The following is a 56,179-nucleotide window of genomic DNA, read 5'->3' as shown; positions in this document are numbered from 1 at the left end:
GCCAGTGACATGATTGAGCACGGTGATTGGATTGTGATTGATGGGGACCGCGGGATTGTGGTGGTTGCCCCAGACGAGATGCTTCTCGCTCAATATCGGAATCTTCAGTCTGAAAAACGCATAGAGTCTGAAAAGCTACAAGAGCTCAAGTACAGCCCGACCTGTACAAAAGACGGGGTTGAGATCGAGTTATTTGCCAATATTGAATTGCCAGAGGATGCCAAGCATGCCCTAGATTTAGGTGCAGTCGGTATTGGACTATTTCGGTCTGAGTTTTTGTTTATGAACCAAGAGTATGGTCTTCCGGATGAAGAGAAGCAATATCAAGAATACACCCGTGCGGTTGAGGCAATGTTTGGCTTGCCGGTCAATATTCGTACAATTGATATTGGCTCCGATAAGGCGGTAGCGGGAGCTGAGACCGGAAGCACGGGCACATCGCCCCTTGGCTTGCGTGCCATTCGTTGGTCTTTATCTGAGCCTGAGATATTTTTAACTCAATTACGCGCAATCTTACGTGCGTCTGCTCATGGCCAGGTCCGACTGTTATTGCCGATGTTGGCGCATGCACAAGAGATTCATGAAAGTTTGCGACTCATTGAAAAGGCAAAGCAGCAATTACAAGAGCGGGGTCAGGCATTTAATCCGGATATTCAGGTGGGGGCAATGATTGAGATTCCAGCCGCTGCTTTAATGATGCCGCTCTTTGTTAAACACTTTGATTATTTGTCGATTGGCACTAATGATTTGATTCAGTACACCTTGGCGATTGACCGCGCCGATCATGCTGTGGCCCACTTGTATGATCCATTAAACCCAGCAGTACTCAATTTAATTGCAGGAATTATTCGTGAGGCAAACCGAGCCAATGTGCCAATTGCAGTATGCGGTGAGATGGCTGGCGACCCCGCTTTGACAAAGCTATTGCTGGCGATGGGCCTGACCGATTTCTCAATGCACTTTAGCCAACTTTTATTAGTCAAGCGCGAGATCATGCAGGCCGATACCCGTAAGTTAAAGTTGCATATTGATGAGTTATTAGCGGCTTACGAGCCAGTTGAGCAAAGTGTTTTATTTAATCGCTTAAATTCAATTCATTAGCGTACGCCTGATCCGCACACTGGACAAGTGTGCTGGCGCGCCAGTTTAATTTCATCCACTTGGGTTGTGCGAGCATTCCAGATCAGCAGGCGTCCCAGTAAAGACTCTCCAAAACCAATCATGACTTGCAGAGTCTGCGCCGCGGCGATACTTCCAATAATGCCCACGAGAGGCGCAAACACCCCCATACTGGCACAGTTGGTTTCAACATAATTGGGATCTGGTGGGAAGACACAGGCATAGCATGGTGAGCTCGGATCACGAAAATCAAACACGCTCACTTGACCATCAAAGCGCAATGCAGCGCCAGAGACCAATACCTTTTTATAGTTAACGCACACCCGATTAATTAAATGTCGGGTCAGAAAGTTATCGGTGCAGTCAACCACCACATCAACATTTTGGATGAGCTCTTCAAGTAAGGGTTCATCAACCTTCTTCTCTAGTGCCTTCACCTGACAGCCGGGATTTAAGCTCTTGAGAAAGCGTTCACCCGAGGCTACTTTACTCATGCCAATGCTATTGACCTGATGCATGATTTGACGCTGAAGATTGGTGAGTTCGACATGATCATGGTCGACGAGGGTAATTTTTCCAACACCAGCTGCAGCCAGATAAGGCGCGCAGGCAGAGCCCAAACCACCGGCACCAATGATGAGTACGTGGGAACTTAACAGCCGCTCTTGGCCTGCAATGTCAATTTCATCGAGTAGTAGATGGCGCGAATAGCGAAGGAGTTGCTCGTCATTCATGAGCAACTCAATTACTCAAGTTTAGAAGCCGAGCGCTTGACCGTTTGACCGTTCAGAAAGGCAATGGCTTGCTGCAACATGAAGTCATCATTGCTGCCAAACTCAGGTGGACGACGATTCTTTTCTTTCTCGCGCTCCTCTGGCGTTTTCTTTGCATTGCGCTCTTCAATCAATTGCAATTCTTGGAGACGACGTTTCTCACGATCTTTAATCAATGTTTCTTCTGACGACTGTTTGTTACGCAAATGCTTTTCACTATCAATTTCTCGTGTAATTAATACATCTTCAGGGTCACCGTCTTTATTCTGATCCACCGGAATATCGGGTTTAATCCCAAACGCTTGGATTGAGCGACCATTGGGGGTGTAGTAGTAAGCGGTGGTGATTTTAAGTGCCGAGTCACTACTGAGTGGCCGAACAGTTTGCACGGATCCTTTACCAAAGGTGGTCTTCCCAAGAATAGTGGCACGCTTGTAATCTTGTAGTGCACCCGCAACGATTTCAGAAGCAGATGCGGAGTAGGCATTGACCAGGACCACCATTGGGATTTTCTTAAAGAGCGGCGGAACCTCATCAAGGGGATCATTTGATTCGTTCAATTTATACATCGCAGGAACTGCATTAAATACCTGCCGTGAGTCAGGAGCCTGACCTTTGGTAGAAACAATGACTGCACCTGGGGGCAAGAAAGCAGCGGCAACACCAACCGCGCCTTGCAGTAGGCCACCACCGTTATTACGCAAATCTAACACCAGCCCTTTTAAGCTCGGATCTTTGGCGGCAAGCTCTGCCAATTTCTTAGCAAGATCTGGAATGGTGCGCTCTTGAAAGCTAGTAATGCGGACCCATGCAATATTGTTATCCACAATTTTTGCTCGAATCGACTGCACTTTGATTTCAGCGCGTGTGATGGTGACTGGAAAAGTACGCTCTTCACTTTTTCTAAAAATTGTTAAAGTAATTTTGGTACCCGGTGTACCACGCATGGTACGAACGGCTTTATCAAGTGACATACCACGCACTGGTTTATCGTCTAAGCGGGTAATCAGATCGCCGGCCTGAAGACCAGCTTTAGCAGCAGGTGAGCCTTCAATTGGATTAAGAACTTTGACCAAACCGTCTTCGGAGGTAATTTCAATACCAAGGCCAGCAAACTTACCAGCAGTTTGCTCTTGCATTTCGGCAAAATCTTTTTTATCGAGATAGGCGGAGTGCGGATCAAGACTACTGACCATGCCTTTAACTGCATCGGTGAGTAGCTGTTTATCATCAATTGGTTCAACATACTCACGCTTAATTTGCCCAAAGACATTCGAAAGCGTGCGTAACTCATCGAGCGGCAAGGTACTTGTACCCTGCTGCGCGGTAGCAGAAAACTGGATGGTTGCCGCAATTCCGGCAATCAAACCAATACTAACTAGGACAATATTTCTAAATAACTGACGCATTTAGCTATTTTGCCTCTAAATAGAAATGTTGTATTGGGCGTAGTTCATCATCCAGTTCATAAATGAGGGGATTGCCGTTTGGCACATTGACTTCCATGATGGCCTCATCCGATACCTGATCAATGTGTTTCATTAGGGCGCGGATGCTATTGCCATGGGCGACCAGAATAACTCTTTTACCAAGTTTGAGAGCCGGAGCGATTGACTCATTCCAAAGGGGTAAAACCCGAGTTACAGTGTCTTTCAGGCACTCCCCATGGGGAATATCCTCATGATTGAGGTTGGTATAGCGGGGATCATTGGCGAGCTCAGCGCGCTGCTCCGGGCTTAATGGAGGAGGGGCGATGGCATAGGAGCGCCGCCAGATATGGACTTGCTCATCCCCAAATTTGGCCGCGGTCTCTGCCTTGTTGAGCCCCGTTAGTGCGCCATAGTGCCGTTCATTTAATCGCCAGCTATGGACCACGGGCACCCACATTAGATCCATTGCATCTTGGATATTCCATAAGGTTCGGATGGCGCGCTTTAGAACCGAGGTATAGGCAATATCAAAGTCATAGCCAGCCTCCCTCAGAAGTTGACCAGCCCGTTGGGATTGCTCTACACCTGTTGGGGTAAGGTCAATATCGGCCCATCCAGTAAACCGATTTTCAAGATTCCAGGCGGATTGTCCGTGGCGGACTAGGATGAGTTGTTTCATAGATGCATTCTATAATCTGACAATGGACTTCTTAGCTCAAACCGACAACCTCGTATTGGCCGCCTTAATGATCATTTCGGGCACGGCTTTATTCATGCCAACATTATCAACCCTAATGAGTGGCAAGGGCTTAACCCCAACCGATGCAACCATTTGGATCAACCGTCGCAAGGCCAATGTGATCGATTTGCGAACCGAAGAAGATTTTAAATTGGGCCATTTACCAAATGCCAAAAATATCGCTCTGGAGAGCCTGGGCGCCAGCCTAAAAACCATGAAAATCGACCAAAAATATCCTGTTGTAGTGATTGGTCGAGGCCCTGCTCATTCTCAGAAAGCAGCTAAAGAGCTTCGCAATCTTGGGTATGCCGAAGTGGGCGTCTTAGAGGGCGGTATCGGTGCTTGGCAAACTTCTGGATTGCCACTTGTTAAATCGTAATGGGGAAGCCATGCCAGACGTTTTGATGTATAGCACTCGTGTTTGTCCGTACTGTGTCATGGCAGAAAAACTTTTGCAAAAGAAGGGTGTTCAGAATTTGCAAAAGATTTTGATTGATGTCGATCCGGCAAGGCGAGAAGAAATGATGACTCGCACGGGTCGCAGGACCGTTCCACAAATTTATATCGGTGATCGTCATATTGGCGGTTACGATGATCTAGCAGCATTAGATCGTGCAGGCGGTCTTGATCCGCTTTTAGCCTAACCGTTTCAAATTGGAAAGAGAGCTTGTATGAGTGATGTTGCAACGAATTCAGCAACGGGTTCAAATGAACCTTCGTTTGTCATCCAACGTGTTTATTTAAAAGATTTATCACTCGAACAACCTAATGCTCCTGGTATTTTATTGGTTGCTAGTGAGCCACAGATTCAGGTGGAATTGGATATTGCAGTTGATCGCTTAAGCGATGAGTTGTTTGAGGTTGCCCTCTTGAGTACAGTCACCGCCCGCGTTGAAGGCAAGGTCATGTTCTTGGTCGAGGCCAAGCAAGCCGGTATTTTCGAGTTTAAAAATATCCCCATTGAGCAAATTGATCCCATGCTTGGTATCACCTGCCCAAGCATCATCTTTCCCTATTTGCGTTCGAACGTTGCTGACATTATTAGCCGTGCCGGCTTTCAGCCCATTCATCTTGCCGATATCAATTTTCATGGCATGTATGAGCATCGTTTGGCTCAGGCTCAGGCAGCTCAAGGAGCCCAAGCCGGTAATGGTGACGCAGAGAGCAAGATTATTTTGCCCAACTAATGAATATATCGGTCCTAGGGGCAGGAGCATGGGGTACAGCCATTGCTATATCCGCTGCTAGTCACCATCTGGTTTACCTGTGGGCGCGCAACCCAAATGCCGCTGACGCCATGCGTAGGGACCAAGAAAATAAGCAGTATTTACCGGCTGTTGCCCTACCAAATTCATTATTGATTGAGTCGGATTTTGAGAAAGCCGTGAGCCGATTGGGGGCTGATGACATATTAGTTATTGCAACCCCAATGGCTGGTTTGGCAAGTACGGTAGCCGATGTGTTTAAAACGGCACAACACCCATTTAATATTTTGTGGCTTTGCAAAGGGCTAGAGCCTAAAACTGCCCTACTTCCTCACCAGGTCGTCAAGCGCGAACAAGAACGATTCGCCTCTCATGCGCATGCAGTTGGTGTTTTATCAGGCCCAAGCTTTGCACGTGAAGTTGGCGAGGGCCTGCCTTGCGCTTTGACGGTTGCAAGCACTACACCTGAATTTTGTCAGCGGGTACAAACTGCATTTCATCATGGAAATATTCGGGTGTATGCAAGCGATGATCTGGTTGGGGTCGAGCTTGGTGGTGCAGTGAAAAATGTATTAGCGATTGCCACCGGAATTGGTGATGGTTTGGGATTGGGCATGAATGCTCGCGCTGCCTTATTAACGCGTGGCTTAGCCGAAATGATGCGCTTGGTTAAAGCAGTGGGCGGTAAGAGTGAGACCTGCATGGGGCTCACTGGCTTGGGTGATCTTATTTTGACCGCAACTGGTGATTTATCGCGCAACCGTCGCGTAGGTTTGTCGCTTGCTGCTGGAGAGCCTTTGGACCGGGTGTTAGCCGCGCTTGGTCATGTGGCTGAGGGTGTCTTGTGTGCGCAAGCCGTGAGTGATTTGGCTAAACAGCATCAGGTCGAGATGCCAATTTGTGCAACGGTTAGTCACGTACTCAATGGTCAACTGAGTCCCGAAGAAGGTGTTCGGACCTTAATGGGGCGCGAGCCCAAATCGGAAACTTAAGCACCGCCCTGAAATTGGTGTTGGCGCCACGCTTCATAAACCACGACTGCCACTGAGTTTGAAAGATTTAAGCTACGACTATTGGCAAGCATTGCCAGCCGCAGATGATTCTCACGAGAAATGCTCGCGCGTACCTCATCACTAATTCCTTTTGTCTCCGATCCAAATACAAAGTAATCATTTGAGTGAAACTTCGTATCCAGTAACGAGCGCTGGCCTTTGGTCGTTAGAGCAAAGACACGCCGCAGATCAGCCTGTGTAGTTATTAGAAAATCGGACCAGTTCTCATACAGTTTGAGATTGGCAAACTCATGGTAGTCCAGGCCCGCCCGCTTTAATTTGGCGTGCTCAAGAGGAAAGCCAAGTGGCTTGATGAGATGCAACTTTGCACCGGTATTGGCGCATAAACGGATGATATTCCCAGTATTGGGAGGGATTTCAGGTTCAAATAAAACGACATTAAACATAGCAGCATCATATTGCACCTAAGATCCCCAAGGGGGTGTACGTAATATGGTCCATGCGCTTACCCGCTTTGCTCCAGACTGCTTGAGGGCCGCTGCTAAAGAATGGATGGTTGAGCCAGTGGTCATCACATCATCCACAATGAGGATGTGTTGGTCTCGAATCTTGGGAGCCGCATCTCCTTTCAATTCAAAACGGCCTTGCATCGATATGGTTCGCTCAGCACGATTAAGGCTTGCCTGAGCAGTATGTGTCGCGTGGCAAACGATTAGGTTTGGAATGCGTCTGACGGATTTTGGAAGATCAAACCGTTTCGCGATTTCCCATGCTTGGTTAAAGCCGCGAGCTGCTAATTTTGTAGGACTAAGTGGTACTGGAATTAAAACATCCGCATCGCATGTCTTGAGAGTATGGTGATGAAATTCATTCCACAAAAAGGCAAAGCCGCTAGCGCATGCTAGCCTTTTTTGGTACTTTAAAAGGTGAAGCGGGTGACGCAATGGCTCCTGATAGAGGTCGAGATAAATCACTCGATCAAAGGCTGGCTTTGCCCGTTCACACTGAAAACAAAGTGATTGATGTGGCCTGATCGGTAGCGCACAAATCAGGCACGATGGACCAAATTGCAGGCGGTTATGAGCAATGCGATCGCGACATGGAAAACATACAATTTCAGCTTGTACTTGCTCGCACACCATGCAGAGTGTCGGAATTAAATATTGGGTTGCAGTGCGAAGCCAGCTCATTGGGGCGCTGAGTATACTGATTCGATGACCACTTCTCTTTCATGGCTTCGAGCAGAAATTCAAGAGCGAATGCTTGATAAGCTAGCACCCATCAAGCTATCACCAAAACAAATTTTGCTCGAACCCGATTTCTCTGGACTAAATCGTAGGGCATTCATTAAGCGTTTTCCTGGTGCGCAAATTGACACTATCCTTGATCGTCAAATTTATAGAACTATTCCATTGAGGATCAAACTTCAACAGACGCTTGGTCGTGTCTTACCAAATTCAGGCCAATTATTAGATCAGGGGATTCCAGCCGACGCATCGTATGACTTAATCCTTAGTAATTTATCGTTGCAAAGTCGCAGTAATCCAGGAGCCTGGTTAGCAAATTGTCACCAACACTTGACTGAAGGCGGTTTAATTTCCTTTGCCTATTTGGGTCCTGATACGGGCAAGGAACTCCGAAATGCTAATTTAGAGGGCGGGCACTTACAAGCACTACCGGGAGCCCTCGATATGCATGATATTGGGGATGCCTTAGTTCAAAACCGCTATTCGGACCCGGTCATGGATATGGAATATCTTTATCTGGAGTATGAAACCGGGCAGGCGCTTTACGACGATGGTTTGGCCCTTGGGCTCATTTCTGCTGGAACGCAATTTCATCAGTTTAAAGTCCCTGCTGCCCTAAAACTAACCCTGGAAATCGTTTATGGGCATGCGTGGGTTTTAGCTAAAAATCGCGGTATCGGGGATAGTAAAACGGCATATATTCGCGTAGACGCAATTAAACGTAAATAGTTGCGGAGCTATTTTATAAGTAAGTACTTACATTTAATTATCTACATATAGGGTTTGCCCCAAAGGAAATCACAAAATGACTTCTGTCAAGCAAATCATCCTATAATTCAGTGTCTAATTATTGATTAGTGGGTAGAAAAGCGGCCGTCGTTTTCTGGGAACGCTGCTAATAAATTTGAGAAAAAAATGAATATTCGTAAATTGCTGATAAAAATTTGGTTTGCGTTTGGTTTTGGAATCTGGAGTTTTGCTGTTGCAGCGCAAGATATGCCGGGCGGTCCCAAAGTAAATCAACTCAATTTCCCAGCCCCCGCAACCAAAATTATGGAAGAGATTCATTGGTTGCATTGGTTCATGATGATCATTTGCTTGGTGATCTTTATTGGCGTTTTCTCCGTGATGTTCTATTCCATTTACAAGCATCGCAAATCCAAAGGTGCTCAGCCCGCATCTTTTCATGAAAGCACATCAGTAGAAATCATTTGGACCGTCATCCCACTCCTCATTGTGATTGGCATGGCACTGCCTGCCACCAAAACAGTGGTCGCGATGAAGGACACCACCAATGCCGATATCACCATTAAAACCACTGGATATCAGTGGAAATGGGGCTATGACTACATTAAGGGCGAAGGCGAAGGCATTAGCTTTCTTTCAACTATGTCGACTTCACGCGAAGCGATTAACAATCTCGCACCCAAGAGCCCAACCTATCTGATGGAAGTCGATCATGAGATGGTTGTACCAGTGAATAAAAAAATTCGTCTTATTACAACAGCCAATGATGTGATTCACGCATGGACCGTTCCGGCCTTTGGTGTAAAGCAAGACGCAATTCCTGGTTTTGTGCGTGATACCTGGTTTAGAGCTGAAAAAATTGGCACCTTCCGCGGACAGTGTTCAGAGCTTTGTGGTGCGCAGCACGCATTTATGCCCATCGTGGTTAGAGTCGTTTCAGAAGAGGATTACACCAAATGGGTTGCACAAAAGAAAAAAGAAATGGCTGCAACCGCAGATGATCCGAGCAAGGTCTACACCTTGGCAGAGCAAATGGATCGTGGTGCGAAGGTTTACGCTACCAATTGCGCTGCATGCCACCAACCGAACGGCAAGGGCGCAGGCGCCTTCCCTGCATTGGATGGCAGCAAGGTTGCACTTGGTCCAAAGGCAGGTAATTTCACAATTTTGATTAATGGCAAGGGTGCCATGCCCAAATGGGGCGGTGTTCTATCCGATGGTGATTTGGCAGCCGTGATGACCTATTACCGCAATGCATGGGGTAACAAGACAGGTGAAGTAGTACAAACTCAAGAGTTTGCATCTGTTCGTACTGGAAAATAACTGAACCTATATAACGAATTGAATTAAACCGGAGCAAATTATGAGCACCATATCCACAACCCACGATCACGCACACGATCATGTACACGATCATCCGCATGGCTGGCGTCGCTGGTTGTTTGCAACCAACCACAAAGACATCGGCACGATGTATTTGATCTTCGCCTTCGTGAGCCTCTTGGCTGGCGGCGTTATGGCGCTTGGTATTCGTTTGGAGCTTTTTCAGCCCGGATTACAATATTTGCGCCCCGAGTTCTTTAATCAGCTAACGACTATGCATGGTTTGGTGATGGTATTCGGTGCCATCATGCCGGCCTTCGTGGGTTTTGCAAATTGGATGATCCCATTGCAAATTGGTGCGTCTGATATGGCGTTCGCCCGTATGAACAACTTCAGTTTTTGGATTCTGCCAGTCGCTGCATTGCTGTTGTTCGGTTCATTTTTAGCACCGGGTGGCGCGCCCTCTGGCGGCTGGACCTTGTATGCACCGTTGACCTTGCAAATGGGACCAGGGATGGATATGGCCATCTTTGCACTTCACTTGTTAGGCGCCTCATCCATTATGGGTTCGATTAATATCATCGTGACCATTTTGAATATGCGCGCACCTGGCATGACACTCATGAAGATGCCAATGTTCTGCTGGACCTGGTTGATTACGGCCTATTTATTAATTGCTGTGATGCCTGTACTAGCTGGTGCGATCACCATGGTTCTCACTGACCGTCATTTTGGAACCAGCTTCTTCTCTGCAGCTGGCGGTGGCGACCCTGTGATGTACCAGCATATCTTCTGGTTCTTCGGTCACCCAGAGGTTTACATCATGATCTTGCCCGCGTTTGGCATTATTAGTGAGGTAGTTCCTGTTTTTGCTAGAAAGCGTTTATTTGGCTATGCCTCGATGGTTTATGCCACATCATCTATCGCAATCTTGTCATTCATTGTTTGGGCCCATCACATGTTTACCACCGGTATGCCGGTGACTGGTCAGCTCTTCTTTATGTATGCCACGATGTTGATTGCAGTTCCAACTGGAGTGAAGATTTTTAATTGGGTTGCGACGATGTGGAAAGGGTCAATGACCTTTGAAACCCCGATGCTATGGGCGATTGGATTCATCTTTGTGTTCACGATTGGTGGCTTTACGGGACTCGTTCTAGCTATGGCTCCAATTGATATTGGCCTACAAGATACCTACTACGTCGTTGCCCATTTCCACTATGTGCTGGTAGCAGGTTCGCTCTTCGCAATGTTTGCAGGCTTTTATTACTGGTGTCCAAAGTGGACAGGTCGTATGGCCGATGAGTTCCGGGGCAAGGTTCATTTCTGGGGTTCGATGTTCTTCTTTAACCTTACCTTCTTCCCAATGCACTTTTTGGGCTTAGCTGGTATGCCACGTCGCTATGCAGATTATCCAACCCAGTTCGCTGATTTCAATTTGATTGCTTCAATCGGTGGTCTGGGCTTTGGCTTAATGCAAGTTTATTTCTTGTTGTATGTTGTGTTGCCAGCATACCGTGGTCATGGCAAGAAAGCTCCAGACAATCCATGGGAGACTGCCAATACCTTGGAGTGGACGGTTCCATCTCCTGCGCCATTCCACACATTTGAGCAGCCTCCCAAGATTAGCTAATGGCACCTTACGTGACCGAGCGATCAAACCCTTTGATGAGCAACCGCCGCCTTGCGGCGGTCTTGCTATCGATTGCGTTGACTTTTTTCTTGGGCATCGTATTGAAGTATTGGATTTTAGGTTAGTCAGATGGCAAACAATCTAGGCGCTCTTAATAAGCAAATCCTACTAAAGCTTCTTTTCCTTGCTGTATTGATGTTTGGTTTTGGTTACGCCTTAGTACCTCTATACAAAGCCCTTTGTGAAGTAACTGGCATTAATGTTGTCACCAGCAAAAATAATTATGGTGTGCGCGCTTATGGAGCAAGTAAGCCCGGCAATAGCCAGGTTGATTACAGTCGAACCATCACGATTGAATTTGACTCCAATAGTCGTGGCCCTTTTGCTTTTAAGCCAGTTAAGAATTTTCTTGAAGTTCATCCAGGCGAGATGCATGAGATTGTCTATGAGGTAGTTAATACCTTGGATCGTCCAGTCGCTGCTCAGGCGATTCCCAGTTATGCCCCAAAGACCGCAACAGAGTTTTTTACGAAGATCGAATGCTTTTGTTTTCAAGAGCAAGCCCTAACCCCACATCAGATTCGGCAAATGCCAGTGGTATTTATTGTTGACCCCAATCTTCCTAAAGACGTTAAAACAATTACCCTGTCATATACCTTTTTTGAGACCGGTATACCAAAACCTGTTGCGAATAGCAAAGAGCCCAAGAAGAAAGCGTCCTCATGAATAAAAAGCCTAACTTTTTTCGCTCAATGCGCGCAGTTTTATGGGCGTTCTTGGGAATTCGTAATAAAGCAGGATTACAAAATGATGTTGCAAGCTTGAGTTTTGTGCACATCATTATTGCTGGTGTATTGGGCGCCGTACTATTTATGGCGATCCTTTTGTTGATTGTGAATTTAGTAGTAACCAATTAATTTTTAGTTAGAAAGAGCGCGATGTCATCAAACTCCACACCGTACTATTTTGTTCCAGGCCCCTCAAAATACCCCGTCCTCGCTAGCATTGGACTGCTTGGCTTTGGTAGTGGCATGTCAGCCTGGGTGAATGGCCTCTCATGGGGAGGGCCGTTGGTCCTAGCAGCAGTTATTTATGTGCTGTTTGTGCTTTACGGTTGGTTTGGCACTGCAATCTCGGAGTCCAATACCGGCAAGAACGGTGTGAACGTCGACGTGTCTTATCGCTGGTCGATGAGCTGGTTCATCTTTTCCGAGATCATGTTCTTTGCCGCATTCTTTGCTGCCCTGTTCTACGCTCGAAGTATTACAGTGCCTTGGCTTGGTGATGTTGACAACAAACTCTTGTGGCCTGATTTTGTAGCAGCATGGCCGACTCTTGGCCCAGCGGATCTTGTTCAAAAATTTAGCACCATTGGCCCTTGGCCAATTCCAACCATCAATACTTTACTGCTGCTGAGCTCAGGTGTTACGGTAACTTGGGCGCATCATGCCTTACGCGAGGGAAATCGTCAGCATGCCATTTATGGTTTGTTTGCCACTGTTTCTTTGGGTCTTATTTTCTTAGGTTTTCAGGCTTACGAATACATCCATGCTTATAGCGACTTGAACCTGAAGCTCACCTCTGGAATTTACGGCTCCACCTTTTTTATGTTGACCGGTTTTCATGGATTCCACGTATTCTTGGGCGGCTTGATGTTAGCGATTATCTTGCGCCGTTTAATTCGTGGCGATTTCACCGCCGAGAATCATTTTGGTTTTGAAGGTGCCGCATGGTATTGGCACTTCGTTGACGTCGTCTGGCTAGGGCTTTATATCGTCATTTACTGGATGTAATGGCGATAGGCGGCAGCACTTGTTGCCGCCTATTGAGGCACTTTCAGGCCGGTGGACTCAATGAGTCCAAAGTAATGGGCAATCCAAATCCCAATGAATAGTGCGATCGATAAACCAATTCTGAGCATCAGCGAGTGAACCATCCTGGAGCTATTGCCCTTGTCTTTCATCATGAAATACAGCGCTGATCCTAAGCTAGCAATGATGACCAACAGAATTAAAACAATTAGCCATTTCATATTGGTACCAAACCTTTGAGTTTATTTCGAGTTCTTATTGTAGAGCGAAGAGTTGCAACCATTGGGATGCTGGTCGTTCTAGCAATAGGTATTTTGGCGGGTCGTTGGCAATTGGGTCGCGCAGAACAGAAAATAATCCTTGCTAATCAAATCAGTGCCATGGCCTCTCGAGAGCAGCTTGATCTGAATGCCAAAAATTGGACTCTTTCAGAGACTGAATTTAGGCCGGTGCGAGCGCGCGGCCGCTTTTTACTCAATGAGGTCATTTGGCTCGACAATCGTCCCAGCCTAAAGCCCCAAACTGGACAGACCCAATCAGGGTTTTATGTGCTGATGCCACTGTTACTCGAGGGTCAGGAAAAGCGTGTTGTTTGGGTTAACCGAGGGTGGGCCCCCAGAAATAATCAAGATCGATTGATATTGCCAAGCATTACAACACCAGAGGGGAGCCTAATTATTGAGGGCGTTGCATTATCGGGCCCTGGAAAGGTGCTAGAACTTGGCAATCAACCAAATAGTCAACTTTCACCCCGGATTCAGCAAAATTTAGATTTAACCTATGAAGCAGGCCGAATTGCATATCCTCAATTGCCCTTCATTATTCGTCAAAATGACCCGGATGAGGGTGATGGATTATCCCGAATTTGGCCTGTAGCAACGACAGGCGTCGATCGCCATTATGCTTATGCTTTCCAATGGTTTTCTTTAGGTGCGGCCGCGCTAGCATTTTGGTTCACAACTGGCTTTATGCGATATCGCAATCAAGGTAAATCAAGTTCATAGGGGTTAGACAGCGGTGAGTGATCAAGATTTATTAATTCCGGCGAGTCAGCTTGACAAGAAGGCAATGGATGCCCGAACGCGTCGTGGCCGGATTCAAATGATATTGGTGTTGCTGGCGTGCGCCGCCCCAGTTATCGCATCGTATTTGGCCTATTACGTTTTTAAGCCTGAGGGTGGAAAGACCAATTACGGCACCCTGATTGTGCCGCCACAGCCAATTAATCCCAGTTGGTTTGAAATTCCATTTAATGGCAAGTGGACCCTGATGGTTGCAAGACCAGCAAGCGAGTGCAAAAAAGGCAATGATGCATGTGTTGAGGTTTTATATCTGATGCGTCAGGTTCGCTTAGCACTTGGTAAAAACAAAAATCGTTTGCAATTAGTATGGGTTGTCAATGATCGTGGCTCCGTTGAGGAGGATATTCAGAAAGCCTATGATCAAGAGAATGCTGGGTTTTACATTATTCCTGCTCCTGATCCAAAAAATGAAGCGGCTTGGCAGGCTTGGTTAAATACTCAAAATTTAGGCCAAGGAATTGCTCTGATTGATCCGAGTGGCGAGAAAATGATGGTCTTTCCCGATAAAACTAGCTCGAGTGACTTTGTGAAGATTCATAAAGATATTGAGCGTCTCCTTAAGTTAAATCGCAAGGGTGAGAAGATATGATGTCTGAAATGGCTCTAATGGTTTTAGAGCTTGCCGGAATCGCCCTCCTGATCGCTGGCTTACCGTTGACCTTCCTTTATTTTAAAAAAGGAATGGGGCTATTTCAAAAGCTCAATTGGACCATCGTATTTTTGACCTTTGATCTGATTTTATTCGGCGCATTTACGCGCTTGAGCGATTCTGGTCTCGGTTGTCCTGATTGGCCAGGTTGCTATGGCACATCCAACCCCTTTCGCGCCATTGAGGAAATTCGGGCGGCAGAAGCTGCAATGCCCACAGGTCCGGTGACGGTTTTTAAGGCGTGGGTTGAAATGATTCATCGTTACTTGGCGATGAGCGTTGGGTCTTTAATCATTATTCAAGTCATCATGGCATTTAATCAGCCAAGCGCAGGCCGCTCCTTAGCTATTAAAGGCAGTTTGTTTTTACTGGTCTTAGTTTGTTTACAAGGCGCATTTGGAGCCTGGACCGTGACCCTTAAGCTGCAACCAATTATTGTTAGTATGCATCTCATCTTGGCATTGATCTTATTTGCCAGCATGGTCTGGTTCGCACAACGTAATGATGCTCGCTATTCAAGTGACTCCAAGACGATTTCAAGCTTATCTGGTGGCCTTGTATTAATCGCTATTGTTGCGCTCTTTGCTCAAATTTTTCTAGGTGCGTGGGTTAGTACTAACTATGCTGTGTTGGCTTGTCCTGATTTTCCAACTTGTATGGGTGTTTGGTATCCCAATATGGATTGGCAAAATGCATTTTTCTTATGGCGCGATTTAGGTGAGGCTAAATCCGGTGAGATGATCCCGATGGCAGCATTAGTCACAATCCACTGGACCCATCGTGTTGGCGCTATTTTTGCCTCTGCTGTTTTGCTCTTCGTTGCTATAAAAGTCATTCGATATCCGGAGCCAAAAGTTCAGTTTTGGGGGAAAGCGATTATTGCATTGCTTGCATTACAAATCGCAACTGGCATATCCAATGTGGTCTTTCAATGGCCATTAGTAGCTGCCTTAATGCATACCGGTGGTGCGGCAGCTATTTTATTTTGCTTGGTGCGTTTAAGTGCGTGGAGTAATAACTATTTTTTATCCGGTAATCCGCACCAGCGAGGGATTGCATGAGCACTGATTTTGTTCGCCCCCCCATGCCTCGCTGGAGACAGTACTGGGTACTAACTAAGCCAAGAGTGACTCAGCTCGCGGTATTTTGCGCCATTATTGGCATGTTTTTAGCGACCCCTGGGATGGTTCCCTGGTCGATATTAATTGGTGGATCGATCGGCATTTGGTTGTTAGCGGGTGCAGCCTTTGCAGTGAACTGTCTGATTGAGCAGGCAGTTGATGCCAAAATGCGTCGAACCGCATGGCGCCCCTCGGCAACGGGCGAGATTACTCCTTGGCAAATTATCATTTTCTCTTGCATTTTGGGGGCCGCGGGGATGGCAGTACTGTGGATTTACACCAATCCCCTCACGATGTGGCTTACCTTTGCAACATTTGTTGGCTACGCCGTCATTTATACCTGGTTCTTAAAGCCAGCAACCCCTCAAAATATTGTGATTGGCGGGCTTTCTGGTGCTATGCCACCCGCGTTGGGTTGGGTGGCCGTTACCAATCAATTGTCAGCAGAAGCATGGTTATTGGTGCTCATCATTTTTGTGTGGACCCCACCGCATTTTTGGGCATTGGCACTCTATCGACGCGAAGATTATGTTCAGGCGGGCTTACCAATGTTGCCCGTGACGCATGGTGAGCGATTTACTTTACTCAATATCTTGCTCTATACGCTCATCTTATTAGCGGCCTCGATTCTCCCTTATGTCTATGGAATGAGTGGCTTATTTTATTTAGTTTGCGCCCTGATTCTTAGTGGTATTTTTGTGATGTATGCAATCCGCCTCTATCAAGACTACAGCGATCAGTTGGCTCGTAAGACATTTAAGTACTCTATTAGTTATTTAGCTCTATTGTTTGCTGCCATTTTGATCGATCATTACTTATAACCCATGAAAAAACTAGCTCTTTTATTCGCCATGTTTTTGTTGGTAGCTTGTTCAAAACCCAGCTTTAAAAATGTTGACATTACCGGCAGTAAATCGTTTGGCTCTAATTTTGAACTTTTGGATCCCAGTGGTCAGGTGAAAACGATGGCTGATTTCAAAGGTAAGGCTGTATTAATTTTCTTTGGCTATACCCACTGCCCAGATGTTTGTCCTTCGACATTGATTGAAATGCAAGAAGTCATGAAAACCTTAGGCCCCCTATCCGATCGGGTACAAGTTATTTTTATTACAGTCGATCCGCACCGAGATACCGCAGAGCTCATGGCGCAATACCCCCCTGCATTTGATCCACGATTTATAGGTTTGCGACCAGCCAACGATGAGGCGCTTGCTAAGGTTGCCAAAGATTTTAAGGTGTATTACAACAAGGTTCCTGGCAGTAACCCCAAAAACTATACGATGGATCACACAGCTGGGAGCTACGTCTTTGATCCCAATGGTAATTTACGCCTCTATATCAAGCATGGACAGGGCGCTGAGCCGATTGCGCATGACCTAAAAGTGTTACTTCAATGAGTCTTAATGAAGTGTTGTACTTTCATCTTTTAAGAGCGCGCGTAACTTTTTAAAGGCAGCGACCTCTATTTGACGCACCCGTTCAGCAGAGATCCCCAATTCCTTGGCAAGATCATGCAAAGTCTTGCCACCTTGACCTTCTGCATTGACTGCTAACCAACGGCTTTCAACAATCGCACGACTTCGCTCATCTAAGGTATGCAGTGCTTGCATGAGTTTTGGACCATGCAAGGAGTAGGATTCGTTTTGCTCAATGACGGCAGTTGGCTCTTGGCTCTCATCGGTTAGCCAATGGATTGGTGCAAAGCTTTCTTCATCTTGGCTATCACCCTCGATTGAGATATCGCCTCCCGCAAGACGAATTTCCATTTCTTTTACATCAGCGCCTCGAACATCAAGTGCTTTTGCCAATGACTCAATCTCATCATTGCTCAACGCATTTGCAGAAAGTTTATTGCTGCGCAGATTGAAAAAAAGTTTGCGTTGCGCTTTAGTCGTTGCTACTTTGACCAGACGCCAGTTCTTTAAGATGTACTCATGGATCTCCGCTTTGATCCAGTGAATGGCATACGAAACAAGTCGTACCCCTTGGTTGGGGTCATAGCGCTTCACTGCCTTCATCAGACCAATATTGCCTTCCTGAATGAGGTCCGCATGCGGAATGCCATAGCCCAAGTATTGACGAGCGACCGACGCAACCAGTCGTAAATGCGATAAAACCAGTTGTCGTGCAGCATCTAAATTTTCGGAGCGGCGATATTCTTGCGCCAAGGTATATTCCTGAGCAGCACTTAACATCGGTAAGCGATTAATGTGTGCCAAATAGGCATCAATCGTACCGACTCCAAGGGCTGGTAGAGCTGGCATTGCGAGAGCGATGCTAGAAGAGCCCGTTTTTCGTGTATTCATGATGGTGTTCAAAGTCATCGTTGATAGATTAATTTGAGTTTAGATTGAATCATTTTAGCACTCTTGTCAAGAGAGTGCTAATGCGTCTAATAAACTATAACATATTGATTTATATAGCTATTCTACAAGCTCTTGAGCATAGGCTTTGGCTGAAAATAACTCCAAATCACCCAACTGCTCACCTTTGCCAAGGGCATAGACATAGGTTTTTGGGCCCTGTGTTTGGGAGGGGTTTTGCAACTCTTTACCTAGCGCACAAACTACCCCGCCTTTGGCGGTGCCATCCAATTTGGTGATGATAAGGCCGTGGAGGCCAATCGCGTTTCGAAAGGCCAAAACTTGGGAAATTCCATTTTGACCCGTATTGCCATCGAGGACCAACACAATTTGATGGGGAGCATCGGGGATCAGCTTAGAAATCACCCGCTTTACCTTTTTTAACTCCTCCATCAGATTCGCTTGAGTGGCGAGTCGACCAGCCGTATCAATTAGTACAACATCAACCTGCCGTGATAGGGCGGCCTGGATTGCATCATGTGCAATCGCACCTGCATCGCCGCTCTCTTGGCTTAGCACTTGTACTTGATTGCGCTCACCCCACTCTTTGAGCTGATTACGCGCTGCTGCTCGGAATGTATCCCCAGCAGCGAGGAGCACTGATTTTCCTTGAGCCTGAAAGTGATGACATAGTTTTCCGATCGATGTGGTTTTGCCAGCACCATTAACCCCTACAATCAGCCATACTTCAGGCTTGGCATGCGCGGCGCTTGGGTTTAAGGGGTTTTCAGTGGGCTCTAGGTCACCTAAAAGATGGCTGAGCTCATCAACCAGAACTGCCTTTAAATCCTCAGAATTTGTAATGGAATGCTGTTTGGCCGATTTGCGTAGACTAGTCATTAGAGCGGTCGATGTCGAAACTCCAACATCGGCTTTAATGAGTGACTCCTCTAAATGCTCAAACCAGGCTTCATCCACTCGGTGACGAGTAAAGAGTGAGCTAAGTGTTTTACGTAAACCAAACATTGTCGATACAATCCAAAAGAATGATCTTAACTAGACAATCCATACATCCAAACCATTCATGATAGCGAAATTTCAGTTTATCAATCCAATATCGAGAGCCATGAAGCAGGTATTGATAACTTTGACTACTCTCTGTTTACTCGTCTCGGGGAATGCTTTTGCTTCTGCGTCAGATACCCATGAGTATCAACTCAAGAATGGCTTACGCCTGATTGTGCGTGAGGATCATCGTGCACCGACGGTTGTTCATATGGTGTGGTATCGCGCCGGATCCATGGATGAGGTCAATGGAAAAACCGGCGTTGCCCATGTGCTTGAACATATGATGTTTAAGGGAACTAAAACGGTCAAATCAGGGGAGTTCTCGCGGATGGTGGCTGCTGTAGGCGGACGTGAGAACGCCTTTACCGCACGCGATTTCACTGGGTATTTTCAGCAGATTGAGAAATCAAAGCTGGCAGAAGTGATGCGGCTTGAAGCCGATCGAATGGCTAATCTCCAATTCTCTGATGAGGAGTTTGGGCGAGAGCTTCAGGTGGTAATGGAAGAGCGACGCTTACGTACGGAAGATAATCCAGCGAGTTTGATGCGTGAGTTGCTCATGGCAACGGCATTTATTAGCTCTCCGTATCGTCATCCCATTATTGGCTGGATGAACGACTTGCAAAATATGCAGCCTGTCGATGCGCGGCAGTGGTATCGCGATTGGTATGCACCGAATAATGCTGTGGTTGTGGTGGCGGGCGATGTTAATCCACTGGCGGTGAAAGCATTAGTAGAAAAGTATTATGGACCCATACCAGCAAAAAAATTACCTGAGCGCAAACCTCAGCTCGAACCTGAGCAAAAAGGGGAGAAGCGCGCTACGTTGAAGGCTCCTGCTGAGAGTCCACAAATCATGATGGCATGGAAAGTTCCCAAACTGGATCCCAAAAAAATGGATGAAGTGGATCCTTACGCATTACTTGTATTATCTGCCGTCTTAAGTGGGCACGATAACTCACGGTTAAATCGAGAACTGGTTCGCAATCAACGAGTTGCGAATAGCGCCGGAGCAACTTATGAATTAATTAGCCGTGGGCCAGAGCTTTTTGTGATCGGTGCAACAGCGGCCAAAGGTCAAACCGTGCAGGATCTTGAAAAGGGCATTGTCCAGACCTTGAGAGATATTGCCAATCAAGGGGTTACTGAATCTGAGTTAAAGCGTATTAAGGCGCAATTGCTCGCTTCACAAATATACAAACGCGATTCCATTTTTGCTCAGGCTATGGAAATTGGTAGTTCAGAGATGGCCGATGTCTCTTGGCGAGATTTGGATCAGATGATTGAGCGAATCCAGTTAATTCAATCGGATCAAATCCAACGAGCCGTCAAGACCTATTTGGTCAACGATGGTTTAACCATCGTCACCTTGAATCCCCAGCCACCTTCAATGCTGGCGAAGCCGCGCGGAATATCAGGTAGTTTGCGCCATTAAAAGGGAACACAATGCACCATATTCATCATGTTTTTAAAGGACTAATCGTCTTAATAACAACATTATTTGTGGTTTCGGCTCATGCAGTATTGCCAATCCAAGCGATTCCCTTAAGTAATGGCACAAAAGCTTATTTGATTCAAACGAATGCCATACCAATGGTCGATATTGAAATTAGCATTGATGCTGGTAGTCGCTTTGATCCAAAAGATCAAAGCGGTTTAGCGTCGTTGACCGCTGCGATGCTAACCCGCGGCATTCAGTGGCAGGGCGGCATTTTGAATGAGGCCCAACAGGCAGATGCAATTGCTGAATTGGGAGCTAGTATTAGTGCCTCTGCTTCAGGTGAGAGAGCCATCGTGCGTGCTCGGTCACTGAGTAAACCCGATATTTTTGATCCACTCCTGCAACTTCTAGTAGCTAGCGTATCGAAACCTATCTTTGATCCATCGATTTTGATACGGGAGAAGCAGCGCGTTAGTGCCGCGATTCAGGAGGGCGATACGAAGCCAGAAGTCGTTCTGCAAAAACGGTTTCGTCAAGAGGTATTCGGAAGTTATCCGTTAGCACGATCCCCTAGTATTGAATCGATTGCGACTATCAAAGAGGGTGACCTAAAGCGATTTCATCAGGATTTCTATTGCCAAGACCGAGTCATTGTGAACATTGTAGGTAATGTCGATCCAGCCAGAGCAAAGCAAATCGCCGAACAAATTATTACAGTATTACCCTCTAAGGGACCAGTAATTCCTGCATTACCACCTTTGGAGCGCTCTCCGATAGAGCCTGAATCCAAGCGTTTGATCCGAATTCCATTTCAAACACAGCAAACCCATATTGCAATGGGTATGACCGCGATTGCTCGAGATAATCCTGACTATTTCCCGTTACTCGTCGGAAACTATGTATTGGGCGGTGGCGGTTTTGTATCTCGCTTGGTTGGTGAGGTTCGGGACAAGCGTGGATTTGCATATAGCGTATTCAGTTACTTTCAGCCGGGGCGCGATACCGGAACGTTTGAGGCGGGCTTGCAAACCCGAAATGATCAAGCAGATCAAGCGTTGAATGTTCTGCATGAGACGATTGCGCGTTTTATTGAAGATGGTCCAAGCGATGCAGAATTAGCGGCTGCAAAAGCAAACTTAATCAATGGCTTTCCATTGCGACTCGATAGTAACCGCAAACTACTTGATAACCTTTCAGCAATTACTTGGAATCAGTTACCACTCAACACCCTCGATATTTGGACACAACAAGTCGCAGCGGTCAAAAAGGATGATGTGCGTAATGCGTTTAAACGACACTTAGATATGCGCAGAATGATCAGTGTTCTCGTTGGGGGTACTCCCTAATTGGCACTGAGCCATCGAATTCGGATTATTGGCGGTGTGTGGCGTAGCCGGCAGATTCAGGTTTTAGATCAACAGGATTTGCGCCCCAGTTCTGATCGGGTTCGTGAGACGCTTTTTAATTGGTTAGGCCCAGACCTTAGCGGCCTAAAGGCAATTGATGTGTTTGCTGGTTCTGGGGCTCTTGGTTTTGAGGCCGCCTCTCGCTCAGTTGATGCGGTGGTATTGATTGAAAACGATAAACGAACCTATAACCAGCTCTTGAGGCAGTATCAGCTCCTGAATTCTTATCCAATTTGTGGGGAAGTGAAAATCCTTCATGGGGATGGCATTGCGTATTTACAAGACGCTATTGATCAATCGGTCCAGTTGATTTTTTTAGATCCCCCATTTAGTCAACCCGAGTTACTCATTCGTGCGGTACATGAGGCTGGTCGAGTGTGTCACGATCAAGGGCGGGGCGGAATTTATATTGAATGCCCCAATGCCTTTGATCTCACTAAATTGGAGGGCTTATTACCCAATTGGACTCCTATTAAATCAATGGAAACGGCCCAAGTAAAAGCCGTATTGTTTCGCCGAAGTTCGAGCTAAACTCCTGTTTATTCACATAAATAAGGGGGTCTTTATGACCATTGCTGTCTATCCAGGAACCTTTGACCCATTTACCCGTGGGCATGAAGATTTAGTTCGCCGCGCCTCGAGTATTTTCACTAAGCTGATTGTTGGGGTGGCTGATAGTAAAAATAAGCGTCCTATTTTTACACTTGAGGAACGGATTGAAATCGCTAAAGAGGTGTTGGGTCACTATTCGAATGTTGAAATAGCGGGATTTTCTGGACTATTGAAAGACTTTGCTCGAGAGCATTCTGCCCGAGTGATTGTGCGTGGTTTGCGTGCCGTATCGGATTTTGAGTATGAGTTTCAGATGGCCGGTATGAATCGCTACTTACTGCCAGATGTGGAGACTTTATTTTTGACCCCATCGGATCAATATCAATTTATTTCTGGTACCTTTGTCCGTGAAATTGCACTCATGGGTGGCGATGTGAGTAAGTTTGTTTTTCCCTCAGTGGAAAAATGGTTACAAAAGAGGAATGCCCAAATTAAATCGACTTAGGCTATTCTGACCATTCTTTTGGGGATATCAATATGGCATTAATGATTACAGACGAGTGCATCAACTGTGATGTCTGTGAGCCAGAATGCCCAAATGATGCGATTTATATGGGGATTGAGATCTATGAAATCGATCCCAATAAATGTACCGAGTGCGTGGGGCATTTTGATGCTCCTCAATGCCGTCAAGTATGCCCGGTTGATTGTATTCCGCTTAATCCTAATTATTCTGAAACCCAAGAGCAGTTGCTCGAAAAATACAAAGTCTTGAGTGCTCTCAAGCAAGCTAATTAAATGATTTAATTCGGGCCGTGCAGGATTTGCATAGCATCTTGTGTATTGCCCTCAAGAACCAGGGGCAAAATGCTAATTGCTTTCGTGATGGCCGCATCTAATTTCTCTTGTTCTTCCGAGCTTGGTTTTTTTAGAACATAGTCGGCAACATCCATTCTCGCTAGATTGCCGGGTAGATCGCGTGGGTGACCAATCCCAAAACGCAGCCGCCAAAATTGGGGGCTTGATAAATGCTGTTGGATGTCCTTTAGGCCATTGTGGCCCCCATTACCACCGCCCTTTTTAAGACGAGCCGTGCCGGCTTTGAGGTCTAGTTCGTCATGAGCTACCAGCACTTCACTCGCCCCGATCTTATGAAAGCGGCATAGGGGACCTACAGCCTCTCCGCTGAGATTCATAAAGGTGTCAGGTTCCAATAGGTAAATATCATGACCTTTAATTTGGATTTTTGCGATTCGACCATTAAATCGCTTCTCAGGCTGAAGAAATTGTTTATGTTGAGCGGCCAGACGGTCAACAAACCAAAACCCTGCATTATGCCGGTCAGCCTCATGCTTTGATCCAGGATTTCCGAGTCCAACAATTAAGCGAATCATTTTTTTCAGTAGGTTGAGGCTAGGTAGTCCAACTATAAACGACTTCAACGGGGCAATAAAAAACCCGCATAAAGCGGGTTTCTACGAGAGCGAAACGATTTAGCTCTTCACTTCTTTATCAGCAGCTGGTGCAGCGGCCTCAGTAGCTGGAGCAGCTTCAGCGCCTGGTTCTGGTTCTGCCTTAACCGCAGGAACGCGAGCATTTGCGATCACAGGGTTTTCTTGCTCGATATGAAGAACGAGGCTAACACCTTTGGGTAGCGCAACATCTTTGGCATGAATTGACTGGCCGACCACGATTTTGCTCAGATCCACTTCCAAGAACTCTGGAAGATCACCTGGCAAGCAAGTGATTTCGATTTCATTGGCAATATGGCTAACAACAGCCCCACCAAACTTGACCGCTTCTGATTCTTCAGCACCCTTGAAGTGCAGAGGAACGCGCATATGAATTTTCTCACTGGCGGATACACGTTGGAAATCAATGTGCAAAACCAATGGTTTAAAAGGATGCATCTGATAATCACGCAATAAGGCTTTTTGTGATTTACCGTTTAACTCGATATCCAAAATGGATGAATGGAAAGCTTCTTTCCGCAAGGCGTGGAATAAAGCGTTATGGTCTAACTCGATTGCGCAGGGAGATTCTTGCTTTCCGCCATAGATAATTCCGGGGGTTTTCCCAGAATTGCGCAGGCGGCGGCTCGCACCAGTGCCCTGTACGCTTCGTTCAAATGCAACAACTTTCATGATGACTCCAAATTAAGGGTTAATTTCCGTCCGCGACCAAACGGAAAGCCTTAAATTATAGCTTGAAAGAGTAAAAATTCAGGAGAAATCAGTTGCTTAGGAAGCTATTCAGCAAAAAGCGACATGACTGAGTCGCCTTTGGTGATGCGTAAAATCGTTTCCGCAAGGAGCGGAGCAACACTTAACTGCCTGATTTTATTGACTGATTTTGTATCCTGTTTCAATGGAATCGTGTCAGTAACCACTAACTCATCAATTTCAGATCCTGCAATGCGAGCGGCTGCGCCCCCGGATAGAACCGGGTGGGTGCAGTAGGCTGTCACGCTTTTAGCGCCCCGTTCTTTAAGAACCTCCGCCGCCTTACAAAGGGTGCCGCCCGTATCAATAATGTCGTCCATAATGACGCAGTGGCGGTTTTCTACCTCACCAATTAAATGCATCACCTCAGACACATTGGGCTTTGGTCTGCGTTTATCAATAATGGCTAGATCACAGCTTAATTGTTTGGCAAATGCCCTGGCGCGCACCACGCCGCCAATGTCAGGGGATACCACGGTCAGGTCAGGCTGGTTTTTTGCCCTTAGGTCCCCTAAAAGGACGGGGGAGGCATAGATATTGTCGACCGGGATATCAAAAAATCCTTGGATCTGGTCTGCATGTAAGTCCATCGTGAGAACACGCTCTACGCCAGCAACGGATTGCAGCATATTGGCGACAATTCTGGCAGAAATCGCAACCCGTGCAGAACGGGGACGGCGGTCTTGACGGGCGTAACCAAAGTAAGGGATGACCGCAGTAATCCGGTTGGCTGATGCCCTTTTGAGGGCATCAATCATGATCATCAGTTCCATTAGATTGTCATTGGTGGGATCACAGGTCGACTGGATTACGACAACATTCTTACCGCGAACGTTTTCCTGGATTTCAACCTGGATTTCACCATCAGAAAAACGGCCAACGAAGGCCTTTCCTAGCTGCAACTGCATTTGGCTAGCAACGGCCTCTGCAAGTGCGGGATTGGCATTGCCAGTGAAAATAGTGAGCGCGTCAGAGTTCATGGTCTTGGCTAGTGTTGGTTATCCATCATAACAATGGCAGGGGAGGAAGGACTCGAACCCTCGCATGCCGGAATCAAAATCCGGTGCCTTGACCAACTTGGCGACTCCCCTACTGCGTCATACTGATTAAACCGAATTGTAAGCGGGATTTTGTTTTAGACCCCGAACAAGCCGACCCACCCACCCTGAGGGAAGTTTGAGCATCTGTTGTTCCAGATCGTGTCGATTGATCGATTCTGATAGCATAGCAAACACGCTACTACCGGATCCAGACATCTTACGGGTAGCATCTGGGAGCGTTTGCGCCAACCAATTTAATGCTCGATTTACTTCAGGGCAGAGCTCACAAGCAACTGGTTGGAGGTCGTTTGTAAACTGCCCAACTTCACCAGTGTTTGCAAGAAAGTCTGCCATTGTAATCGGAGCATGATTTCGGGTCAATTGATCGGATTGAAACACGGCCTGAGTTGCAATCGACTCTCCTGGAAAAATAATCAAGAACTTCTGATCAGGTAGATCAATCGATTCCAGTTGCTCGCCAATCCCTTGCACAAATGCGTTTTGACCAAATAAAAAAAATGGCACATCGGCGCCTAGCTTTAATCCTAGCTCACTCAATTCGGCTGGGGGAAGATGAAGATCCCAGAGATGGTTTAAACCAATTAACACTGTAGCTGCATCGGATGATCCACCACCTAAGCCCGCTCCAATCGGAATATTTTTCTCAAGATGAATTTCAACCCCGTATGGGTAGTGCGTGTGGTTTTTCAATAATTGCGCGGCCCGTACGACCAGATCATTCTCAGGGGAAATCTGTGGATTACCGCCGTACCGAATAATAGTGCTTTGCTTGAGCGAAATTAAAGAAATACGATCATACCAATCGACCAATTGAAATACCGATTGAAGCTCGTGATATCCATTTGGACGTCGACCGGTCACATGAAGAAATAAATTGATTTTGGCTGGAGCCAGGAGCTCGAGGCGATTACTCATTCACTTGATCGAAAATTAGGCGCACATCAATCGAGCCTGTGTTGGTGTTTCTGGTCATCGTAAGACGCTCAATCTTCTTATTCTCATTCCATATATAGGCTAAATCCCATCCGTCTTGCGAGATCCGTTTGACTTGACCTTGGCTATCACGCTCAAGCTTGGCAGGGCTACCAGCGCGTAACTGCCCATTTAGCCAATTGGATAAACCACGCGCAGGCAATGGCAAGCCCAAGGTATTTTGAATTAAGGTGTCAGCGTCAATCGCACTCACTTTTTTACCGTCACGTTCTAGAATGGCTTCGCCCGGATTAATTGTGATCTTGGCAATTGCGCCTCCCATGGCCCCCCGGATTTCTAAGGTATCACTCAAGCCATTTTTGGTAAGGGTAAAACTGCCTGATCCACCTTGATTATTATTGGTGGGTCGATCGCTTGCTTTTACCGCAAAACGTCCATCCCATTGACTAGCGACCACATCCATGGAGATCGCCCAAGATGGTTTTAGGCGCTTTAAGGTCTCGCGCAGGGTGGCATTATTTGCGTCGATCAATTCACCCTGGCGCCAAGCTTCCTCTGCCTCAATGGGTCGGTTAAGGGTCCAGAGGACCTCACCAAGATGGGCGGCAATATCAGCCTCAGGCTTAATACGAAATGCATCTTGAAGTTGGTTTAAGGCAATCTCTTTGTTGCCCAAACGAAAATTAACCCAACCCAAACTATCCAAAATAAACGGATCTTTGGGATCAAGGTTGTGCGCTTTAAGAATTAGCTCATACGCCTCATTCAGTTTGACATTTCGGTCGGCCAAGGAGTAGCCAAGCGCATTGAGTGCTTGAATATCATTTGGATTGCGTTCAATCAGAGTTTTTAAGGTTTTCTCCATCACCTCAAACTGACCGGATTTCTCAGCAGCCAAAGCATAGGTATACAAAATTTGAGGATTGGAAGGTGGTGGAACGAGGGCCGCGACAATGTTGTAAAAAGCATTTAAAGCCGCTCTCTCATCTTGAGCCCGACCCAATAGGCTCTGCCACTGCAGCAAAATCTGTTCGCGTTCTCTAATATTTTGTTCCTTAAGAAGGGCGATCGCTGGTGTGACGGCATCAGACCATCGTTGATTGAGCATGAGAAGGGTAACTAATACCTCCTTGGGTTTACTCTGGCCAGGTAGTGATAGCTCATCCCAAGTTTGTGCGGCGATTAAAGCCAGATCTGCCGCGTTTGCTGCAATCGCAATTTCCATCGCGCGTTGAGCTAAAGCAGGATCCCCTGTTTGTCGTGCAAGGCTCAAGTAGGTTTGATAGGCTAATCCAGCCTCACCTCGCTGCAGCGCAATTTCGGAAGCGAGTATTTCAAATGCTTGCTCGCTGGTAGCCCCTTTGGTCTGAGCTGAAGCAGGAACCAGGAAACCTAAAGAGGAGCAGCAAATAGCCCAAAGCAATCCGCGTTTTAGACACGTATTTGCCAAGATGGAAGTCGATCGATAGCCCATCAGCACATTCTAATCCCCGAATCTACAATGTACCGATGCCAGAACTACCAGAGGTTGAAGTCACGCGTTTGGGGATTAAACCCCACATAGAAGGGCGTCAGATCACGCATGTCAATGTGATTGATGGGCGACTGCGTTGGCCTGTTCCTAAGGATTTGCCAAAAATTCTAAAGGGCCAACGCTTGGATACGGTCGAGCGCCGGGGGAAGTATTTATTGCTCAAAATGACCAATGGCTACCTGATCATTCATTTAGGCATGACCGGGGTATTGCGCGTATTGCCACAGAAGGACCCCCTAAAGCCACACGATCGCGTCTCCATCCACTTCGATAGCCTTAGTTTGCGACTTCATGACCCCAGAAAGTTTGGTGCTGTGTTATGGCACCCATCTAGCAAGGGAGACGTGTTAGAACATCCTTTAATTCAAAAATTGGGGCCAGAGCCCCTTGCTAAAGAGTTTGCTGGGCAGTTGGGTGCGACACATTTGTACCAGTATTCCCGCAAGCGAACGATTTCGGTAAAGGCATTTTTATTGGCCGGGCAAGCGGTGGTTGGCGTTGGTAATATTTATTGTTCCGAATCTTTATTTGAGGCCAGTATTCATCCAGCCTTACCCGCTGGCAAATTAACCAATGCACAGTGTGAGCGATTGGCCGAGGCGGTACGTACTATTTTAAAAAGAGCAATTGCCGCCGGTGGGAGCAGTTTGCGCGATTTCGTGGATGCCCATGGTGACCCTGGTTACTTCATGATGCAAACCAAAGTCTACGACCGAGCGAATGAACCGTGTCGGGTGTGCAAAACACCGATTCGGCAAATAACCCAAGGTCAGCGCTCGACCTATTATTGTCCTCGGTGTCAGAAACGATAGGTATGGGATTTCGTTTCTCCCAAGCTTTAATTCGTTGGTCAAAGCACTATGGTCGTCAAGGCCTGCCTTGGCAAGGTCAGCGAGATCCATACGCAATTTGGGTTTCGGAGATCATGCTGCAGCAAACCCAGGTTAGCACCGTCATGGAGCGCTACCCACAATTTATGCGTCAATTTCCAACAGTCAAAGCCCTGGCAAAGGCTGATCTTGATGAGGTTATGGCGCTGTGGAGTGGATTGGGGTATTACTCGCGCGCACGTAATCTTCATCGCTGTGCACAACAGATCATGGCAGAGTATGCAGGCCAGTTCCCCAATTCTGCTCAAGAGCTTGAGAAATTGCCTGGAATTGGCCGGTCCACAGCGGGCGCGATTGCTGCCTTTGCATTTGAGGAGCGCGCTCCAATCCTAGATGCCAATGTTAAGCGGGTCATCAGCCGTTTTTTTGGCATTACTGGTGATCAACAAAACCATAAGACAGTGCAATTGCTTTGGGAGCATGCAACGGCACTTCTTCCCAAGTCGAAGTCTCAAATGCCTTTTTACACACAAGCGCTGATGGATTTTGGGGCCACTTGGTGCACCCCGAAGAATGCCAAATGCCAAAGTCAGGATCAGACGTGCCCAATGATGAGTGAGTGCAAAGCCTATGAACTTGGTCAGGTTGATCGCATTCCAGCGAAAAAGAAGAAAAAGCAATCCCCGACGTTCACAACGAATATCTTTTTAATTCGTTATCAGGATGAGATATTACTTGAGAGGCGACCTCCAAAAGCGATTTGGGGTGGGCTCTATTCGTTAATCGAAACCCCATGGCAGTCAATCGATCAGAAATTAAATTGTTCAAAACCAATGGATATCGCGGGTTTACTTCATCAGACGATTCTTTCAAACAAGTTATCCAAGGGCAATATAGGGTCAATTGCCTCAATTGAAGAGGGCCATGTTATCGAGCATATTTTTAGTCACCGACGGCTACGAATGCAACCATGGATCATTCATCTCAAACGGAAATGGCCACACTCAAGCGCTGCGCTCGATTGGATTTGCACAAGACGATTAAAGGAGTACGGCCTACCTCAGCCAATCCGAGTCTTTTTAGAATCCAGTTCGCGATGACGTTCTAAGACATATAGATCTTTGATTGTCGCCTGAGAGAAAAATTGATTCAATTGATGTACGAGGTAAACCGAGCGGTGTTGCCCACCTGTACAACCAACTGCTACCGTGAGATAGCTACGACCATCTTTTAGATAGTGCGGTAACCATTTTTGGATATGCGACTCAATATCTGCAAGCATTTGTGAGACTTCAGGAAACTGACACAAATAGTCAGCAACCGCTTGATCCAGGCCAGTTTGGTCGCGTAGGGCTACTTCGTAATGTGGATTTGGGAGACAGCGAACATCAAAGACAATGTCTGCCTCACTGGGTACGCCGCCTTTAAATGCGAAGGACTCGAATATCAGTGCTAGACCGATGGGTCGCTCTTTTAATTGATCGGCAATCCAATGACGCAGCGTGTGGGCTGGAATGTGCCCAGTATCAATTTGTTGAGCTTCGTTTGCTAAAGGGGCAAGCAATTCTCGTTCCTTCTCAATCGCATCAATTAAGGTGGTCGATTGCGTGGGGTGGGATAGAGGGTGACGGCGGCGCGTTTCTGAGAAGCGCTGGACTAAGGTGTTGGTATCCGCATTTAAAAACAACACATCAACCTGATGCTTATGGCGAAGTTTTTCTAGAAGTGCGGGCAATTGAGAGATCGACTCACCGCGTCTGGCATCAACCGCAATCGCAATATGCTGGCGTTGTTCACCTTCCATGGTCTTTACCAGTTGCTCAATTAATGACACTGGTAAGTTATCAACACAATCGTACCCAGCATCTTCAAAGGCACGTAAGGCGACTGATTTTCCTGAGCCGGAGATGCCCGTAATAAGTTGGATACGCATCTTATAAAAGACGGCCTTGGGATTTATTGTGTTCGCTATCGAGATTCATTTGATTGCGTTGACGCTCAATAAAGTCTTTCAGCGTATCAATGCCCCTCAGTTGCAAAATCGTGTTGCGAACAGCGGCTTCAACAAGAACCGCTAAGTTTCGTCCGGCGGCCACCTGAATTTTCACGGTCCGAATCGGGATATCAAGAACCTCGAGAAACTGGGATTCAATCGGCAAGCGTTCGAATTCGCCATCATTGCGACGAACTAACTGCACAATTAGGCGGAGTTTCAGCTTCCGTCGAACCGCTGTTTCGCCAAAGATCGTCCGAATATCAAGTAAACCTAAACCACGAACTTCGAGAAGGTCACGCAAAATCTCAGGGCAACGACCCTCGATGTAATCAGGTCCAAGACGCGTAAAGTCAACTGCATCATCGGCTACCAAACCGTGGCCGCGAGAAATTAATTCGAGGCCGAGTTCGCTTTTCCCTAAGCCAGATTCACCAGTGATTAAGACACCAAGGCCTAAGATATCCATAAAAACGCCATGCATCGTAGCGCAAGGCGCCCCAATCTTCGTTAAGTAAAACCGTAGATGATCAATAACCTCCGCAGCAGAAGTATTGGTGGCAAAAAGGGGCGTGGAAGAACGTTGGCAATAGAGTTGCAATTCTTCATCTGCTTTACAACCATCAGCGACAATAATGCAGGGTGGCTTACTGGCGATCAGAGAGGAGATTTGGGTTTGACGTTCAGCAGTTGATAGTTTGGCGTGATAGTCAATCTCTTGATTCCCAAAGATCTGAATTCGGCTTGGATGAATCATATTCAGATGCCCAACCAAATCGGAGGAGGCTGCCGCAGACTTGACGGCATCTGCGTTAAATTTTCGGTCAGCGCCCTCGAGGCCACTGATCCAAGATAGCTTTAAATCCCCAATATTCTCATCAAAGATCTGTTGAGCTGTGACGTCTTCAAGTAAGAGTTGCTGGCTCATTGCAAAGCCTCCCAATGGCAAATCAAATGCCTCACTTTCTCAGGATCGGTCTCATTTTGCAACTGGTCGAGGGTTTGAGGGTTGGTGAGGAGTTGAGCAATAACCGCTAGGATTTCAAGATGTTCTTGGGTTGCTTTTTCTGGAACTAGGAGAAAAAGGAGGAGTGAGACTGGTTTGCCGTCTGGGGCTCCAAACTCAATTGGGGTTTGAAGCTTAAAAAGAGCCGCGCATGGCTCTTGTAAGCCTTTAATTCGTCCGTGGGGTATGGCTACACCGAATCCAAGACCAGTTGAACCTAAAGCCTCCCGGGCATTTAAGAAACTTAAGACGGTCTCGGATGGAATTTGAAGTTTGGTCGCAAAATACTGACCAGCATTTTCGAATGCTTGCGCCTTGTTAGACGCTTGGGCATTCAAATTAATGCTGTCAGAAGTGAATAGGCGACTAAGGACATTCATGACTCCTGATTATAGGGGTCAATACACTCAACTTTGTAGCTGATGTTTATCGTGCTGGTGATCCTGAATTCGCTCTTTGTGCTTAATAACCTGCCGGTCGAGTTTATCAATGACGGCATCCATCGCCTGATACAAATCTTCGTGGTGAGCCTGAGCAAATAACTCCTTTCCTTTGAGGTGAAGAGTTAATTCAGCTGTTTGTCTTAGCCCTTTTTCTTTTGCTTTATCAACCATCAAAAATGCTGAGGCATCAATCACATGATCAAAATGTTTGCGAATTCGATCTAGACGATTTTCTAAGTGATCACGAATGCCTGGAGTAACTTCGAGATGACGGCTGTTGATGCGTAAATTCATTACAAACCTCCATGATTAATGCCTACGCAAATGCATGGCCGGGATGCGCAGTGAGTCCCGATACTTCGCTACTGTGCGCCGAGCAACTGCATACCCTTGGTTTTCTAGAATCATTGCAATCGAGTGATCAGAGATTGGTTTACCAGGAGACTCATTGGCCACAATGCGACGAATAATTTCATGAACCGCAGTTGTGGAGACCCGATCACCTTGCTCTGAGGTAATGGAATGACTAAAGAAATGTTTCAGTTCAAATAAACCCAAGGGGCAACTTAAGTACTTTTGCTTCGTTACACGAGATACAGTAGATTCATGCAACTCTAGGTTATCAGCGATTTCTCGTAAAACCAATGGGCGGAGTGCAATATCCCCAGACTCAAAGAAGGATTGTTGCCGTGCAACGACCTCGGAAGCCACGCGCAGTATAGTTTCTTCCCGTTGTTGAATATTTTTTAATAACCATTTTGCTTCGGTCATTTTTTGGCGCATTGCACCAATATCAGCGTGGTCACGATGTTCAGAGATGATGTTGATATATTCTTGATTTAATGAGACTTTTGGAACGGCGTCTTCATTACGTTTAGCAACCCACAGGTTACGCTTTTTGTAAACGACGATATCCGGGGTCACCAAGTGATCGGGGCCTTGGTCATAATTGGCTGCAGGATGATGGTTAAGGGTTTTAATTTTCCGAATAGCCGCTTCAATACTGCTTTCAGATTTACCCAAAAGGACCCGTAACTTTGCATACTCTCGGTTTGCCACCTTGGTTAAATGGGATTTGCAAATTTGTAGGGCGAGTGAAAGAACGACTCTTTCTTCAGGTCGCATGGTGGTTCGATGAAGTTCTTCCTGAAGTTGGATACACAGACATTCACTCAGATCGCGCGCTCCAACGCCAATGGGGTCTAATTGTTGTAAGTGGCCTAATGCCATTTGTAATTCAGCAAGGGTGTACTGCTCCTGAAAACGCTCAGCGATTTCAAGGGTGATGATTTCAAGGCTTTCAGTAAGGAAACCGCGCTCATCAAGACAGGCCGCCAAGTAGTGCACTGCTGCTTTAAGTTTTGGGCTGATGTTCATCACCCGAATTTGTTCGGCCAAAGCCGTTTGAAGCGATATCTGATTCGGTATTTGTTCGAGTCCATCGCCCTCGCCACTTCCGGAGTAGTGTGGTGCGCTAGGCTCAAATTCGATGATTGGATTATCGAGAGCCGCTTTCTCAAGCTCTAGCTCGAGTTCGAGATTCGAGAGCATCAACAGCCTCACAGCCTGTTGAAGTTGTGGGCTGAGGTTGGTTTGTTGGCTTAGGCGGGGGCTAATCGAAAAGCGCATGAACCCATTCTAGGAAGGCTTCACAGTTGCCCGGGGTAAAAATTCACCAAATTGGTGCACTACATACGGAAGTTTTCTCCCAAATAAACCCTCCGAACCGCATCATTTTGAATGATTTCATCCGGCTTACCGGCGGCCAGAACGCTTCCCTCACTAATAATGTAGGCGTGGTCGCAAATGCCGAGAGTCTCACGCACATTGTGATCGGTGATTAGAACCCCGATTTGGCGGTCTCTTAAGAAGCGGACAATCCGTTGGATTTCCCCTACAGCAATGGGGTCGACGCCAGCAAACGGCTCATCGAGCAGAATAAATTTAGGAGAAGACGCAAGCGCTCTGGCAATTTCAACCCGCCGCCGCTCTCCACCAGATAGGGAAAGCGCTGGATTATTGCGCAAGTGGGTAATTTGCAACTCGCCTAGTAACTCATCTAAACGGGCTTGAATTTGCTTTTTGCTTAATGGTTTGCCATTTGTTTCTTGAAGCTCCAAAACGGCTTGTATATTTTCTGCCACATTCAGTTTGCGAAAAACAGAAGCCTCTTGCGGTAAGTAGGACAGACCCATTCGGGCACGTTGGTGGATGGGAAGATGACTAATTTTCTTTTGATTTAAACGAATATCCCCACCATCGAGCGGGACCAAGCCAACAATCATGTAAAACGAGGTGGTTTTGCCAGCACCATTGGGTCCCAATAAGCCAACCACCTCGCCGCTCGCTACCTCAATGCTCACATCGCGAACAACTGTGCGAGAGCCATAGCGCTTTTGAAGCGATACCGCTTGAAGGACCGAAGCTGAAGCAGATGTCATCTTATTGAACAACCACTTTCTTTCTGGGAGCTAAGATCGCTCTTGATTGCGGGGGCTGATTTAGATCCAACTTTTGTGGTTTGATCCGATAACTTTCTTTGACATCTTCATATTCGATCTGCCAACCATGGAGTTGATCGAGCATTTGCATATTGAGTAGTCGCTTGACGGTGGCGTTACCAACCAACAAAAGCCTTTCCTTTTTATCATCGTAGAGAATATCTTTGGCGATTCCTTGCATAAACTCATCTTGCAGGGTCTCCCGCCGTTGGCGCATTGAGGCTGGCAAATTAGACTTTCCGTTTAGATCAATCATTTGATAGCCCTCTGGGGTGACTAGGACAAAGCCGCGCTCACCTGTGCCGACCATGCTACCTCGCACTAAAAGAACATCACCAGTTAGGGTGTATTTTTGCTTTAGATCGTCCAGATCAACTTGATCAGCATTAATAATCAAAGGCTTGTCTCGATCAGCCTGATTGGCATTTGCAGACATGGGTAGCGCACTAAGAGCAAGAATAAAAATTAGGATTCTCAATTGCGACCCTTTTGCTCAGCAGGCTCGATTCGACCACGTACTTGCCCTTTAAGGCTAGCGCTGTGATCGACGTTATTGAACGTTCCACCACTACTTGAATTCATGATCGACATTCCCTGTTGAAGCTCTAATGGTTTATCGGTACGCACAATATCATCATTAATTAAAACTTGGAAGTAGCTTGAGCGGGCCAGCAATTGAGGTGCAGCCTTGCGATCGGCCAAAGCCTCTTGAGCCGGACGAAAAATTTCACCATTCTCATACAGATCCAAGATCGTTAAATCACCATCAATATGACCCCGCTCAGCACGAACCGTAACAGGGGCACCTTGATCTTGAAAGATACGAATCCGCGGCCGCTCTAAATCGATCGATGCATCGTCCTCATAGTGAATCAGTTTTTTTCCTAGAACGCGGTATTTTGTTTGCCCTTGCTCATTGAGGTTCGAAAGGGCGGCATTTTTAAGAATGTAATCAGGTAGATGTTGGGGCACGCGTGCCAGTGCAAGTGACTCTGGTGGCGCACTCCGTTTGACTAGCCAGAAAGTAGCCAGAGTTAGCGAGCCCATCAGCAAAAAGGGGAGAACGCGTAATAAACCGCGTACGATCCATAAATAGATAATGTGCCGAGAAAGTCTCATGAAGAGTTTGTCTTAGCCTTTGGCTTTAGCAAGCAGCGAATCGTAATGCCCTTGGGCTTTGAGGATTAAATCGCAGGCTTCACGAACAGCACCAAAGCCACCTTTCGCCTGCGTGATGTAGTGGGCGACTTGACGAACGGCTTCCTGTGCTTGAGCAGGAGCAATCCGCAAGCCCGCCGATTGCATGATCGATAAATCAGGCCAATCATCCCCCATCACTGCTAAGTCGATGGCAGGATTAAATGGAACTCGTTCCTTTAGTTCTAGAAGTGCCAATTTTTTATCTTGAACACCAGTAAATACATTGGTAATGCCAAGTTCATCGCAGCGACCAAGCACCATTTTTGAGTGGCGACCGGTAATGACAGCACACTCAATTCCAACGCTTTGAAGAAGTTTGATACCAAAGCCATCTTGAATATCAAAACCCTTCATCGATTCTTTGCCGTCCGGTCCAAAAAAAACCTGACCGCTGGTGAGAACGCCATCAACATCAAGTACCAAGATGCGAATCTGAGTTGCTCGTTCGAGAGCCTGAGGATAGTTGGTTAATGGGTTTGTGGTATGTGATTGGAGAATCGGTGCCATCAATTAAATTACCTTGGCTGCAAATAAGTCATGCAAGTTGAGGGCGCCTAGTAGGCGTTTTTCTGCATCAGCCACAATTAAGTGATTGATCCGATGCTGCTCCATCATTCCAATGGCCTCTTCAGCAATTAAATCAGGCGGGATGGTCCTTGGGTTGGGAGTCATGGCCTCCGCCAGATTAATAGAGCCGATGCTTACCTGTTTTTCGATCAGACGTCGTAAATCCCCATCGGTCAAAATGCCTAATACTTGGTTAGTGTCGTTCACAATGACAACCAAGCCCATCATTTGACGACTCATTTCAGTAAGGGCCTGTGTAAATGATGCCTTTACATTGATTTTGGGGGTGCTTGAGAGATCGCGCATCACCTCTGAGACATGGGCGATTAATTTTCGACCCAGTCTTCCGCCGGGGTGCGAGCGCAAAAAGTCTTCCGCCTTAAAGCCTCGCGCATCCAACAGAGAAACAGCGAGTGCATCACCCATGGCCAGCGCTGCCGTCGTGCTGGTCGTTGGTGCCATATTGAGCGGGCAAGCTTCTTTGTCAACACTAATATCAAGATGTGCGTCTGCTAGCTTGGCAAGTGAGGAATTAGGGTCTCCCGTAAGTGCAATTAATTTTGCGCCAGTTCGCTTAATGATGGGGACAATGGTGAGTAGTTCCTCGGTTTCGCCGGAGTTTGAAATCGCTACGAATACATCATCACGAGTGACCATCCCTAAATCGCCATGACTTGCCTCGGCGGGGTGAACAAAAAATGCGGGAGAACCGGTTGATGCAAAGGTGGCAGCCACCTTGCGAGCGATGTGCCCTGATTTACCAATTCCTGAGACAACAATCCGACCGCGGCATTGTTCGAGAAGTTGAACCGAAAGTAGCAGGGCTGATTGTCCTTCTTGGGCCAAGCGATTCCGCATTTTGCGAATCGCATCCGCTTCCAAATCAAGGGTGGCGCAGGCTAATTCCAGAGCGCGCTGGTTCTTTGCATTCATGGGGATAAGTATATGCTGACTACCCCCTTGCGGGATTTAAAGCCCAAGTTTTTCGAGATCTTTTTTCTTGATAGGGCTGGGATTGGCCTGCTTTTTAAGGAGGGGCTTTAAGTATTTTCCGGTGAAGCTAGCGGGGTGATTGGCGACCTCCTCAGGGGTTCCAGTTGCAATAATTTGACCACCGCCAGCGCCCCCATTCGGTCCAAGGTCAATTAACCAGTCAGCAGTTTTGATCACATCCAGATTGTGTTCAATGATCACCACGGTATTTCCTTGTTTTTTCAGGGTATGAATCACCTCAAGCAATAGTTTGATGTCATGAAAATGCAAACCTGTGGTTGGCTCATCAAGGATGTAAAGGGTCCGTCCCGTATCCCGCTTGGATAGCTCTAGCGAGAGCTTGACACGCTGCGCTTCTCCCCCTGAAAGGGTAGTGGCGCTTTGACCCAGGCAGACATACCCCAAACCGACATCGAGCAAGGTCTTGAGTTTGCGCTTAACCACCGGAACAGCTTCAAAGAACTCATGAGCTTGCTCTACCGTCATCGATAAGACCTCATGAATATTTTTGCCTTTATAGCGGATATCCAGGGTCTCCCGGTTATAGCGTTTGCCATGGCACACATCGCAGGGCACATAGACATCGGGCAAGAAATGCATTTCGACCTTGAGAACGCCATCACCCTCACAGGTTTCGCAACGCCCACCTTTGACATTAAATGAGAATCGACCCGCTTCATAGCCCCGTTCACGCGCAGCCGGTACCCCAGCAAAGAGTTCTCGGATCGGAGTAAATAGACCGGTATAGGTTGCAGGATTCGAGCGTGGTGTGCGGCCAATCGGCGATTGATCCACATTAATCACTTTGTCGAAGTGTTCAATACCGTCGATGTGATCATGCTCTGCTGGTTCAGCGCTCGAGCCATAGAGGTGTTGGGCAACTGCATGATGCAAGGTGTCGTTAATCAAGGTTGACTTACCAGACCCAGATACGCCAGTGACACAAGTTAATAAGCCTACGGGAATGTGCGCATCCACTTTTTGCAAATTGTTACCACCCGCACCAATGATGCTTAAAAAGCGACCATCATGTTCAGTACGCTTTTGGGGCACTGCGATATTTTCTTGGCCAGATAGGTAGGCACCTGTTAATGAATCAGGATTGCGTTCGACTTCGCTTGGAGTTCCGGTTGCAACGATTTTTCCACCATGCACGCCCGCACCAGGGCCTATATCAATCACATAGTCTGAGGCCCGAATCATGTCCTCGTCATGCTCTACGACCAATACGCTGTTGCCAAGATCGCGCAGGTGTTTGAGGGTTGCAATTAAACGATCGTTATCGCGCTGATGTAAACCAATCGATGGTTCATCGAGAACATACATCACACCAGTGAGTCCAGAACCAATTTGCGAGGCAAGTCGAATTCGTTGCGCTTCGCCACCCGAGAGGGTATCTGCGCTACGTTCTAGGGATAAGTAATCCAGACCTACATCATTTAAGAAGCGCAAACGTGAGGCGATCTCTTTGATGATTTTGTCAGCAATTTCGCGTTTAGCACCCTTTAATTGGATCGTATTGAAATAATCTTGGGCTTCGCGCAATGGTAGGGCGCTGATTTCATAGATAGCGCGTGCTTGTTGACCATCGCCCACTTTGACAAAGCGTGCCTCCTTGCGTAAACGGGTACCGCCGCATTCTGGGCAAGCGCGAATGTTTTGATAGCGGGCCAATTCTTCACGAACCGCTCCTGAGTCGGTTTCTCGATAGCGTCGCTCAAAATTAGCCAAGATTCCCTCAAAGGCATGTTCGCGCACGACTGAGCGACCCCTTTCATTGAGATACTCAAACGGAATGGTTGCATCCCCGGATCCATAGAGGATCAGGTCTTGCGCCTTTTTGGGTAATTTCTCAAAAGGTTTTTCAAGATCAAAGCCACCAAACTTCGCTAAGGTTTGTAGGAGCTTGAAGTAAAACTGGTTACGACGATCCCAGCCCTTGATGGCTCCTGCTGCTAGTGATAAGTCAGGATGCGCCACGACCCGTTTGGGATCAAAAAAGGAGATGTGACCGAGTCCATCGCAGCTGGGGCAGGCGCCCATCGGATTATTAAAGGAAAACAGACGGGGCTCAAGTTCTTGCAATGAGTAGGAGCAAATGGGGCAGGCAAATTTGCTGGAGAAAATGATTTCTTCTCCTGTATCCATATTGACCACCATGGCTTTGCCATCAGCGAGTCGCAAGGCGGTTTCAAACGACTCAGCCAGCCGTTGCTGAATGTCCTCTTTGACACGAATTCGATCAACCACTACCTCGATCGAGTGCTTATCATTTTTCTTGAGTTGCGGCAGACGATCAGCTTCAACGATCTCGGCTTTGGCGGCGTTGCTCGTACCACCACCGGAGCGAATGCGAAAACGCACAAAGCCCTGAGCTTGGAGATTTTCGAATAAATCAACGAACTCACCTTTGCGTTCGCTGACCACAGGAGCCAAGATCATCAGTCTGGCATCGGCCGGCATTGCCATGACCGTATCTACCATTTGCGAGACGCTTTGCGCTTCAAGAGCTAAGGCATGATCTGGGCAGTAGGGGGTGCCGGCTCGCGCGAAGAGGAGACGCAAATAATCATGGATCTCGGTGACCGTGCCAACCGTTGAGCGTGGGTTATGGCTAGTCGCTTTCTGTTCAATGGAGATTGCGGGCGATAAACCCTCAATCACATCCACGTCGGGTTTTTCCATTAACTGCAAAAATTGGCGCGCATAGGCCGAGAGGGATTCAACATAGCGACGCTGTCCTTCGGCATAGAGCGTATCGAAGGCTAAAGAGCTTTTTCCAGAACCGGATAAGCCGGTCAACACCACGAGCTTTTCGCGGGGGATATCCAGATTGATATTTTTAAGGTTGTGGGTTCGGGCCCCACGGATTTTGATTTCGTTATTCATGATTTTTTAGCGTAACTTGTTAATATAGCCTTTTCCCATGAACTCTTCCGAACTACGCTCAACCCTAGCCCTTGCCGGTATCTTTGGCCTGCGAATGCTGGGCCTTTTCTTGCTGTTACCCGTTTTTTCCTTGCATGCCAAGGATTTGCCTGGGGGAGAAAATGCCTTATGGGTCGGTTTGGCCCTTGGGATTTTTAATATTGTTCAGGCTTTTTTCCATATTCCCCTCGGAATTCTTTCGGATCGGGTGGGTCGTAAGCCTGTCGTTTTGTGGGGGTTGAGTTTATTTATTGCTGGTGCATTGATTGCAGCCAGTCGCGATGATTTGTTGTGGATTGCGATCGGGCGAGGACTCATGGGGGCAGGAGCAATCTCTGCCGCAGTGTCTGCTTGGGTGGCGGATTTAACGCGCGAGCAAGTGAGGACTGCGGCAATGGCGATTGTGGGAGGGAGCATTGGGATCTCCTTCGCACTCTCTTTAGTAATTGCGACGCCGATTTATCGGGCCATTGGCCTGGATGGCATGTTCTTATTATTAGCATTGTTAGGCTTGATTGGGTTTTTAGTTGCCTGGCTCTTGGTGCCAAGTCCTCCAAAGCAAATTCGGGGCGAGCATCAGCCGCTGATGCAAATTTTTTTAAGACCTGAATTATTCCGACTCAATGTGGGAGTGTTTGTTCTCAATGCCACCCAAGTGGCCATGTTCCTGGTTGTTCCGCGATTACTCGTGGATGCAGGCATGCCATTAGACGACCATTGGAAAATTTATTTTCCAGTCGTCATTGTTTCATTCTTTCTGATGTTGCCAGGGATTATTTATGGAGAAAAGAAAAAGAAATTACGGCTTGTATTGCTAACAGCCGTTGTCATCCTTTTGATTGCACAAATCATCTTCTTGCAAGCTCATTCCATAACAACCATTGTCAGTGCTCTGTTGATTTACTTTGTCGGATTTAATTTACTTGAAGCCCTGCAACCCTCGATGGTGTCGCGTTGGGCCAAGGATGAAAAAGGAGCGGCATTGGGCATCTACAACACGACTCAGTCTGTCGGATTATTTACCGGCGCAGCGCTCGGTGGACTCATGATGCAGCTTTTTGGCAACCTTTCAGTATTTATTGGCGGTACCGTTTTAATTATTGCCTGGCTTATAATTGCTTGGCCAATGCGTGATATTTCATCGTCGCAAACCGCAAAGTAGCTTTAGCCACACTTTTTATTTAATTTTCTTCGGGAGACAAAATGGCTTCAGTCAATAAAGTCATCATCGTTGGTAATGTTGGGCGTGACCCAGAAACACGGTATATGCCCAGCGGTGACGCCGTTACCAATATTTCAGTAGCCACTTCAGATCGCTATAAAGATAAGCAAACAGGCGAAATGAAAGAGAACACCGAATGGCATCGCATTGCCTTTTTCGGTAAGTTAGCTGAAATTGCGGGTCAATATCTCAAAAAGGGTTCACAGGTTTATGTCGAGGGCCGCTTGCGGACTCGAAAGTGGACGGATCAAAGTGGACAAGAAAAGTATTCCACCGAGATCATTGCTGACAGCATGCAAATGCTCGGTGCACGAATGGCTGGCTCCGGAGAGGAATCGTCAGGCGGTCGTTCAAAGCCTGCGGAGGGCTCATCTAGCCCAAGCGCTAGTGCACTCGATGCAATGGATGACGATATTCCGTTCTAGTATTACTGCCTGGCGTGACGAATATTGTTGGGCCAGGCAGCATTGAAATCTGCCCGAAACGGATTAATATCTAATCCACCCCGTCGGGTGTAGCGCGCATAAACGGAGAGCTTTTCTGGTTGGCAGCGTCTCTTAATATCGCAAAAGATTTTTTCAACACAGTGTTCGTGAAATTCACCAAGTTGACGAAAGCCAATCAAGTAGCGTAATAGTCCCTCCTCATCAATAGGCCGACCCTGGTAATCAATTTGTACGCTGGCCCAATCGGGTTGACCGGTAACCGGGCAATTGGATTTGAGCAAATGCGAGACCAGAGTTTGTGTAATTGGGGCTGAGTTCTGATCTGCACTCAGAAGCAGCGGGTCAGCAATCTGTGTTTGATCGACTTCAATATCCAGGCGATCGAGAAGTCGACCAGCCAATTCTTGTATCAGCGGATATTTTTTTTGATCTTGTATTTGGGATGGATCAAGCAGTTTGATTTGTAATGAACTACCAAGGGCTGAAGCCAAATCATGGCTCAGGCACTCGCGCACTGCATTACTATTTTCAAAATGATGTTGGTTGAGACTATTGAGATAGAGTTTGAACGACTTTGACTCGATCATGAATGGCGACTCTGCTGGAATCGAAAATTCAGCCAGAGCGATCTGCGGTTTGCCTTTGGGGTTTAGCCAACTCAGTTCAAATGCGTTCCAGAGATCAATTCCCAAAAAAGGTAATCGCGATCCTTCTTCAATACCCAGTTTCTTACGATTCTCAGCGCGCGGGATGGGAAAGAGCAAACCCGGGTCATATTGATTGGGATAAGCACTTTGCTGACCGAGAACAAATTCAGACATGGAAAAAATTAGGACTTGGACCGGTTGGTATTGCTAACCCCAGAGATTACATGCCCGGTTGGGGCGACACTGGAGGCAGCATTGCAATGCCCCGTTTGATCATCAAAGAAAAAGTCGGGCTCAAACTCTTTCAAAAACTCACGCTTGGATAAGCCCCCAAGAAACATTGCCTCATCCACATCAATCCCCCAGTTCATTAATGTCCGAATAGCCCGCTCATGGGCTGGTGCGGAGCGGGCGGTCACTAAGGCGGTGCGAATGCGCATTTCATTTTTAGGCTCAGTCTCCGTTTGTAGTTGATGAAGGGCGGCAAGCAGGGGCTTGAAGGGACCGGGTGGCAATGGAATGGCGGCACGTTGACTTTCATGATCAACAAACGCCTTTAGGCCTTGATCCTGAAAAACTTGTTCGGCCTCATCTGAAAATAAAACAGCATCTCCGTCAAAGGCGATGCGGATTTCATTGGGATTATTCTCAGCCATTTTGGTGGATTCTGGGTAGACGCGCGCTGCTGGAAAGCCGGCGTCTAGGGTGGCGCGCACGTCTTCCTCGTTGGCTGATAAGAAGAGGTTGGCTTGTAGCGATTTTAAGTAGTGATACGGCGGCCTGCCCCGGGTAAAAACCCCGCGTTCAATGCTAAGCCCATGATGTTTGGCAGAACGAAACACGCGTAAACCACTAACCGGATCATTACGCGACAGGATCACAACTTCGACGCGCGGCTGATCTTGATTAAAGCGCAGTAGTTTTTTAACGAGAGGAAAAGCAACGCCTACTTGGGCTGGAATCGCTAGGCGTTCTAGTTGTAATTTCATATAGGCGCTGTCATCACTCTCTTCAAACAGGCGGTTTTCCTCTTCAAAATCAAAGAGTGCTCTCGATGAAATGGCAACGACTAGTTTTCCAGCGAGGGTATAGGACATCTTATTTTAGAAATAGGCGGTACGCAGGATTCGTGCTTTCATCCCAATGAGGATAGCCTAAAGTCGTCAAAAATTGTTTAAAGGTCGGCTGTTCGTTCTTCGGTACCTGAATACCCAACAAGATTTGTCCATAATCAGCCCCGTGATTGCGGTAATGAAACAAACTGATATTCCAATTCGGGGCCAGGCTATCTAGAAAGCGCATCAGCGCACCTGGACGCTCTGGAAACTCAAAGCGATAGAGTAGTTCATCTTTGGCCAAAGCGGAGCTGCCACCAACCATGTGCCTTAGATGGGTTTTTGCCAACTCATCATGGCTTAGATCAATGGTTGCAAAGCCGGCTTTACGAAAGGCGCTGGCAATGGTTTTGTTGTCACCCGCACGTTGCGTTCCAATACCAACAAAAATATGCGCTTGATCGGCATGAGCGATGCGGTAGTTAAATTCAGTGACATTACGTTTACCAAGCATTTTGCAAAACGCTTTAAAAGATCCTCGCTCTTCGGGAATGGTGACCGCAAAGATCGCCTCACGAAATTCACCCACATCGGCACGTTCAGCCACAAATCGTAGACGACTGAAATTCATATTGGCACCACATGCAATGGCTACCAGGGTTTTCTTTTTGAGATGATGTTTCTCAACGTATTTCTTTAAACCTGCAATGGCGAGCGCACCTGCGGGCTCCAAAATACTGCGCGTATCAGTAAAGACATCGTTGATCGCAGCGCAGATTTCATCGGTATCGACTAAGACAATGTCGTCAACTACCCGTTGGCAGACCTTAAAGGTTTCCTTGCCCACCTGCTTGACCGCGGTGCCATCTGAGAACAGACCAACTTCCTTCAGTTCAACGCGCTTACCTAGTTGTAAAGACTGTTTCATCGCATCTGAGTCAACCGTTTGCACACCAATCACTTTGATCTTTGGCCTAACTAATTTGATGTAGGCGCCGATTCCTGAGATTAGGCCTCCTCCGCCAATTGCCACAAAAATGGCATCAATTGGATCGGGATGTTGATCGAGGATTTCTTTAGCAATCGTGCCTTGACCAGCAATGACGTCTGGATCATCAAAAGGGTGGATAAAGGTGTACCCCTTCTTTTTCTGAAGCAGTTGAGCTTCTTGATAGGCATCGCTGTAAGAATCACCGGTCAAGACCAGTTCCACCCACTTGCCACCGTGAGCCTTCACTGCATCAATTTTGACTTGAGGGGTAGTGATTGGCATCACGATCACCGCCTTGCATTTGAGTTTGGCGGCAGACAGTGCAACACCTTGCGCATGATTGCCGGCAGAGGCGGCAATCACCCCCTTTTTAAGAGCCGCCGGGCTCAATCCGGCCATTTTGTTATACGCACCGCGCAACTTAAATGAGAAGACCGGTTGACTGTCTTCGCGCTTCAAAAGAATCGTGTTTTGAAAGCGTGCGCTTAGATCCCGAGCCTTCTCTAATTCTGTTTTACGTGCAACGTCGTAGACCTTGGCGTTCTCAATTCGGCTTAAATAATCATTTTTCATCACGAAAGCGTACCATGCTTGGCACATAAGTCCTTAAATTAATTCAGTATTGTGCCAAATTGATTGGCAACGGGAATGATCAAGCTCATCTAAAATAGAGCTTTAATCGACTGGCCACCATGAACGCACCTATCTCCTTAGATAGCTTGTCTGAGATCGATACGCAATCCCATCGTCTTCGTGAGATTCCGTATAACTACACCTCATTTTCCGATCGAGAGATTGTTATTCGTCTCTTGGGTGTCAAGGCATGGGAAATTTTGGAGCAGTTACGGAGTGTGCGACGTACAGGCCGCTCTGCCAGGATGCTGTTTGAGGTGTTGGGCGATATTTGGGTTGTCGAGCGCAATCCTTACTTACAAGATGACTTATTGGATAACCCCAAACGTCGCGAGGCACTCATTCAAGCCTTGTGGCATCGTTTGGGTGAGGTTGAAAAACGGATCTCGGGAGATTTTGCTGAGCAAGTTAACGAATTGATATTAGCCGCTCGCACCGCAGTGGAATCCTTTGCGAATAACTTTCAAACCGTATCGCAATTGCGCAAGCAGGCCAAGAGGGAATTTAGCAAATTTACGCATGTTGACAATATCGCATTTGACGGAATGTCACGCGTTGCGCACGTTACCGATGCAACCGATTGGCGAATCGAGTATCCATTTGTTGTTCTCAAGCCAGATACCGAAGCAGAAATTCCAAACTTGGTCAGAGCTTGTATTGAGTTAGGACTGACTATTGTTCCGCGCGGAGGTGGTACGGGTTATACCGGTGGCGCCATTCCAATGGTGGCAATGTCGGCAGTGATTAATACAGAAAAGTTAATTGATCTTGGAGCGGTCGTACATTCTGTATTGCCTGGCTTAAGTAATCCCGTACCAACGATTTTTTCTGGGGCGGGCGTGGTGACCCGTCGAGTAGCGGATGCCGCGGAAAAACAAGGACTCATTTTTGCTGTCGATCCAACCTCCGCTGATGCGAGTTGCATTGGTGGAAATATCGCCATGAACGCAGGTGGCAAGAAAGCAGTCTTATGGGGAACCGCACTGGATAACCTGGCCAGTTGGCGCATGGTGGATCCCGATGGTAATTGGTTGGACATTGAGCGACTCGATCACAATCTTGGCAAGATTCATGATCAAGGCGTTGCTCGGTTTCGTTTGATCTGGTCGGATGGTAAGGCGGCACCTCAAGCCAAGGTTTTACGTTCTGAGGTTTTAGAAATCGATGGCGCTAAATTTAGGAAAGCAGGTTTAGGTAAAGATGTGACGGATAAATTTTTATCCGGCTTACCGGGTATTCAAAAAGAAGGTTGCGATGGTCTGATTACAAGTGCCACCTGGATTTTGCATCGTATGCCAAAGCATATGCGTACCGTTTGTTTGGAGTTTTTTGGTCAGGCACGTGAAGCCATTCCAAGCATTGTTGAGATCAAAGCGTATTTGGATGATTTAAGTAAAAAAGGTGGACCCCTATTAGCAGGACTCGAGCACCTCGATGACCGCTATTTAAAAGCGGTGGGGTACTCCACAAAATCCAAACGCAACGGTTTGCCCAAAATGGTGCTCATCGGTGATATCGCTGGAGAGGATGAGGAGGCCGTTGCTGCTGCGACTAGCGAAGTGGTGCGTATGGCCAATCGGCGTGTAGGGGAAGGCTTTGTAGCAGTGAGCACTGAAGCGCGTAAGAAGTTTTGGTTGGATCGAGCGAGAACGGCGGCGATTGCAAAGCATACCAATGCATTCAAGATTAATGAGGATGTGGTGATTCCGCTCGAGCGAATGGGCGAGTACACCGATGGAATCGATCAAATTAACATCGAGCTATCACTTAAAAATAAAATTCAGTTACTTGATGCCCTCGAGCAATATATCAATCAAGCAACACTCCCGATTCGTGCAAATGACGAGATTGTAGATATTTCACGAGCAGAAATGGTGGGCGATCGCGTCATTCAGGCCCAGACACTACTGCGTGAAGTAAGGTCTCGCTGGGCAGAGTGGTTAGAGAAAATAGATCAGTTTTTCCCACAGTTGCAAGATGGGACCCTGCGCGCCTCATGGAAAAATGAATTGCTAGCCCCACTGCAAGTCATCTTTGGCGGCTCCACCTTTGATTTGGTATTAAAAGAAATTAAATCAATTCATCAGAAGACATTGCGCAAACGCGTATTTGTCGCCCTACATATGCATGCCGGGGATGGCAATGTTCACACCAATATTCCAGTGAACTCGGACGATTATGAGATGTTGCAAGATGCGCATCGTGCGGTTGATCGCATTATGGTTTTGGCGCGTTCTTTAGATGGCGTGATTTCAGGTGAGCATGGCATTGGTATTACAAAATTAGAGTACCTCACGGACGAGGAACTCAAAGAATTTCGTTCTTATAAAAATCGAGTGGATCCGAACGGCCACTTTAATAAAGGCAAGCTGATGCCTAATGCTAATTTACAAATGGCATATACCCCAAGCTTTGGACTCATGGGTCACGAATCGATCATCATGCAACAAAGCGATATTGGAGCGATTGCTGACAGCGTAAAAGATTGTTTACGGTGTGGAAAGTGCAAGCCAGTCTGTGCAACTCATGTGCCTCGAGCAAATTTGTTGTATAGCCCCAGAGACAAAATTCTTGCCACTTCATTATTAATCGAAGCATTTTTGTATGAAGAGCAAACCCGCCGCGGGGTATCGATTCGGCATTGGGAAATGTTTGATGATGTTGCTGCGCACTGCACAGTTTGTCATAAGTGCCATACGCCATGCCCAGTCAAAATCGATTTTGGTGATGTCACCATGAATATGCGTAATTTGTTACGTAAGATGGGGCAGCGCCGATTTAATCCAGGTACTAGCGCATCGATGTTATTCCTCAATGCAACTAATCCCGAGACCATCCGAATGAGTCGTAAGGTGATGATTGAATGGGGTTATGGCTTGCAGCGCTTTGCCCATCAATTATTCAAAAAATGGGCCGTTCAGCAAACACAATCACCACCTGCGACCGTTGGTAAGCCTGCTTTGAAAGAGCAGGTGATTTATTTTGTGAATAAGAAGATGCCTGGCAATTTACCCAAAAAGACTGCCCGCGCACTTTTGGATATTGAAAATGCGGACTATGTACCGATTATTCGTAATCCTTTGGAGACGAGTGTTGATACGGAAGCTGTTTTCTATTTCCCAGGATGCGGTTCGGAGCGACTATTTTCACAAGTGGGATTGGCGACTCAGGCAATGCTTTGGCACGTTGGTGTGCAAACCGTACTACCCCCTGGGTATTTGTGCTGCGGTTATCCGCAAAAGGGAAACGGCGACTTTGATAAAGCCGAGAAAATGATTACGGATAATCGAGTGCTATTTCATCGGGTCGCCAATACATTGAACTATCTCGATATCAAAACGGTCGTGGTTTCCTGTGGCACCTGTTACGACCAACTAGCAGGCTATCAGTTCGATCAAATCTTCCCAGGGTGTCGAATTATTGATATTCATGAGTACTTACTCGAGAAAGGTCTAAGACTTGAGGGTGTTGAGGGAGTTCGCTATATGTATCACGATCCATGCCACACCCCCATGAAGCTTCAGGATCCCTTGAAGACAGTCAATGAGTTGATTGGACTTGAGGATGGCACGGCAATTGTGAAGAACGAGCGTTGCTGTGGTGAGTCCGGTACGCTAGCAATTACTCGGCCAGATATTTCAACTCAAGTGCGTTATCGCAAGCAAATTGAAATGGAAAAGGGTGCGACCGAACTAAGGAAAGACTTTGCTGGTGAAGTTAAAGTATTAACCAGTTGCCCATCGTGCTTACAAGGCTTATCGCGTTTTGATGGCGATAGCGAGACCAAGGCGGATTACATTGTGGTTGAAATGGCCAAACATTTATTGGGTGACAATTGGCTTGAAAGCTACGTAACTAAGGCCAACCAAGGCGGAATTGAAAGGGTATTAGTGTAATGATTCCAAGCAATTTAATCGTGCATGAAAACTCAAAGGTTCTCGAGCTTCAATACGAGAATGGAAAAAGCTATCGTTTACCTTTTGAGTTTTTGCGTGTCTACTCACCGTCAGCCGAGGTGCGCGGTCATGGACCAGGGCAGGAGGTCTTACAAACGGGTAAGCGAGACGTTGCTATCGTAAACATTGAGCCAGTTGGTCATTACGCAATTAAGCCAACTTTTTCAGATGGTCATGACTCAGGTCTATATTCATGGGACTATTTGTATGAGTTATGTGAAAACCAAGAGTCTTTGTGGAGCGATTATCTAGAACGTTGCAAAGTTGCTGGTGTTGATCGTGATGCTGCGATGGTAAATAAATCTCACGGTTGTGGCCATTAGATATGTCAAAAACCCATTTTGGATATCAAAGCGTTGATGAGTCTCAAAAGGCAGAGAAAGTTGCTGAGGTTTTCCATTCGGTAGCTGCGAAGTACGACATCATGAATGACCTGATGTCAGCTGGTTTGCATCGCCTTTGGAAAAAATTCACCATAGCCCAAGCGAATGTTAAGCCCGGCGATCGCGTACTTGATATTGCTGGTGGAACGGGTGATCTTGCTTACGCCTTTGCACAGTCGGCGCACTGGGGCATTCGCCCCGAGGCTGAGGTGTGGTTAAGCGACATCAATGCATCCATGCTATCCGTAGGTCGAGATCGACTTTTGGATCGTGGTCTTACGATCCCATGCATTCAGTTTGATGCTGAACAAATCCCCTTCCCAAATCACCATTTTGATGTGGTGAGCGTTGCATTTGGTCTACGGAATATGACGCATAAGGAACTCGCCTTGTCAGAAATGGCGAGGGTGATTCGACCTGGGGGTAAGGTTTTGATTTTGGAGTTTTCTAAGCCAGACCCACTCATAGCCCCAATTTATGACTTGTATTCCTTTCGGGTGTTGCCATGGCTCGGAGATAAGGTGGCCAAAGATGCCGCCAGCTACCAATACTTAGCAGAATCGATTCGTATGCACCCAGACGCACAAACCCTCAAAGCCATGATGGAGGACGCCGGATTTGATGAGGTCCATACCCATAGGATGACTGGGGGTATCGTTGCCTTGCATCTTGGTATTAAATACTAGATATTTACTGTAAAGCGATACTTACAGATCGTAGATGGGAGACTGATTCAATGAAAAGTATTTATTTAAAAGCCAGTGTTTTTGCACTGTCTTTTGCATTCTTATCCGTTGGACATATCGCTGTTGTTGATGCGAAGCGTTTGGGTGGTGGATCAAATATCGGTCGCTCAGCCAATGCCCCAATCCAAAAGCAAGCTCAGCCACCAGCCCAGCAAAAACCAGCACAGCAAGCTCAGCAACCTACTGCGGCACCTGCACAAGCTGCTGCTCCAGCCGCTGCAGCGAAGCGTTCGGGCCTAGGTGGAATGTTAGGTGGTCTTGCTGCAGGTCTTGGAATTGCTTACCTACTTTCGCATTTTGGTTTAGGTGAGGCTGCTGCATCATTTATGACAGGTCTTTTATTGGCTGTTCTAGTCGGGTTTGCGTTGCTACTCGTATTGCGTCGCTTCATGCCAGCTGGTGCCAAAAATATGCCAAGCTCAGTGCCTGCTTCTAATGGAATGCAACGAACCGCAAGGCAAGAACCCGCTTTTACGCCTAGCCATCCAGTTAATACTGGATTCGGATCGCCAAGTCCAATGCTTGATGAGGCGCCTGCATATCAACTGCCCGACGGCTTTGATCAAATCGCATTTTTGGCTAATGCAAAACACTATTTCACGCGTTTGCAAAAAGCCTGGGATGCGGGCGATCTTGAGGCTTTGCGCGAATTTACAACCCCCGAAATGTTTGCCAGCTTGCAACGTGATTTGCAGGGCCGTGCTGAAGGGGTAAATCAAACGGATGTGGTTACGCTAAACGCTGAACTCTTGGGCGTTGAGACCGACGCGAATACTTACCTGTGCAGCGTTGAGTTCTCAGGCATGATTCGGGAGCAGGCAGATGGACCTGCTGAACCATTTAGGGAAGTTTGGAATCTATCGAAGCCTGTCAACGGCCCTGGGGGCTGGGTTCTGGCTGGTATCCAGCAATTGGTTTAAGCTTTAACCTTTTCCCCATTGGAAAACCCGCCTTGTGCGGGTTTTTTACACTATGAACCTGCGTTTTGATTTGCCAAAAACGGCCCTAGAGCGCGCCATAAATCATGTCCTTAAGCGTGAAGAATGGGCTTTACGTGATTTAAGTCATCATCAAGGCCGGGTGATCGAGTTGATTTTGCCCATTGGATCGATGCAATGGCAAATTCAAGATGATTCCTTCATTGCTCTTTTATCTGAGGCGCATCCTCAGCCCGATCTAGTTTTAGAAGTTGATGCCAATAGCTTTTCAGCACTTAGCGCCTCTCAAGGGACCATTAAAGATCGGGCGATGAGAGCCGTCAAAATAACGGGTGACGCTCAATTGGCTCAATTAATTGCTAAGCTTTCAAACCAATTGCGTTGGGAGTACGAAGAGGATTTAGCCAAAATGATTGGTGATGCGCCTGCACACTTTATTTGCACGCAAGCTAAGCGCTTTGCCCAAGCAACAGAGAAGGCAATCGTTGATTTACAAGGAAATATGGTTGAGTACCTTAGCGAAGAAAAAAAAGTCTTATTGCATCAACGCGATTTTGTTTCTCATAAAATGGAAATCCAGGCAGTGCGTGATGCGGTTGAGCGCCTTGAAAAACGAATTTCCTTTTTACAAAAAAGTCGGGATTAATTGTGAGTCGTATTGTTCGCCTAAGCATTATTTTCTATACGGCTTGGCGCTTTAATTTATTTGGGCTGATTCGCGATAACTTGAGACCCGGTGTGCGCCGGTTCTTTCTTGGACTCATTGCATCAACCTCCCCAAGTCAGTTACCTCGTGGCGAGCGGATTCGCTTAGCGCTTGAGGCGCTTGGCCCAATTTTTGTCAAATTCGGTCAGGTCCTATCGACCCGCAGGGATTTACTGCCCGATGATGTTTCCAATGAACTAGCAAAGCTGCAAGATCGCGTCCCACCTTTTTCCAATGAACAATCCAAAGCAATTATTGAAAAAGCATTGGGACATCCAATTGAAGTGATTTTTTCATCGTTTGATGCAACACCAGTGGCAAGTGCATCGGTCGCACAGGTTCATTTTGGAGTCTTGCGGGGCAACGAGACGCATCCCGAGTGGGCTAATCAAGAGATTGCCATCAAAGTATTACGCCCTGGTATTTTGCCGGTGATCGAGAGTGATTTGGCTCTAATGCATGATTTGGCGCGCATTGTCGAGAAAGTCTCTGAAGATGGTAGACGACTCAAGCCACGAGAGGTGGTCGCCGAATTTGATACCTATTTGCACGATGAGCTTGATTTAATGCGCGAAGCAGCTAATGCGAGTCAATTGCGACGCAATTTTGCAGACTCCGACAAGCTCATGATTCCTGAAATGATTTGGGATTTATGCCATACCAATGTGATTGTGATGGAGCGGATGTATGGTGTTTCGATTGGGAAAACCGATGAGCTGCGAGCTGCAGGAGTTGATTTTAAGAAGCTCGCTATCGATGGAGTCGAAATCTTTTTTACCCAAGTATTTGAGTACGGGTTCTTCCATGCAGATATGCACCCAGGAAATATCTTAGTCAGTTTGGATCCCAATACCTTTGGTCGGTATATCTCCCTCGACTTTGGGATTGTTGGAAATTTGAGCGAGTTTGATAAGAATTATTTAGCCCAGAATTTCTTGGCATTCTTTAATCGCGATTATCGGCGCGTTGCCGAGTTACACATTGAATCCGGTTGGGTGCCAGCGAATACCCGATTAGAAGAGTTGGAGGGTGCCGTTCGCACCGTTTGCGAACCCTATTTTGATCGACCACTGAAAGATATTTCCTTGGGCATTGTATTAATGCGACTCTTTCAAACTTCACGTCGCTTTAAGGTTGAGATTCAGCCGCAACTCACTTTGTTGCAAAAGACCTTGTTAAATGTAGAGGGTCTAGGTCGCCAACTGGATCCTGACCTGGACCTGTGGAAAACCGCTAAACCTATTCTGGAGCGCTGGGTGAGTCAGCAGCTTGGATTGCGAGGACTCATTGATGGGCTAAAGAAAGAGGCGCCAAATTGGGCGAAGATTTTGCCGACCCTGCCACGTCTCATAGCTGAAAACCTGGAACAGGTTCATCGCAAAGAGCAGCGCCCAGAGTTTGATTTGTTGAAACAGCTGTTAATCGATGAGCGACGCAAACGGCGACAATGGCTTGGAATTGCTTTATTCCTCAGTGGATTCTTGGTGGGCGCTCTTTTGGTTTTGGTCCGAATCCATTCCATTTAGGCTTATTTCGCCTGAATTGGTCTTAACTCGCTAAAATAGTGGGTTAGGCACAAATTCTCATGAAAAAATACTTTATTGCTGGCATTTTGGTTTGGATACCGATGGCGGTCACGATTTGGGTGATCACATGGGGGTTGGGTGTCATCGATCAAATTTTCGGCTGGGTAATGTCGGCCATCATTACGGTTTCCCCTGGCCAGTTCTCTGGGGAGTTGCGGCATTTCCGTGAAATCCCAGGGCTCGGGATTCTGATTGTGTTGGCAGTGATAGGATTTACGGGCTTCCTTGCCATTAATTTTGCCGGCCAGTGGTGGCTTAAGCTTTGGGACCGAACCGTGACCCGTATCCCAATCGTGCGCTCCATTTATTCGAGTGTGAAGCAGGTTTCCTCCACTTTATTTTCTGGAAATAACCAAGCGTTTCGCAAAGCTCTGTTGATTCGTTATCCGCATCTTGAGTCATGGGTAATCGCTTTTCAAACGGGCACTGCAGCGCCTGAAGTGAACAGTAAGTTGGGCGGTGAATATGTCAACGTATTTTTACCCACCACACCGAATCCAACCTCTGGCTTTTTTATGATCGTGCCGCGCGCCAATGTGATTGAGCTGGATATGAGCGTTCAAGAAGCATTGAAGCATATTGTGTCGATGGGTTCGGTGGCACCTCGAATCGTTCAACCCAAGACCCCCAATCAACCTCATTAGGAATATTTATGTCGATGCGCAGTCATACCTGTGGTCAGGTTACTGATTCTTTAATTGGCCAAGAAATTACCCTTGCAGGCTGGGTTAATCGCCGACGCGATCATGGCGGTGTCATTTTCATCGACCTACGCGACCGAGAGGGCTTTGTGCAAGTGGTTTGTGATCCAGACCGTCCCGATATGTTTAAACAGGCCGAAGAGGTTCGTAACGAATACTGTATTCAAATTAAAGGCTTGGTTCGCGCAAGACCCGCTGGAACCGAGAACCCAGACTTAGTGAGCGGTAAGGTTGAGGTTCTGTGCCACGACCTGCGTGTATTAAATGCCTCGGTAACTCCACCATTTCAGCTTGATGATGACAACCTCTCTGAAACGACGCGTTTGACCCATCGGGTCTTGGATTTGCGCCGTCCGCAAATGCAGAAGAATCTGCGTCTGCGCTATCAGGTTGCCATGGAAACCAGACGCTATTTAGACGCCGCTGGCTTTATTGATATTGAAACACCAATGCTTACCAAAAGTACTCCTGAGGGTGCACGTGATTATCTGGTGCCGTCACGCGTACACGATGGCCAATTCTTTGCTTTGCCCCAATCGCCCCAATTATTTAAGCAATTATTAATGGTGGCTGGTTTTGATCGTTATTACCAAATTACGAAATGCTTTCGTGATGAAGATTTACGCGCTGATCGCCAACCTGAATTTACCCAAATTGACTGTGAAACCGCATTCTTAGATGAACTTGAGATCCGCTCTCTCTTTGAAAATATGATGCGACATATTTTTAAAACCGTGATGAAGGTGGAGCTACCCAATCCATTCCCAATCATGCCGTATTCAGAGGGAATGGCGCGTTATGGTTCCGATAAACCCGATTTACGGGTTGCGATGGAATTTACTGAGTTAACCGACCTGATGCGTGATGTGGATTTCAAAGTATTTTCGGGGCCCGCCAATCAAGAAGGTGGTCGGGTTGTGGCCTTATGCGTTCCTGGTGGAGCAGAAATCAGCCGTAGCGAAATCGATGATTACACGCAATTTGTATCGATCTATGGCGCTAAGGGCTTGGCATGGATTAAGGTCAATTCAGTTGCAGAGGGACGCAATGGATTGCAGTCGCCGATTGTAAAAAATCTACACGATGCTGCAATTGCTGGAATTTTAGAGAGAACCAAAGCAAACGATGGCGACCTGATTTTCTTTGGCGCAGATAAAACGAAGGTCGTTAATGATGCGATTGGAAATCTTCGCCTGCGGATTGGTCATTCGGATTGGGGTAAGAAACACGGTCTCTTTACAGAAGGCTGGAAGCCATTATGGGTGGTTGATTTCCCAATGTTTGATTACGATGAAG

The 56,179-nt window shown here is 47.0% G+C and carries 61 protein-coding genes and 1 tRNA gene (2 of these 62 running past the window's edge); 34 read left to right on the top strand and 28 right to left on the bottom strand.

All coding sequences use genetic code 11. From position 1 onward, the window contains the following. Positions 1-1,101 carry the 3' portion of a phosphoenolpyruvate--protein phosphotransferase gene (ptsP, locus tag QUE61_RS08965; protein ID WP_286306881.1) on the top strand. 654 nt of this gene lie to the left of the window's left edge, so 1,101 of the gene's 1,755 nt are visible here — the last part of the coding sequence; its start codon lies off the left edge, out of view; its stop codon occupies positions 1,099-1,101. Here the strand turns inward: ptsP and QUE61_RS08960 are convergent. Genes QUE61_RS08960 through gpmA form a run of 3 tightly spaced genes read right to left on the bottom strand, consistent with a single transcriptional unit; the run spans position 1,098 to position 4,001 of the window. Then, complete coding sequence (locus QUE61_RS08960) at positions 1,098-1,853, bottom strand: HesA/MoeB/ThiF family protein (protein WP_286306880.1); 756 nt, start codon at positions 1,851-1,853, stop codon at positions 1,098-1,100. The two genes, ptsP and QUE61_RS08960, sit on opposite strands and share 4 nt — an antisense overlap. 11 nt (positions 1,854-1,864) lie before the next feature. Next, positions 1,865-3,301, bottom strand: coding sequence for a S41 family peptidase (locus tag QUE61_RS08955; protein WP_286306879.1), 1,437 nt, complete (start codon positions 3,299-3,301; stop codon positions 1,865-1,867). 4 nt (positions 3,302-3,305) lie between these two features. Further along, the gene (gpmA, locus tag QUE61_RS08950) at positions 3,306-4,001 is read right to left on the bottom strand and encodes a 2,3-diphosphoglycerate-dependent phosphoglycerate mutase (protein ID WP_286306878.1); all 696 of its coding nucleotides are present in this window, start codon (positions 3,999-4,001) and stop codon (positions 3,306-3,308) included. Positions 4,002-4,023: 22 nt separating this feature from the next. Here gpmA and QUE61_RS08945 point away from each other — a divergent pair, with 22 nt between their 5' ends. The 4 genes from QUE61_RS08945 to QUE61_RS08930 are packed head-to-tail and all read left to right on the top strand — an operon-like array spanning position 4,024 to position 6,258. Continuing rightward, a complete protein-coding gene (locus QUE61_RS08945; protein ID WP_286306877.1) occupies positions 4,024-4,440 on the top strand; it encodes a rhodanese-like domain-containing protein in 417 nt (138 codons plus the stop codon). A gap of 10 nt (positions 4,441-4,450) precedes the next feature. Then, complete coding sequence (gene grxC / locus QUE61_RS08940) at positions 4,451-4,705, top strand: glutaredoxin 3 (RefSeq protein ID WP_286306876.1); 255 nt, start codon at positions 4,451-4,453, stop codon at positions 4,703-4,705. A 27-nt stretch (positions 4,706-4,732) separates the two neighbouring features. Next, on the top strand, positions 4,733-5,248 hold the full coding sequence (gene secB / locus QUE61_RS08935; protein ID WP_286306875.1) for a protein-export chaperone SecB: 516 nt from the start codon (positions 4,733-4,735) through the stop codon (positions 5,246-5,248). Beyond that, the gene (locus QUE61_RS08930) at positions 5,248-6,258 is read left to right on the top strand and encodes an NAD(P)H-dependent glycerol-3-phosphate dehydrogenase (RefSeq protein ID WP_286306874.1); all 1,011 of its coding nucleotides are present in this window, start codon (positions 5,248-5,250) and stop codon (positions 6,256-6,258) included. The genes secB and QUE61_RS08930 overlap by 1 nt, the downstream gene beginning before the upstream one ends. Here the strand turns inward: QUE61_RS08930 and trmL are convergent. Next, positions 6,255-6,725 (bottom strand): tRNA (uridine(34)/cytosine(34)/5-carboxymethylaminomethyluridine(34)-2'-O)-methyltransferase TrmL, encoded by a 471-nt coding sequence (gene trmL / locus QUE61_RS08925; protein ID WP_286306873.1) that lies wholly within the window; start codon positions 6,723-6,725, stop codon positions 6,255-6,257. The two genes, QUE61_RS08930 and trmL, sit on opposite strands and share 4 nt — an antisense overlap. Positions 6,726-6,743: 18 nt before the next feature. Next, positions 6,744-7,469 carry a ComF family protein gene (locus tag QUE61_RS08920; RefSeq protein ID WP_286306872.1) on the bottom strand — a complete coding sequence of 242 codons (726 nt, stop codon included), beginning with the start codon at positions 7,467-7,469 and terminating at the stop codon, positions 6,744-6,746. A gap of 24 nt (positions 7,470-7,493) precedes the next feature. Between QUE61_RS08920 and QUE61_RS08915 the strand changes: the two genes are divergently transcribed. The 7 genes from QUE61_RS08915 (at position 7,494) to QUE61_RS08885 (ending at position 13,022) form a co-directional block, all read left to right on the top strand. After that, positions 7,494-8,255 (top strand): methyltransferase domain-containing protein, encoded by a 762-nt coding sequence (locus QUE61_RS08915; protein WP_286306871.1) that lies wholly within the window; start codon positions 7,494-7,496, stop codon positions 8,253-8,255. Positions 8,256-8,522: 267 nt separating this feature from the next. Continuing rightward, positions 8,523-9,596: a cytochrome c oxidase subunit II gene (coxB, locus tag QUE61_RS08910; protein ID WP_458574739.1), complete on the top strand. Its 1,074-nt coding sequence runs from the start codon at positions 8,523-8,525 to the stop codon at positions 9,594-9,596. A 40-nt stretch (positions 9,597-9,636) separates the two neighbouring features. Further along, positions 9,637-11,229 carry a cytochrome c oxidase subunit I gene (gene ctaD / locus QUE61_RS08905; protein ID WP_286306869.1) on the top strand — a complete coding sequence of 531 codons (1,593 nt, stop codon included), beginning with the start codon at positions 9,637-9,639 and terminating at the stop codon, positions 11,227-11,229. A 77-nt stretch (positions 11,230-11,306) separates the two neighbouring features. Next, positions 11,307-11,354: a hypothetical protein gene (locus QUE61_RS08900; RefSeq protein WP_286308349.1), complete on the top strand. Its 48-nt coding sequence runs from the start codon at positions 11,307-11,309 to the stop codon at positions 11,352-11,354. A 4-nt stretch (positions 11,355-11,358) separates the two neighbouring features. After that, the gene (locus tag QUE61_RS08895; RefSeq protein ID WP_286306868.1) at positions 11,359-11,955 is read left to right on the top strand and encodes a cytochrome c oxidase assembly protein; all 597 of its coding nucleotides are present in this window, start codon (positions 11,359-11,361) and stop codon (positions 11,953-11,955) included. Beyond that, complete coding sequence (locus QUE61_RS08890; protein WP_286306867.1) at positions 11,952-12,146, top strand: DUF2970 domain-containing protein; 195 nt, start codon at positions 11,952-11,954, stop codon at positions 12,144-12,146. Before QUE61_RS08895 ends, QUE61_RS08890 begins: the two co-directional genes overlap by 4 nt. Before the next feature lie 21 nt (positions 12,147-12,167). Beyond that, a complete protein-coding gene (locus QUE61_RS08885; RefSeq protein WP_286306866.1) occupies positions 12,168-13,022 on the top strand; it encodes a cytochrome c oxidase subunit 3 in 855 nt (284 codons plus the stop codon). Between the two features lie 29 nt (positions 13,023-13,051). Here the strand turns inward: QUE61_RS08885 and QUE61_RS08880 are convergent, their stop codons facing one another. Continuing rightward, positions 13,052-13,261 carry a twin transmembrane helix small protein gene (locus QUE61_RS08880; protein ID WP_108509147.1) on the bottom strand — a complete coding sequence of 70 codons (210 nt, stop codon included), beginning with the start codon at positions 13,259-13,261 and terminating at the stop codon, positions 13,052-13,054. 66 nt (positions 13,262-13,327) lie between these two features. On the opposite strand from QUE61_RS08880, the gene QUE61_RS08875 reads away from it, so the two are divergent. The 5 genes from QUE61_RS08875 to QUE61_RS08855 are packed head-to-tail and all read left to right on the top strand — an operon-like array spanning position 13,328 to position 17,289. Next, complete coding sequence (locus tag QUE61_RS08875) at positions 13,328-14,044, top strand: SURF1 family protein (RefSeq protein ID WP_286306865.1); 717 nt, start codon at positions 13,328-13,330, stop codon at positions 14,042-14,044. A 13-nt stretch (positions 14,045-14,057) separates the two neighbouring features. Continuing rightward, positions 14,058-14,711 carry a hypothetical protein gene (locus QUE61_RS08870; protein WP_286306864.1) on the top strand — a complete coding sequence of 218 codons (654 nt, stop codon included), beginning with the start codon at positions 14,058-14,060 and terminating at the stop codon, positions 14,709-14,711. Then, positions 14,708-15,832, top strand: coding sequence for a COX15/CtaA family protein (locus tag QUE61_RS08865; protein ID WP_286306863.1), 1,125 nt, complete (start codon positions 14,708-14,710; stop codon positions 15,830-15,832). The genes QUE61_RS08870 and QUE61_RS08865 overlap by 4 nt, the downstream gene beginning before the upstream one ends. Further along, positions 15,829-16,713: a heme o synthase gene (gene cyoE / locus QUE61_RS08860; RefSeq protein WP_108509144.1), complete on the top strand. Its 885-nt coding sequence runs from the start codon at positions 15,829-15,831 to the stop codon at positions 16,711-16,713. The genes QUE61_RS08865 and cyoE overlap by 4 nt, the downstream gene beginning before the upstream one ends. 3 nt (positions 16,714-16,716) lie before the next feature. After that, a complete protein-coding gene (locus QUE61_RS08855; RefSeq protein WP_286306862.1) occupies positions 16,717-17,289 on the top strand; it encodes an SCO family protein in 573 nt (190 codons plus the stop codon). A 3-nt stretch (positions 17,290-17,292) separates the two neighbouring features. On the opposite strand, the gene rpoH is transcribed toward QUE61_RS08855, so the two are convergent. Together rpoH and ftsY are read right to left on the bottom strand one after the other, a co-directional pair. Next, positions 17,293-18,198, bottom strand: a complete 906-nt coding sequence (gene rpoH, locus QUE61_RS08850; protein ID WP_458574714.1) for an RNA polymerase sigma factor RpoH — start codon at positions 18,196-18,198, stop codon at positions 17,293-17,295. Between the two features lie 117 nt (positions 18,199-18,315). Continuing rightward, on the bottom strand, positions 18,316-19,221 hold the full coding sequence (gene ftsY, locus QUE61_RS08845) for a signal recognition particle-docking protein FtsY (RefSeq protein ID WP_286306861.1): 906 nt from the start codon (positions 19,219-19,221) through the stop codon (positions 18,316-18,318). Positions 19,222-19,279: 58 nt separating this feature from the next. On the opposite strand from ftsY, the gene QUE61_RS08840 reads away from it, so the two are divergent. The 5 genes from QUE61_RS08840 to QUE61_RS08820 are packed head-to-tail and all read left to right on the top strand — an operon-like array spanning position 19,280 to position 23,460. Then, positions 19,280-20,698: a M16 family metallopeptidase gene (locus QUE61_RS08840; RefSeq protein ID WP_286306860.1), complete on the top strand. Its 1,419-nt coding sequence runs from the start codon at positions 19,280-19,282 to the stop codon at positions 20,696-20,698. Positions 20,699-20,709: 11 nt separating this feature from the next. Next, positions 20,710-22,050 carry a M16 family metallopeptidase gene (locus tag QUE61_RS08835; protein ID WP_286306859.1) on the top strand — a complete coding sequence of 447 codons (1,341 nt, stop codon included), beginning with the start codon at positions 20,710-20,712 and terminating at the stop codon, positions 22,048-22,050. After that, positions 22,051-22,641, top strand: coding sequence for a 16S rRNA (guanine(966)-N(2))-methyltransferase RsmD (gene rsmD, locus QUE61_RS08830; protein ID WP_286306858.1), 591 nt, complete (start codon positions 22,051-22,053; stop codon positions 22,639-22,641). A gap of 34 nt (positions 22,642-22,675) precedes the next feature. Continuing rightward, positions 22,676-23,167 (top strand): pantetheine-phosphate adenylyltransferase, encoded by a 492-nt coding sequence (coaD, locus tag QUE61_RS08825; protein WP_286306857.1) that lies wholly within the window; start codon positions 22,676-22,678, stop codon positions 23,165-23,167. 32 nt (positions 23,168-23,199) lie between these two features. Continuing rightward, complete coding sequence (locus QUE61_RS08820; protein WP_286306856.1) at positions 23,200-23,460, top strand: YfhL family 4Fe-4S dicluster ferredoxin; 261 nt, start codon at positions 23,200-23,202, stop codon at positions 23,458-23,460. 5 nt (positions 23,461-23,465) lie between these two features. Here QUE61_RS08820 and pth read toward each other — a convergent pair whose 3' ends face one another. From pth to QUE61_RS08790, 6 genes are all read right to left on the bottom strand, one after another. After that, the gene (gene pth / locus QUE61_RS08815; RefSeq protein WP_286306855.1) at positions 23,466-24,056 is read right to left on the bottom strand and encodes an aminoacyl-tRNA hydrolase; all 591 of its coding nucleotides are present in this window, start codon (positions 24,054-24,056) and stop codon (positions 23,466-23,468) included. Between the two features lie 99 nt (positions 24,057-24,155). Continuing rightward, positions 24,156-24,806 (bottom strand): 50S ribosomal protein L25/general stress protein Ctc, encoded by a 651-nt coding sequence (locus QUE61_RS08810; protein WP_286306854.1) that lies wholly within the window; start codon positions 24,804-24,806, stop codon positions 24,156-24,158. Positions 24,807-24,910: 104 nt separating this feature from the next. Continuing rightward, complete coding sequence (locus QUE61_RS08805) at positions 24,911-25,864, bottom strand: ribose-phosphate pyrophosphokinase (protein ID WP_286306853.1); 954 nt, start codon at positions 25,862-25,864, stop codon at positions 24,911-24,913. 34 nt (positions 25,865-25,898) lie between these two features. After that, positions 25,899-25,975 (bottom strand) — tRNA-Gln (locus QUE61_RS08800). 15 nt (positions 25,976-25,990) lie between these two features. Beyond that, positions 25,991-26,860: a 4-(cytidine 5'-diphospho)-2-C-methyl-D-erythritol kinase gene (gene ispE, locus QUE61_RS08795; protein WP_286306852.1), complete on the bottom strand. Its 870-nt coding sequence runs from the start codon at positions 26,858-26,860 to the stop codon at positions 25,991-25,993. Continuing rightward, a complete protein-coding gene (locus QUE61_RS08790) occupies positions 26,853-28,352 on the bottom strand; it encodes a lipoprotein insertase outer membrane protein LolB (RefSeq protein ID WP_286306851.1) in 1,500 nt (499 codons plus the stop codon). Before QUE61_RS08790 ends, ispE begins: the two co-directional genes overlap by 8 nt. Before the next feature lie 35 nt (positions 28,353-28,387). Here QUE61_RS08790 and mutM point away from each other — a divergent pair, with 35 nt between their 5' ends. Together mutM and mutY are read left to right on the top strand one after the other, a co-directional pair. After that, positions 28,388-29,224, top strand: coding sequence for a bifunctional DNA-formamidopyrimidine glycosylase/DNA-(apurinic or apyrimidinic site) lyase (mutM, locus tag QUE61_RS08785; RefSeq protein WP_286306850.1), 837 nt, complete (start codon positions 28,388-28,390; stop codon positions 29,222-29,224). A 2-nt stretch (positions 29,225-29,226) separates the two neighbouring features. After that, on the top strand, positions 29,227-30,342 hold the full coding sequence (gene mutY / locus QUE61_RS08780) for an A/G-specific adenine glycosylase (protein WP_286306849.1): 1,116 nt from the start codon (positions 29,227-29,229) through the stop codon (positions 30,340-30,342). Here the strand turns inward: mutY and rapZ are convergent. The 11 genes from rapZ to uvrA are packed head-to-tail and all read right to left on the bottom strand — an operon-like array spanning position 30,303 to position 40,834. Then, positions 30,303-31,175: an RNase adapter RapZ gene (gene rapZ, locus QUE61_RS08775; protein ID WP_286306848.1), complete on the bottom strand. Its 873-nt coding sequence runs from the start codon at positions 31,173-31,175 to the stop codon at positions 30,303-30,305. The genes mutY and rapZ overlap by 40 nt on opposite strands. Position 31,176: 1 nt before the next feature. Continuing rightward, positions 31,177-32,163 (bottom strand): HPr(Ser) kinase/phosphatase, encoded by a 987-nt coding sequence (gene hprK / locus QUE61_RS08770; protein WP_286306847.1) that lies wholly within the window; start codon positions 32,161-32,163, stop codon positions 31,177-31,179. Further along, positions 32,160-32,621, bottom strand: coding sequence for a PTS sugar transporter subunit IIA (locus tag QUE61_RS08765; protein ID WP_286306846.1), 462 nt, complete (start codon positions 32,619-32,621; stop codon positions 32,160-32,162). Before QUE61_RS08765 ends, hprK begins: the two co-directional genes overlap by 4 nt. A 27-nt stretch (positions 32,622-32,648) precedes the next feature. Then, on the bottom strand, positions 32,649-32,978 hold the full coding sequence (gene hpf, locus QUE61_RS08760) for a ribosome hibernation-promoting factor, HPF/YfiA family (protein ID WP_286306845.1): 330 nt from the start codon (positions 32,976-32,978) through the stop codon (positions 32,649-32,651). A 15-nt stretch (positions 32,979-32,993) separates the two neighbouring features. Then, on the bottom strand, positions 32,994-34,313 hold the full coding sequence (rpoN, locus tag QUE61_RS08755; protein ID WP_286306844.1) for an RNA polymerase factor sigma-54: 1,320 nt from the start codon (positions 34,311-34,313) through the stop codon (positions 32,994-32,996). Between the two features lie 59 nt (positions 34,314-34,372). Further along, the gene (gene lptB, locus QUE61_RS08750) at positions 34,373-35,125 is read right to left on the bottom strand and encodes an LPS export ABC transporter ATP-binding protein (RefSeq protein ID WP_286306843.1); all 753 of its coding nucleotides are present in this window, start codon (positions 35,123-35,125) and stop codon (positions 34,373-34,375) included. Position 35,126: 1 nt separating this feature from the next. Then, entirely contained in the window at positions 35,127-35,663 is a 537-nt protein-coding gene (locus QUE61_RS08745; protein WP_286306842.1) for an LptA/OstA family protein, read from the bottom strand. After that, positions 35,660-36,304, bottom strand: coding sequence for an LPS export ABC transporter periplasmic protein LptC (gene lptC, locus QUE61_RS08740; protein WP_286306841.1), 645 nt, complete (start codon positions 36,302-36,304; stop codon positions 35,660-35,662). The genes QUE61_RS08745 and lptC overlap by 4 nt, the downstream gene beginning before the upstream one ends. 12 nt (positions 36,305-36,316) lie before the next feature. Further along, on the bottom strand, positions 36,317-36,892 hold the full coding sequence (locus QUE61_RS08735; RefSeq protein WP_286306840.1) for a KdsC family phosphatase: 576 nt from the start codon (positions 36,890-36,892) through the stop codon (positions 36,317-36,319). Positions 36,893-36,895: 3 nt separating this feature from the next. After that, positions 36,896-37,885, bottom strand: a complete 990-nt coding sequence (locus tag QUE61_RS08730; protein ID WP_286306839.1) for a KpsF/GutQ family sugar-phosphate isomerase — start codon at positions 37,883-37,885, stop codon at positions 36,896-36,898. 36 nt (positions 37,886-37,921) lie between these two features. Then, positions 37,922-40,834 (bottom strand): excinuclease ABC subunit UvrA, encoded by a 2,913-nt coding sequence (uvrA, locus tag QUE61_RS08725; protein ID WP_286306838.1) that lies wholly within the window; start codon positions 40,832-40,834, stop codon positions 37,922-37,924. A gap of 37 nt (positions 40,835-40,871) precedes the next feature. On the opposite strand from uvrA, the gene QUE61_RS08720 reads away from it, so the two are divergent. Together QUE61_RS08720 and ssb are read left to right on the top strand one after the other, a co-directional pair. Further along, positions 40,872-42,035 carry an MFS transporter gene (locus tag QUE61_RS08720; protein WP_286306837.1) on the top strand — a complete coding sequence of 388 codons (1,164 nt, stop codon included), beginning with the start codon at positions 40,872-40,874 and terminating at the stop codon, positions 42,033-42,035. A gap of 41 nt (positions 42,036-42,076) precedes the next feature. Next, positions 42,077-42,520: a single-stranded DNA-binding protein gene (gene ssb, locus QUE61_RS08715; protein ID WP_286306836.1), complete on the top strand. Its 444-nt coding sequence runs from the start codon at positions 42,077-42,079 to the stop codon at positions 42,518-42,520. Between the two features lie 2 nt (positions 42,521-42,522). On the opposite strand, the gene queF is transcribed toward ssb, so the two are convergent. Genes queF through ilvA form a run of 3 tightly spaced genes read right to left on the bottom strand, consistent with a single transcriptional unit; the run spans position 42,523 to position 45,807 of the window. Further along, positions 42,523-43,362, bottom strand: coding sequence for an NADPH-dependent 7-cyano-7-deazaguanine reductase QueF (queF, locus tag QUE61_RS08710; RefSeq protein WP_286306835.1), 840 nt, complete (start codon positions 43,360-43,362; stop codon positions 42,523-42,525). Between the two features lie 8 nt (positions 43,363-43,370). Then, positions 43,371-44,285: a 5'-nucleotidase gene (locus tag QUE61_RS08705; protein WP_286306834.1), complete on the bottom strand. Its 915-nt coding sequence runs from the start codon at positions 44,283-44,285 to the stop codon at positions 43,371-43,373. Between the two features lies 1 nt (position 44,286). After that, positions 44,287-45,807: a threonine ammonia-lyase, biosynthetic gene (ilvA, locus tag QUE61_RS08700; RefSeq protein WP_286306833.1), complete on the bottom strand. Its 1,521-nt coding sequence runs from the start codon at positions 45,805-45,807 to the stop codon at positions 44,287-44,289. Between the two features lie 119 nt (positions 45,808-45,926). Between ilvA and QUE61_RS08695 the strand changes: the two genes are divergently transcribed. The 8 genes in view from QUE61_RS08695 to aspS are tightly spaced (at most 59 nt apart) and all read left to right on the top strand, a layout consistent with a single transcriptional unit that may run on beyond the window. Continuing rightward, positions 45,927-49,763, top strand: coding sequence for an FAD/FMN-binding oxidoreductase (locus tag QUE61_RS08695; RefSeq protein ID WP_286306832.1), 3,837 nt, complete (start codon positions 45,927-45,929; stop codon positions 49,761-49,763). Beyond that, positions 49,763-50,146: a gamma-butyrobetaine hydroxylase family protein gene (locus QUE61_RS08690; RefSeq protein ID WP_286306831.1), complete on the top strand. Its 384-nt coding sequence runs from the start codon at positions 49,763-49,765 to the stop codon at positions 50,144-50,146. Before QUE61_RS08695 ends, QUE61_RS08690 begins: the two co-directional genes overlap by 1 nt. A gap of 2 nt (positions 50,147-50,148) precedes the next feature. Then, positions 50,149-50,892 (top strand): bifunctional demethylmenaquinone methyltransferase/2-methoxy-6-polyprenyl-1,4-benzoquinol methylase UbiE, encoded by a 744-nt coding sequence (gene ubiE, locus QUE61_RS08685; protein WP_286306830.1) that lies wholly within the window; start codon positions 50,149-50,151, stop codon positions 50,890-50,892. A gap of 50 nt (positions 50,893-50,942) precedes the next feature. Next, positions 50,943-51,872, top strand: a complete 930-nt coding sequence (locus QUE61_RS08680; protein WP_286306829.1) for a Tim44 domain-containing protein — start codon at positions 50,943-50,945, stop codon at positions 51,870-51,872. A 52-nt stretch (positions 51,873-51,924) separates the two neighbouring features. Then, the gene (locus tag QUE61_RS08675) at positions 51,925-52,536 is read left to right on the top strand and encodes a ubiquinone biosynthesis accessory factor UbiJ (protein ID WP_286306828.1); all 612 of its coding nucleotides are present in this window, start codon (positions 51,925-51,927) and stop codon (positions 52,534-52,536) included. Between the two features lie 2 nt (positions 52,537-52,538). Continuing rightward, positions 52,539-54,122, top strand: a complete 1,584-nt coding sequence (gene ubiB, locus QUE61_RS08670; protein ID WP_286306827.1) for a ubiquinone biosynthesis regulatory protein kinase UbiB — start codon at positions 52,539-52,541, stop codon at positions 54,120-54,122. Positions 54,123-54,181: 59 nt separating this feature from the next. Further along, the gene (locus QUE61_RS08665; RefSeq protein ID WP_286306826.1) at positions 54,182-54,826 is read left to right on the top strand and encodes a DUF502 domain-containing protein; all 645 of its coding nucleotides are present in this window, start codon (positions 54,182-54,184) and stop codon (positions 54,824-54,826) included. An 8-nt stretch (positions 54,827-54,834) separates the two neighbouring features. Beyond that, a protein-coding gene (gene aspS, locus QUE61_RS08660) for an aspartate--tRNA ligase (RefSeq protein ID WP_286306825.1) crosses the window boundary here: on the top strand, positions 54,835-56,179 show its 5' portion. 455 nt of this gene lie beyond the right edge of the window; the window shows 1,345 of its 1,800 coding nt (coding positions 1-1,345); its start codon is at positions 54,835-54,837; the stop codon falls past the right edge of the window.

This window comes from Polynucleobacter sp. HIN5 (genome assembly GCF_030297555.1).
Lineage (GTDB): Bacteria > Pseudomonadota > Gammaproteobacteria > Burkholderiales > Burkholderiaceae > Polynucleobacter.
The sequence above is the reverse complement of the archived record's forward strand: the minus strand, read 5'-3'. Positions and strand labels throughout refer to the sequence as shown.

Bases quoted from the DNA above. Each gene is read 5' to 3' on its own strand.
- queF (WP_286306835.1), bottom strand. From the start codon at position 43,362: ATGTCTGAATTTGTTCTCGGTCAGCAAAGTGCTTATCCCAATCAATAT.
- QUE61_RS08865 (WP_286306863.1), top strand. From the start codon at position 14,708: ATGATGTCTGAAATGGCTCTAATGGTTTTAGAGCTTGCCGGAATCGCC.
- QUE61_RS08885 (WP_286306866.1), top strand. From the start codon at position 12,168: ATGTCATCAAACTCCACACCGTACTATTTTGTTCCAGGCCCCTCAAAA.
- QUE61_RS08880 (WP_108509147.1), bottom strand. From the start codon at position 13,261: ATGAAATGGCTAATTGTTTTAATTCTGTTGGTCATCATTGCTAGCTTA.
- ubiE (WP_286306830.1), top strand. From the start codon at position 50,149: ATGTCAAAAACCCATTTTGGATATCAAAGCGTTGATGAGTCTCAAAAG.
- QUE61_RS08945 (WP_286306877.1), top strand. From the start codon at position 4,024: ATGGACTTCTTAGCTCAAACCGACAACCTCGTATTGGCCGCCTTAATG.
- QUE61_RS08930 (WP_286306874.1), top strand. From the start codon at position 5,248: ATGAATATATCGGTCCTAGGGGCAGGAGCATGGGGTACAGCCATTGCT.
- mutM (WP_286306850.1), top strand. From the start codon at position 28,388: ATGCCAGAACTACCAGAGGTTGAAGTCACGCGTTTGGGGATTAAACCC.
- QUE61_RS08765 (WP_286306846.1), bottom strand. From the start codon at position 32,621: ATGAATGTCCTTAGTCGCCTATTCACTTCTGACAGCATTAATTTGAAT.
- QUE61_RS08675 (WP_286306828.1), top strand. From the start codon at position 51,925: ATGAACCTGCGTTTTGATTTGCCAAAAACGGCCCTAGAGCGCGCCATA.
- QUE61_RS08890 (WP_286306867.1), top strand. From the start codon at position 11,952: ATGAATAAAAAGCCTAACTTTTTTCGCTCAATGCGCGCAGTTTTATGG.
- hpf (WP_286306845.1), bottom strand. From the start codon at position 32,978: ATGAATTTACGCATCAACAGCCGTCATCTCGAAGTTACTCCAGGCATT.
- cyoE (WP_108509144.1), top strand. From the start codon at position 15,829: ATGAGCACTGATTTTGTTCGCCCCCCCATGCCTCGCTGGAGACAGTAC.
- ispE (WP_286306852.1), bottom strand. From the start codon at position 26,860: ATGAGTAATCGCCTCGAGCTCCTGGCTCCAGCCAAAATCAATTTATTT.
- coxB (WP_458574739.1), top strand. From the start codon at position 8,523: ATGCCGGGCGGTCCCAAAGTAAATCAACTCAATTTCCCAGCCCCCGCA.
- QUE61_RS08955 (WP_286306879.1), bottom strand. From the start codon at position 3,301: ATGCGTCAGTTATTTAGAAATATTGTCCTAGTTAGTATTGGTTTGATT.
- QUE61_RS08875 (WP_286306865.1), top strand. From the start codon at position 13,328: ATGCTGGTCGTTCTAGCAATAGGTATTTTGGCGGGTCGTTGGCAATTG.
- QUE61_RS08720 (WP_286306837.1), top strand. From the start codon at position 40,872: ATGAACTCTTCCGAACTACGCTCAACCCTAGCCCTTGCCGGTATCTTT.
- QUE61_RS08920 (WP_286306872.1), bottom strand. From the start codon at position 7,469: ATGAGCTGGCTTCGCACTGCAACCCAATATTTAATTCCGACACTCTGC.
- QUE61_RS08895 (WP_286306868.1), top strand. From the start codon at position 11,359: ATGGCAAACAATCTAGGCGCTCTTAATAAGCAAATCCTACTAAAGCTT.
- rpoH (WP_458574714.1), bottom strand. From the start codon at position 18,198: ATGAATACACGAAAAACGGGCTCTTCTAGCATCGCTCTCGCAATGCCA.
- rapZ (WP_286306848.1), bottom strand. From the start codon at position 31,175: ATGCGTATCCAACTTATTACGGGCATCTCCGGCTCAGGAAAATCAGTC.
- hprK (WP_286306847.1), bottom strand. From the start codon at position 32,163: ATGAGCCAGCAACTCTTACTTGAAGACGTCACAGCTCAACAGATCTTT.
- lptC (WP_286306841.1), bottom strand. From the start codon at position 36,304: ATGAGACTTTCTCGGCACATTATCTATTTATGGATCGTACGCGGTTTA.
- QUE61_RS08820 (WP_286306856.1), top strand. From the start codon at position 23,200: ATGGCATTAATGATTACAGACGAGTGCATCAACTGTGATGTCTGTGAG.
- QUE61_RS08810 (WP_286306854.1), bottom strand. From the start codon at position 24,806: ATGAAAGTTGTTGCATTTGAACGAAGCGTACAGGGCACTGGTGCGAGC.
- ftsY (WP_286306861.1), bottom strand. From the start codon at position 19,221: ATGTTTGGTTTACGTAAAACACTTAGCTCACTCTTTACTCGTCACCGA.
- rpoN (WP_286306844.1), bottom strand. From the start codon at position 34,313: ATGCGCTTTTCGATTAGCCCCCGCCTAAGCCAACAAACCAACCTCAGC.
- QUE61_RS08695 (WP_286306832.1), top strand. From the start codon at position 45,927: ATGAACGCACCTATCTCCTTAGATAGCTTGTCTGAGATCGATACGCAA.
- uvrA (WP_286306838.1), bottom strand. From the start codon at position 40,834: ATGAATAACGAAATCAAAATCCGTGGGGCCCGAACCCACAACCTTAAA.
- QUE61_RS08790 (WP_286306851.1), bottom strand. From the start codon at position 28,352: ATGGGCTATCGATCGACTTCCATCTTGGCAAATACGTGTCTAAAACGC.
- QUE61_RS08735 (WP_286306840.1), bottom strand. From the start codon at position 36,892: ATGGCACCGATTCTCCAATCACATACCACAAACCCATTAACCAACTAT.
- gpmA (WP_286306878.1), bottom strand. From the start codon at position 4,001: ATGAAACAACTCATCCTAGTCCGCCACGGACAATCCGCCTGGAATCTT.
- QUE61_RS08730 (WP_286306839.1), bottom strand. From the start codon at position 37,885: ATGAATGCAAAGAACCAGCGCGCTCTGGAATTAGCCTGCGCCACCCTT.
- secB (WP_286306875.1), top strand. From the start codon at position 4,733: ATGAGTGATGTTGCAACGAATTCAGCAACGGGTTCAAATGAACCTTCG.
- mutY (WP_286306849.1), top strand. From the start codon at position 29,227: ATGGGATTTCGTTTCTCCCAAGCTTTAATTCGTTGGTCAAAGCACTAT.
- QUE61_RS08665 (WP_286306826.1), top strand. From the start codon at position 54,182: ATGAAAAAATACTTTATTGCTGGCATTTTGGTTTGGATACCGATGGCG.
- lptB (WP_286306843.1), bottom strand. From the start codon at position 35,125: ATGACATCTGCTTCAGCTTCGGTCCTTCAAGCGGTATCGCTTCAAAAG.
- QUE61_RS08915 (WP_286306871.1), top strand. From the start codon at position 7,494: ATGACCACTTCTCTTTCATGGCTTCGAGCAGAAATTCAAGAGCGAATG.
- ssb (WP_286306836.1), top strand. From the start codon at position 42,077: ATGGCTTCAGTCAATAAAGTCATCATCGTTGGTAATGTTGGGCGTGAC.
- pth (WP_286306855.1), bottom strand. From the start codon at position 24,056: ATGATTCGCTTAATTGTTGGACTCGGAAATCCTGGATCAAAGCATGAG.
- QUE61_RS08805 (WP_286306853.1), bottom strand. From the start codon at position 25,864: ATGAACTCTGACGCGCTCACTATTTTCACTGGCAATGCCAATCCCGCA.
- ctaD (WP_286306869.1), top strand. From the start codon at position 9,637: ATGAGCACCATATCCACAACCCACGATCACGCACACGATCATGTACAC.
- QUE61_RS08680 (WP_286306829.1), top strand. From the start codon at position 50,943: ATGAAAAGTATTTATTTAAAAGCCAGTGTTTTTGCACTGTCTTTTGCA.
- QUE61_RS08690 (WP_286306831.1), top strand. From the start codon at position 49,763: ATGATTCCAAGCAATTTAATCGTGCATGAAAACTCAAAGGTTCTCGAG.
- QUE61_RS08855 (WP_286306862.1), top strand. From the start codon at position 16,717: ATGAAAAAACTAGCTCTTTTATTCGCCATGTTTTTGTTGGTAGCTTGT.
- trmL (WP_286306873.1), bottom strand. From the start codon at position 6,725: ATGTTTAATGTCGTTTTATTTGAACCTGAAATCCCTCCCAATACTGGG.
- grxC (WP_286306876.1), top strand. From the start codon at position 4,451: ATGCCAGACGTTTTGATGTATAGCACTCGTGTTTGTCCGTACTGTGTC.
- QUE61_RS08835 (WP_286306859.1), top strand. From the start codon at position 20,710: ATGCACCATATTCATCATGTTTTTAAAGGACTAATCGTCTTAATAACA.
- ilvA (WP_286306833.1), bottom strand. From the start codon at position 45,807: ATGAAAAATGATTATTTAAGCCGAATTGAGAACGCCAAGGTCTACGAC.
- QUE61_RS08705 (WP_286306834.1), bottom strand. From the start codon at position 44,285: ATGTCCTATACCCTCGCTGGAAAACTAGTCGTTGCCATTTCATCGAGA.
- QUE61_RS08960 (WP_286306880.1), bottom strand. From the start codon at position 1,853: ATGAATGACGAGCAACTCCTTCGCTATTCGCGCCATCTACTACTCGAT.
- coaD (WP_286306857.1), top strand. From the start codon at position 22,676: ATGACCATTGCTGTCTATCCAGGAACCTTTGACCCATTTACCCGTGGG.
- QUE61_RS08840 (WP_286306860.1), top strand. From the start codon at position 19,280: ATGATAGCGAAATTTCAGTTTATCAATCCAATATCGAGAGCCATGAAG.